This window comes from Pseudonocardia sp. NPDC046786 (assembly GCF_040645415.1).
Classification (GTDB): domain Bacteria; phylum Actinomycetota; class Actinomycetes; order Mycobacteriales; family Pseudonocardiaceae; genus Pseudonocardia; species Pseudonocardia kongjuensis.
In genome coordinates this window covers 167964-223276 of record NZ_JBEYYF010000005.1, presented here as the reverse complement: position 1 = coordinate 223276, position 55313 = coordinate 167964, and the positions used below count along the sequence as shown (strand labels likewise).

Genomic DNA, 55313 nt, shown 5'->3' with positions numbered 1-55313 from the left:
ACCGACGGCACCTCGGTGAGGGACCGTCCGTCACTGGAACCGGTCTCCGGGACGGCGAGCGGATCGAGCCGGTGCACCTGCTCGCCGCGCACCCCGAGCGCGGACCGGCTGGTCGCCAGCACGGTCAGCTCGGGCAGATCGGCGAGCAGCCGCAGCAGCAGGCGCACGGTGCCCTCGACCAGGTGCTCGCAGTTGTCGACGACCAGCAGCGACGGCGCGGCGGCCAGATGCCCGATCACCCGGTCGACGGCGTCCCGGTTCGACTGGTCGGCCACGCCGATCGCGGTGGCCACGGTGGGCGCGATCTGCGACGGGTCGGCGACGCTGGCGAGCTCCACGACGTACACGTCGTCGTCCCACAGCTCGGCGGCGGTCAGCGCGGTCCTGGTCTTGCCGACGCCACCGGGACCGGTCACCGACACGAGGCGGTGCCTCCGCAACTCCTCGTGCAGGCGGGCGATGTCCGACTCGCGACCCACGAAGCTGTCGAGCGCCGTTGCCAGGCGGTGCCGGCCCCGCGGAACCTGACGTTCGCGCCGGTCCTGCCCGGCGACGTCGACCATGACGCCTCCCCATCCCGTGAGTGCCGCCCACGGTGGCACAGAACCCCGCCGACGCTATACCTGATGACGCTCGGTAAGTACCCGGGTAACGCCCGCCGCGGCCGCGGGTACCACCCCGGCCGGCGGTGGGGTGCTTCCACGCTGTCGGCCGTCCGGACCCCGCCAGCACGGTGTTGTCGCGACTACACGGCCCGCCGGATCGATCCGGGGGCCGTCACCACGTCACCCGCAAGGAGGCTGGTTCCAGTGGTGTCCCCCACCGCCGAGAGTCACGACGCGATCATCATCGGGGCCGGGTTCGCCGGCCTGTACGCCATCCACGCACTCCGCGACAAAGAGTCCAAGAACGTCATCGCCTTCGACGCCGCCGACGACGTGGGCGGTACCTGGTACTGGAACCGCTACCCCGGGGCGCGCGTCGACATCGAGAGCGTCCACTACTCGTACTCGTTCGACGACGCCCTCCAGCAGGAGTGGCACTGGACCGAGCGCTTCCCGGCACAGCCGGAGATCCTGCGCTACCTCGAGCACGTCGCCGACCGGTTCGACCTCCGCCGCAGCATCCGGTTCGGCACCAGGATCGTCGCGCTCACCTGGGACGACGACAGCGCGCACTGGACGGCCACCACCGACACCGGCGAGCTGCACACCGCGCGCTACGTCGTCTCGGGCGCCGGAACCCTCTCCGTCCCGAAGGAACCCGAGTTCGGCGGGATCGAGAACTTCGCCGGCGAGACCTACGCGACCGGCAACTGGCCGCAGCACGAGGTCGGTTTCGAGGGCAAGCGGGTCGGGATCGTCGGTGTCGGTTCATCGGGCATCCAGGCGATCAGCGAGATCGCCAAGACCGCCGGGCACCTCACCGTGCTGCAGCGCACCCCGAACTACGCCACCCCGATCGGCAACTACCCCACCGATCCCGCCGAGGAGGCAGCCGAGAAGGCCGACTACCGCGCCCTGCGGGACGCCTCGCGCAACCACTTCCTCGGCGTCCCCTACTCCGAGGTGCAGCCCTCCGCGCTCGCCGCGACCCCCGAGGAGCGCCGCGAGGTGTTCGACGACCGCTGGAACCGCGGCGGATTCCGGCTGTTCATCGACTCCTTCGGCGACATCCTGTTCGACCACGAGGCGAACGACACCGTCGCCCAGTACATCCGGGACCGCATCCGCGAACGCGTGCAGGACCCGGCGACCGCGGAGCTCCTGGCCCCGCGCGACCACCCGTACGGCACCAAGCGGCCGCCGCTGGAGACGGACTACTACGAGGCCTACAACCGGCCCAACGTCGAGCTGGTCGACGTGCGGTCCAACCCGATCGACGCCGTCACCGGGACCGGGGTGCGGCTCGCCGACGGCACCGAGCACCGGTTCGACGTGCTGGTTCTCGCCACCGGCTTCGACGCCTGCACCGGCCCGCTGCTCGCCATGAACATCACCGGCCGCAACGGGCTCCGGCTCGCCGACCACTGGGCGGACGGCCCGCAGACCTACCTCGGCCTGATGTCGGCCGGCTTCCCGAACCTGTTCATGATCACCGGCCCGCAGAGCCCCTCGGTGCTCTACAACATGCCGCTCGCCATCGAGGACCACGTCGACTTCTCGGTCGAGGCGATCCGGTACGTCGAGTCCACCGGCAGCTCGGTCATCGAGCCCACCCCGGATGCGGAGCGCGACTGGGTCGCGCACACCAACGAGCTCGCCCAGGCGACCCTGCTGCCCGACTCCCCCACCTCCTGGTACATGGGCAACAACGTGCCCGGCAAGCCGAAACGGGTGCTGGTCTACCTCGGCGGCGCACCCGGCTACCGCGCCCGGTGCGACGAGGTCGTCGCCGCCGGATACCAGGGCTTCGCGATCTCCAGCAGCTCCGACCGCGCGCTCGCGCAGGCCTGAGAGGACCGGTACCCATGCCACTCGACCCCGATGTCAAGGCGCTGATCGACGGCCTCGGCGCGCAGGGCTTCCAGTCCTTCGAGAAGCTCGGCGTGGACGGCACCCGCGCCGTCGTCGACAGCTTCACCGGTCTGCAGCTCCCGGCCCGCGAGGTCGCCGCCGTCGTCGAGGCGGGCTACGGCCCCGATCCCGAGCAGCGGCTGCGGATCCACGTCCCGCACGGCGGCGGCCCGTTCCCGGTGGTGCTCTACGTGCACGGCGGCGGTTTCGTCGGCGGCGGGCTGGACGTCGTCGACGAACGCGCCCGCGCCCTCGCGCTCGACGCCGGTGCCGTCGTCGTGACCGCGACCTACCGGCGGGCCCCGGAGGCCCGGTTCCCGGCCGCGCACGACGACGCCTTCGCCGCGCTCCGGTGGACCGCCCGGGAAATCGCTGCGCACGGCGGCGATCCCGCCCGGATCGCCGTGCTCGGCGACAGCGCGGGCGCCAACCTCGCCGCGGCCGCCGTCATCCGGGCCCGGGACGAGGGCGGGCCGGCCGTGCGCTCCCAGGTGCTGCTGTACCCGCTCGTCGACCCGGTGGCCGAGACCGCCTCGCGCACCGAGTACGCCGAGGGCTACCTCATCCACCTGGAGGCGCTCGCCTGGTTCGGGGCGCAGTACGTCACCGGACCCGGCGACGTGGCCGACCCGCGGCTGGCACTGCCGGCGAACGACCTGGCCGGGCTGCCGCCGACCCTCGTGCTCAGCACCGAGTTCGACCCGCTCCGGGACGAGGGCGAGTCGTTCGCCGCCGCGCTCGACGCCGCGGGCACCCCGGTCACCGCGACCCGGGCCGACGGCCTCGTGCACGCCGTGTACTGGGCGTCCGCCGCCGTCCCGCGCAGCAGCGAGGTCCACGACGCCGTCCTGGCACACCTGCGCGCCTCGCTCTGAGGCACGCGGCCCCACCCATCCCTAGAGGAGGACCGGTGGCGATCGATCCGCGCGAGCTCCGCGCCTGCCTGGGGCACTTCACCACCGGCGTCACGGTGATCACCTGCCGCGGCGCCGACGACCGCCCGCACGGGGCGACGGTCAACGCGTTCACCGCGGTGTCGCTCGATCCGCCGCTGGTCCTCGTCTCGCTCGACCGGCGCTCACGGCTGTGCGGCCTGGTCGAGGCCGAGCACCGGCCGTTCACCGTGAACGTGCTGGAGAGCGCGCAGAAGGACCTCGCCCTGCACTTCGCGGGCCGCCCCAACCAGGAGGTCGGCTGGCTTCCCGACAGCGCCTGCGGCGCGCCCCGGCTGGACGGCGCGCTGGCACACATCTCGTGCACCCCGTGGCAGTCCTACGACGGCGGCGACCACGTTCTCTACCTCGGTGAGGTGCAGGAGTTCCTGATCCACGAGGGCGCGCCGCTGCTGTTCCACACCGGCCGGTTCCACCATCTCGGCGGCGACCACGAACCGCTGCTCTGGGGCGACTCCGCCGACGGCCCGGACGGCCAGTCGTGGATCCCCCGGGCGCACACCACCCCGTCCACCCCGGCGCCGACGGTGCCCTCCACCACTCCGAGGAGTCGACGATGACCCTGCAACAGGATTCCGTCACCACCCCCACCGACGCCGACGGCCGGGCCACCCGGCCGATGACCGGCGACGAGTACGTCGAGAGCCTGCGCGACGACCGCGAGGTCTACCTCTACGGCGAGAAGGTCGGCGACGTCACGACCCACCCGGCGTTCCGCAACGCGGTCCGGATGACCGCGCGGCTCTACGACGCGCTGCACGACCCGGACAGGCGCGACCTGCTCACGGTGCCCACCGACACCGGCAGCAGCGGGGTCACGCACCCGTTCTTCCGGACCCCGCACTCGGTCGACGACCTGCGCCGCGACCGCGACGCGATCGCCGAGTGGGCCCGGATGACCTACGGTTTCATGGGCCGCTCGCCCGACTACAAGGCCGCATTCCTCGGCACCCTGGGCGCGAACTCGGAGTTCTACGACCCCTACGCCGCCAACGCGCGCCGCTGGTACACCGAGTCCCAGGAGAAGGTCCTCTACTGGAACCACGCGATCATCAACCCGCCGGTCGACCGGCACCGCCCGCCGGACGAGATCTCCGACGTGTTCATGCACGTCGAGGAGGAGAACGACAACGGCGTCGTGGTGTCCGGGGCGAAGGTGGTGGCCACCGGTTCGGCGATCACCCACTTCAACTTCCTCGCCCACTACGGGCTGCCGATCAAGAAGCGGGAGTACTCGCTGGTCTGCACGGTGCCGATGGGTGCGCCGGGGATGAAGCTGATCTGCCGCCCGTCCTACGCCCAGCAGGCCGCGGCGACGGGCTCCCCGTTCGACTACCCGCTCTCCTCGCGACTCGACGAGAACGACACGATCTTCATCCTCGACAAGGTCCTGATCCCCTGGGAGAACGTGTTCATCTACGGTGACGCGGAGAAGGCGTCGACGTTCTTCCCCGGCTCCGGCTTCCTGCACCGCTTCACCTTCCACGGCGTCACCCGGCTCGCGGTCAAGCTCGACTTCATCGCGGGCCTGCTGATGAAGGGCCTGGAGGTGACCGGCTCCAAGGACTTCCGCGGCGTGCAGACCCGGGTCGGTGAAGTGATCGCCTGGCGCAACATGTTCTGGGCGCTGTCTGACGCGATGTGCGCCAATCCCGACGAGTGGGTCAATGGCGCGAAGCTGCCCAAGCTCGACTACGGCCTGGCCTACCGCTGGTTCATGACGCTGGGCTACCCGCGGGTCCGCGAGATCATCATGCAGGACCTCGGCGCCTCGCTGATCTACCTGCCGAGCCACTCCGCGGACTTCCTGTCCCCCGAGGTCCGGCCCTACCTGGACAAGTACGTGCGCGGATCGAACGGCTACGAGGCCGTCGACCGGGTCAAGCTCATGAAGCTGATCTGGGACTCGATCGGCACCGAGTTCGGCGGCCGCCACGAGCTCTACGAGCGCAACTACTCGGGCAACCACGAGGGCGTGCGCGCCGAGCTGCTCTTCGCCGCCGAGGCGTCCGGCGCCGCGGGCGCGATGAAGGGCTTCGCCGAGCAGTGCCTGTCCGAGTACGACCTCACGGGCTGGACCGTGTCCGACCTGATCAACAACGACGACGTCCGCCTGCTCGGCCGCAACGGCCGCTGACGCCCGCACTCGTCCGCACCCGAAAGGTCTCCACCACATGACCACCACCGAGCACCCGGGCTCCGGCGCGGGCCTGGCCGGCGCCAACGCCACCGAATCGGCCCGCCAGGGCCTGTCCAGCCGGCGGGGCGCCACCGGCGCCGCCGACTCCGAGCGCATCGCCACCGTGGTCGGCGCTGCCCTCGAGGGCATCCGCGCCGCGATCCGCGACCACCGGGTCGGCTACGCCGAGTTCGACGCCTTCAAGCGCTGGCTGATCGACGTGTCCGACACCGGCGAGTGGCCGCTGTTCCTCGACGTCTACCTCGAGTTCGAGGTCGAGCGGGTCGCCGCGGAAAGCCAGGGCGGCTCCACCGGCACGATCCTCGGACCGTTCTGGCTCGACGGTCAGGCGCAGCTGACCTCCCCCGCCACCCTGCCGATGCGCGACGACGAGCCGGGCACCCCGTTCGTCCTGGCCGGTCAGGTGCGCGGCACCGACGGGACCCCGCTGGCCGGTGCCACCGTCGACATCTGGCACACCGACGACGAGGGCTGGTACTCCGGCTTCGCCGAGAAGCCGCCCGCCGGGAACCTCCGCGGCGTCGTCACCTGCGACGACGAGGGCCGGTTCGAGATCCGCACCCGCAAACCCGCCCCCTACACCATCCCGCTGGACGGGCCGACCGGGAAGCTGACCCTGGCGGCCGGCTGGAGCCCCTGGCGGCCCGCCCACCTGCACCTGCTGGTCGCCGCGCCCGGCCACCGGACCGTCACCACGCAGCTGTTCTTCACCGGTGACGAGTACCTCGACTCGGATGTGGCGTCCGCGACGAAGCCGGACCTGGTCCTCGATCCGCAGCCGACCGGCAACGGCGCCGAGATCCGTTCGGACTACGACTTCGTCCTCGAACCGGAGTGACGGGGTGCGGGCCCGCGCGGCACGCTCCCCCGTCCACCCCGATCCCGAATCCCGGGGAGTCCCCATGTCACGTCCCACCGTGTTCGACCTGTCCGGCCGGACCGCCCTCGTCACCGGGGCCGGCTCCGGCCTCGGCACCGAGTTTGCCGAGGCACTCGCCGACGCCGGCGCCGACGTCGTGTGCGCCGACATCGACGCCGGCGCTGCCGTCGCGACCGCCGCGCGGGTGGAGAAGTACGGCCGCCGCGCACTCGCCGTCACCGCCGACGTGTCCCGGGAGGATCAGGTCCGCGAGATGGTCGCCGCCACCACGGCGGAGTTCGGGCGGCTCGACGTCCTCGTCAACAACGCCGGGATCGCCGACGCGCATCCCGAGCCGGTGCACCGGTTCAGCTCCGAGGACTGGCACCAGGTCATCGACGTCGATCTGCACGGCGTGTTCTACACCGCCAAGCACGCGCTCGCGGTGATGGTCGGGCAGGGCAGCGGCAAGATCATCAACGTGGCCTCGATGTGGGGCCTCGCCGGGTCGTCCAGCGTGTTCCCGATCCCGGCGTACAGCGCGGCCAAGGGCGCGGTCGTCAACCTGACGCGCGAGCTCGGCCTGGAGTACGCGACCAGCGGCATCCAGGTCAACGCGCTGTGCCCGGGCTTCTACCGGACCCGGCTGGCCGGCGGCGCCTACGACGACCCGGACTTCGTCTCCGCGATCACCGCGTTCACCCCGATGGGCCGGATCGCGGAGGCCGAGGAGATCCGTGGCCCCGCCGTGTTCCTCGCCTCGGCCGCGTCGGACTTCATGACCGGCCAGATGCTCGTCGTCGACGGCGGATGCCTGGCCAAGTGATCCCGGCGTCCGGTGCGGACCGGCTCCCTGCGGCCCGCACCGGACCTCGGGCGACCCGGTGCAGCCACCCCGACCGGCCGGGTCCCGCAGGTGGGTCGCGCCCCTGCGGGACCCGGCCACCACGTCCACCCCGGATCGGAGAACGACCATGCCCGCCGCGCTGATCTCCCGGTCCGACCGGCCGGGCACCGGCGTCCCGCTGTGGCGCGGACCCGACGAGGTGCCCGCCGGCTTCGGCCCGTGCGTCGTCGCCCTCGGGGTGTTCGACGGCGTGCACCGCGGACACCGCCGGATCGTCGACCGCGCCCGCGCGGCAGGCCGCCGGCTGGGCCTGCCGGTGCTGCTCGCGACCTTCGATCCGCACCCGGCCCGGGTGCTCGGGCTCGCCAAGGACACCGCGGCCCTCAGCACCGTCGAACACCGGGCCGAGCTCGCCGCCCGCGCCGGGGTGGACGCGGTGTGCGTGCTGCGGTTCGACCGTGACCTCGCCCGGCGCAGCCCGGCGGAGTTCGCCGGTGCCGTGCTGGCGCACGGGCTGCGGGCCCGGATGATCGCCGTCGGCACCAACTTCACCTTCGGCGCGGGCGGCGCCGGGACCGTGCACACCCTCGCCGCGCTCGGCCACGATCTCGGGTTCGGCACCGATGCCGTCCCGCTGCTGCACACCGCGCGGACGCCGTGTTCCTCGTCGGCCGTGCGGGCGAGCGTACGCGCCGGCGATCTCGGCACCGCCCACCGGATCCTCGGCCGCCCGCACCGCGTCGACGGGACCTGCCGGGGCGGCGCGGTATCCCTCGCCCCGGGCACCGCGCTGCCCCCGGCCGGCCGCTACGACTGCCTGGTCGGCGGGCACCCGCGGACGGTGGTCGTCGACCCGGCCGGCGGCCTGTGCGTCGAGGGCGCCGGACCGGACGGGCCCCTCTCGGTCAGCTTCCTCGCCCCGTCGCCACCACCGTCCCCCGGAGGACCCCGATGAAGATCGTCGCCGTCGAGGCGATCCCGTTCGCCGTGCCCTACCGCAAGCCACTGCGGTTCGCCTCGGGCGAGGTGCACACCGCCGAGCACGTGCTCGTCCGGGTGCACACCGGTGACGGCATCGTCGGCGTCGCGGAGGCACCGCCCCGCCCCTACACCTACGGCGAGACCCAGACGTCGATCCGCGCCGTGATCGACACCCTGTTCGCCCCCGGGATCATCGGGCTGAGCGTGTTCGAGCGCGAACGCATCCATGCCGTGCTCGACCGCACCGTCGCCAACCCGACCGCGAAGGCCGCGCTCGACATGGCCTGCTGGGACGCGATCGGCCGCGCGCTGGGCACCGGCGTGTCGGAGCTGCTCGGCGGATGGACCGACCGGATGCGGGTGTCGCACATGGTCGGCTTCGCCCCCGACGACGTCATGGTCGCCGAGGCGCTGCGGATGCGCGACGAGCACGGCGTCCGCACGTTCAAGGTCAAGGTCGGCCGCCGGCCGGTGTCCCTCGACACCGGTGCCTGCCGGGCGCTGCGGACCGCACTCGGCGACGACGTCGAGCTCTACGTCGACGGCAACCGCGGCTGGACCGCGTCGGAGGCCACCCGCGCCCTCGACGAGATGGCCGATCTCGGGCTGACGCTCTCCGAGGAGCTCGTGCCCGCCGATCAGGTGCTGGGACGGCGCCGGCTCACCGCCCACACGCGCGTCCCGACCGTCGCCGACGAGTCCGTCACCCGGCCCGGCGAGGTGACCCGCGAGCTCCTGGACGGCGCCGCCACCATGATCAGCATCAAGACTGCCCGGACCGGGTTCACCGGGTCGCAGCGGGTGCTGCACCTGTGCGAGGGGCTGGGCGCCGAGGTCGTCATGGGCAACCAGATCGACGGCCAGATCGGCACCGTGTGCACGGTGGCGTTCGGCGCGGCGCACCGCAGCTCGAGCGCCCGCGCCGGCGAGCTGTCGAACTATCTCGACATGGTCGACGACCTGCTGACCGAGCCGCTGCGCATCACCGGCGGCGAGCTGTGCGTGCCCACCGGCCCCGGCCTCGGCATCGAGATCGACCCGGACAAGCTCGCCCGCTACCGCACCGACCTCTGACCCACCGAGCACACCGGGAGTGCACATCGTGACCGAGACACCCACCGCGGACGCCGCCTGATGGCCGCGCGGTTCGCCGTCCGGATGACCGTCGAGCTGCCGCCGGACATGGATCCGGAGGCGCGCAGCGACCTACTCGCCAGGGAGAAGGCCTGGTCACAGCAGTGGCAACGGTCCGGCGAGTGGGTCAGCATCTGGCGCTGCGTCGGCGAGTACGCCAACCTGTCGATCTTCGAGGTGCGCGACAACGAGCAGCTGCACGAGATCCTCTGGGGGCTGCCGCTGTTCCCGTACATGACGATGCAGGTGACCCCGCTGGCCGTCCATCCGTCCGACATCGGGGCGTGACGCGGGCCGTCAGGCCCGCGGAAGTGCGGTGGAGGCGGCCACCGCGTGCCCGGCCCCGAACCCCTCGGCCCGCGCGACGACCCGCCCCCCGCGCACCCGGACGGCGACCTCGGTGCGCGTCCCCGGCGCGTCCACCCCGAGCGCGGCCGCGACGGCCCCGTCGTCCAGCACGACGCGCAGCCGGGGCAGGTCGGCGGGGGCGAACACCCGGCGCAGGCAGCCGGCGATGTCGACGATCCGCAGCCGGGCCAGCCGGCCCAGCTCGGCCGGGTCGTCGGTGACGATCGCGACCGTCACCTCGTCCCGCAGCCGGGCCGACCGCAGCGTGTCCTCGGCGGCCGCCAGGCGGTGCACGCCGAGCGCGACCAGCACCCCGTCCCGGCCCGGCTCGGCGGGGCGGCCGCTGATCTCGTCGACCAGCCCGCGCGGCGCCGCCCACGGCTGGTCGACGGTCTCGGCGGGCGCGACGTGGTCCAGGTACGGCGGGCGGTCGTCGTCGACGATCGCGATCCCGGCGAGGTGCTCCGCGGCCCGGACCAGGTCGAACGGATCGCCGACGCCGGGTGCGTTCTCCGCGACGGCCGCGGCCCCGGCGAGCAGGGTCAGTGCGAGCCCGGCCGTCCGCACCCGCCGGCCGGCACCGGGGCGCCGCGCCTCCAGCGCGAGCCCCAGCAGCAGCGCCTCGAACCGGACGAGCGCGGCCAGCGCGTCCCGGGCGGGCCCGTCCTCGACGACGCCGGACAGCGACCGCAGCTGCAGGTGACCGCTGCCGGGCGCGTCGCCGACGAACGGGAGCCGCTCCAGCCAGACCCGGGCGAACTCGGCCAGCGCCGCGCCGGTGGACGCCGGCGGCGTCGCGGGCGGACCGGCCTGCTCGCGGGCCCGCTCGACGACGTCCACCAGCACCGCCAGGTACAGCGCGCGCTTCCCGGCGAAGTTCGAGTACACCGCCCCCCGGGTCAGCTCGGCCCGGTCGGCGACCCGGTCCACCTTCGCGGCGGAGAACCCGTGCTCGGCGAACTCCGCCCGGGCGGCGGCCAGCACCGCGCCGCGGGTGCGTTCCTGCTGCTCGGCCCGCGTCAGTCGCGGCATCGACCCCTCCCCTCGCCGCGGACATGCTACAACTGTCATCCAGATGTTGACGACATTTGAAAACTCTCGACATTCGGAGCTGACGCCGTGCCGACGACGACCCCGCCGGATCTGCTGGTCCTGCACACGCTGCGCTGCACCGGGCACACCGGCGTCGAACGGATCGCGGCCGCGACCGGGCTGCGGTGCGCCGGGATCGAGTCGGAGCTGATCGACCTCGGCGCCGCCGGGCTCGTGGTCCGCACCAGCGGCCCGTTCGCCGCCTGGGGGCTGAGCGCCCGCGGCCGGGCCGCCGACGCGGAGCGGACCGCCGCCGAGCTGGCCGCGGCGGGTACCCGCCCGGCCGTCATCGCAGGCCTCGACCGGTTCCTGGAGCTCAATCCCGAGCTGCTCGACCTCTGCGCGGCCTGGCAGCTGCGCCCGGGTCCCGGCGGCCGCACCGTCGTGAACGACCACACCGACCCGGCCCACGACGCGCGGGTGCTCGACCGGTTCACCGATCTCGACCGGCGGGCGGCCGCCGTCTGCGCGGAGCTGACCGCAGCGCTCGGGCGGTTCGGGCGGTACCGGCCGCGGCTGGCGCTGGCCCTGCGCCGGGTCCGGGCCGGTGACCTCAGGGAGGCCACCGACAGCGTCACCTCGTTCCACGCCGTGTGGGCCGAGCTGCACGAGGACCTGCTCGCCACCCTCGGGATCCCGCGGTGACCCGGGTGCACGCCGTGTCCGCACAGCTCGACGAGCCGGCCGCACGCATCGGCGGGAAGGCCCGAGGACTGGCCGAACTGCACCGGCTCGGGCTGCCGGTGCCGCCGGCCGTCGTCGTCACGACCGGGGTCTGCCGCGGTGTGCTGGCCACCGGCCGGCTCCCCGGCGGGCTGGTCGAGGAGGTGACGGCCGCCCTGCGCGATCTCGCACCGCGGGCGTCGACGGTCGCGGTCCGCTCCGGTGCGGCGGTGTCGATGCCCGGGATGATGCGGACCGTCCTCGGCGTCGACCTGCCCGGGGCGCTCGACGGGGCGCTGCGGGAGGTGTTCGCCTCCTGGGACGCACCCCGGGCCCGCACCTACCGCACCCTGCACGACATCCCGCACCACCGGGGCACCGCGGCGATCGTGCAGGTCATGGTCGACGGCGCGCGCGACGGGCACAGCGGGTCCGGCGTCGCCTTCAGCCGGGACCCGAACACCGGCGAGCCGGTCCCGTTCGGCGACGTGCTGTTCGGCCACCGGGGTCCCGACGTCGTCTCCGGCCGGGTCCGGACCCACCCGCTGGGCGAGCTGGCCGGGCGCGAGCCCGCGCTGTGGCCGGAGCTGACCGCGGCCCTCGCCCGGGCCGAACGCCGGCTGCGGCGGCCCTGCTACGTCGAGTTCACCCACGAGTCCGGCCGCCTGTGGTTCCTCCAGCTCCGGCCCGCCCCGGTCACCGGGCGGGCCGCGCTGCGGATCGCGGTGGACCTCGCCGACGCAGGGCTGATCGACCGGCGCGAGGCGGTCCGCCGGACCACCGGCCACGATCTCGAGCACGCCCGGACGCCGATCCTCGCCGATCCCGGCGTCCTCGCCGGTCAGGGGACCGGGGCAGGCCCCGGCGTCGTCTCCGGGCGGATCGCGACCACCGCCGGATCGGCGGTCCGGCTGGCCGCGGACGGCCCGGTCGTCCTGGTCCGGCCGGAGACGTCGCCGGACGACATGCACGGCCTCGCGGCCGCCGCCGGCATCCTGACCACCCGCGGTGGCCCGGCCTGTCACGCCGCGGTCGTCGCCAGGGCACTCGGCAGGCCCGCGGTCGTCGGCGCCGCCGATATCGCCGTCGACCCGGTCGCCGGGACGGTCACGACCCGGGCCGGCACGGTCGGTGAGGGCACCGTGCTCACCATCGACGGGACCACCGGCCGGGTCGTCCTCGGCCACGCCGGCAGCACCGTCGACGACGCCGATCCGCACCGCGACCGGCTCCTCGGCTGGGCCGACGACATCTCCGGCAACCGCTCCCCCCGGTCCGCGGCGGACCGGCTGCGCGACGCGCACGCGGTCCTCCCGGCGACCGAGGACCGGCGATGACCGCGCCGCGCACCCGCCGCCTGCACCTGGTCCGGCACGGCGCCGCCGACGCGTTCGGCACCCTCACCGACACCGGGCGGCGGCAGTCCGAGCTGCTCGGCGCCCGCCTGGCCGGGCTGCCGATCGACACCGTGCGGCACTCGCCGCTGCCCCGGGCCGCCCGGTGCGCGCAGATCCTCGCCGCGCACCTGCCCGGCGCCGCGCTGCACGAGGCGCCCGAGCTCGTCGACCACGTGCCGCACGTGCCGCCCGAACCGCCCCCGGAGTGGGCCGGCTTCTTCGACGGCTACGACGCCGCCGAGGCCGCCGACGGCGCGATCCGCGCGGCCGCCCTGACCGGCCGGTTCGCCCGGGCCCCCGGCACCAGCGACGGCGTCGCCGACACGCACGAGGTCCTCGTCACCCACTCCTATCCGATCGCCTGGCTGGTGCGGCACGCGCTGGACGCGCCGCGGGACCGCTGGCTCGGCCTCAATCCGGGCAACGCCTCGCTCACCGTGATCGAGTACCGGCCGGGCACGGCGCCGACCCTGGTGCTCTACAACGACATGGGGCACCTGCCGCCCGAGCTGCGCTGGACCGGCTTCGGCGGCGGCCCGCACCCCTGAGCGGGGTACCCGACGGCTCAGCGCCGCGTGCCGCGCCGGGCCTCGGACGGCGACCGGCCGTAGCGCCTTCGGTATGCAGCGGCGAACCGGCTCGGGCTGGAGAATCCCCACCGTGCGGCGACGTCGCTCACCGAGAGCTCCGTGCGGTCCTCGAGATCGGCCTTGGCCCGCTGCAGCCGCACCGCCGCGAGGTGTTCCGTCGGCGGGCAGCCGACCCACTCCTGGAAGCCCTCCTGGAGCCGTCTCACGGTGGTGTTCCCGACCGCGGCCATGTCCGCCACCGTCCACGCGCGGGCCGGGTCGTCCCGGACGGCGTCGACGACCCGGGAGATCGCGCGCGGCCGCGCGATGGGCCCGTTGCCCAGGTCGGGACAGCTGGTCAGTAGGAATCCGGCCGCGACCGCACCGGCGAGCTGCTCGCGGACCGCCGGGGACTCCCCGAACATCGTCGGTTTGCGCAGGAACGACGCGAGGCTGTTGACGAGCTGCCGCCAGTCCTCACCGGGCCCTGCGCCCAGGTCGAGCCGGTCGGGCAGGACGCCGGCGACCCGGGCCGGCTCGCTGCCCAGCACACGTTCGGCCTCCCGGTCGAGCCAGTCCCGGTCGAACTTGACCCCCAGCACGGTGCACGTGGCGTCCCAGTGGCTGATGACGCAGGGCGTGTCGGCCCGGAAGACCGCGGCCTGGCCGGACACCGACGTGATCACCCCACGGCGGGCGCGGCTCACCAGGTGCCCGGTCAGCGGGATGTTGACCTCGTAGGCGCCCGGGCAGTCGCAGGTCAGCTCGATGTCGGCGCCCCAGCCGACGTAGCCCAACAGCACCGGACCGAGGTCGAGGGTCTGGAGGGTGAGGCGCGGCTCGTTCCGCGCGCCGATCGGGCTGAGCTCGTGCGGGAAGTAGGCGTCCGCGACCGTGCGCGACACCTGCTCCCAGTCCCGAGGGGGCGCACCTCTGCGTGCGGCCATGCCCGCGAGCTTATCCCAGGTAGGCCGCGACGGATTTCCGCGCGATCGGTACCGGATCCGCGCGATCGGTGTCGCCGTCACCGGTACGGCAGACCTACCTTCTCGCCGTCCCGAACGGCGCAGTGAAGGAGGTCACGTCGATGACGACGTTGAACGACACCGCAACACCCGACCTGTCGTGGCTGGACGACGTCACGATGTCCGAGCTGGAGCGCAATCCGTACCGCACCTACGAGCGGCTGCGGGCCGAGGCACCGCTCGCGTTCGTGCCGGTCCTCGGCTCCTTCGTGGCGTCCACCGCGGCGATCTGCCGGGAGATCGCCACCAGCCCGGACTTCGAGGCCGTGATCACCCCCGCCGGCGGCCGCACCTTCGGCCACCCGGCGATCATCGGCGTCAACGGTGACGTCCACGCCGACCTGCGCGGCATGGTCGAACCGGCGCTGCAACCGGTCGAGGTGGACCGCTACGTCGACGACCTCGTCCGCCCGATCGCCCGGCGCCACCTGGAGCGGATCGAGAACAACGGACGGGCCGAGCTCGTCTCGCAGTACTGCGAGCCGGTCAGCGTCCGCTCCCTCGGCGATCTCCTCGGACTGAAGGACGTCGGGTCCGACACGCTCCGCGACTGGTTCGCCAAGCTGAGCCGGTCGTTCACCAACGCCGCCATGACCGAGGACGGTGAGTTCGCGAACCCGGAGGGATTCGTCGAGGGCGACCGGGCGAAAGCCGAGATTCAGGCCGCCGTCGACCCACTGATCGACCGGTGGATCACCCGGCCCGACGACAGCGCCATCTCGCACTGGCTGCACGACGGTATGCCGCCCGGCCGGACCCGCGAGCGCGAGTACATCTATCCGACGATCTACGTCTACCTGCTCGGCGCCATGCAGGAGCCGGGGCACGGCATCGCCTCCACCTTGGTCGGGCTGTTCAGCGAGCCCAAGCAGCTGGAGCAGGTCGTCGACGACCCCGCGCTGATCCCGCGCGCGATCTCCGAGGGCATGCGGTGGACGTCGCCGATCTGGTCGGCTACCGCACGGATCTCGAAGCGCGCGGTCACCGTGGCCGGGATCGACCTGCCCGCGGGAACCCCGGTGATCCTCTCCTACGGCTCGGCCAATCACGACACCGGTCAATACGACGCGCCGACCCGGTTCGACCTGCACCGACCACCGCTGCCGCACCTGGCCTTCGGCGCAGGCAACCACGCGTGCGCCGGCATCTACTACGCCAACCACGTCATGCGGATCGCGCTGGAGGAGCTGTTCGAGGCCGTCCCGAACCTGCAGCGCGACACCCGCTCGGACGTCGAGTTCTGGGGCTGGGGATTCCGCGGCCCGACGAGCCTGCACGTCAGCTGGGAGGTCTGAACCCGTGGTGTTCACGGCGACCGTCGGTGGCAAGCAGGTGCCCTGCCACCCGGACCAGGCGCTCCTCGACGCCTTCCTCCGCGGCGGAGTGTGGATGCCCAACTCCTGCAACCAGGGCACCTGCGGGACCTGCAAGGTGCGGGTGCTCAGCGGGGAGGTCGACCACCACGACTCCCCCGCCGACACCCTCGCGCCCGACGAGCGTGCCGCCGGCCTCGCACTGGCCTGCCAGGCCAGGCTCCGCACCGACGCCGTCGTCGAACCCGCCGGTCCCGGCGGCGGCACCGCGGGACGTCAGACGCATCCGCTGCGCGACCTCGATGCGACCGTCGTCGACATCGAGGACATCGCCCGTGACACCCGTCGGGTGCGGCTGGGTCTCACCGATCCGCTGGCCTTCCATCCCGGGCAGTACGTCGAGCTGGTCGTCCCGGGACCCGGGGTCCGGCGACAGTACTCACTGGCCAACACCGCCGACGAGGACAAGATCCTGGAACTGCACGTCCGGCTCGTCGAAGGTGGCGCCGCGACCGAGCGGTGGATCTTCGACGGGCTCGCCGTCGGCGACCGGGTGCAGGCCACCGGGCCGATGGGTGACTTCGTACTGGCCCCCGCCGGCGAGGACGGCGGGGAGCCGATGGTGATGATCGGCGGCGGTACCGGGCTCGCCCCGCTGGTCGCACTGGCCCGGACCGCGCTGACCCGCGACCCGGACCGGCGGATCCTGCTCTACCACGGCGTCCGCGGCGCCGACGACCTGTACGACCTCGACCTGATGGCGCGGCTCGGCGGCGCCCATCCCGGCTTCACCTTCGTCCCCGTCCTGTCGCACGAGACGCCGCCCGCGGGCACGTCCCACCGCACCGGTCTCCCGACCGATCTCTTCGTCGACGACGTCCCGTCCGCCCGCGGCTGGTCCGGCTGGCTCTGCGGACCGCCTCCGATGGTCGAGGCCGGGGTGAAGGCGTTCAAGCGCCGGCGGATGGCCCCCCGGCTGATCCACCGCGAGAAGTTCACCCCGGCCGACGCCTGAGTAACGGCGCCCACCACACAGTCAAGGAGGACTGATGAGCAGCACTGTCTCCGATTCCGCCCCGTCCGCCTGCCCGCGCGACTTCAACCCGATGGTCGCCCCGGACCGGGACGACCCGAACCCGTTCTACGCCGATTGCCGTGACAACGAGCCGGTCCGGTTCAGCGCGACCCTCGGCGCCTGGCTGGTCACCCGCTACGACGACCTGCGGACCGTCGTCGAGGACCCGGCGACCTACTCCTCGCGCAACGCGATCCCCTCAATCTGGAACAACCCGCCCGAGGTCGTGAAGGTCTTCGAGGATGCCGGGTGCACGCCCGAGGGCGCGACGATCGTCAACACCGACGAGCCGGAGCACGCGCCGCTGCGGCGCACCCTGGAGCACGCCTTCGGCGGACGCCGGATCCGAGCGGTCCAGCCGCTGATGAAGCGCAAGGCGCAGGAGCTGATCGGCGCCTTCGCCGGGGACGGCTCGGCCGACCTGCTGTCCCAGTACGCCGACCCGTTCGTCCAGGCCGTCGTGAGCGCCGTGTTCGGCATCCCGGAGGATGAGGTGGACCTGGTCCAGGACTGGACCGACGATCAGGTCCTGCTGTGGAACCCGCTCGCACCGACCGACGGGAAGGTCGACGCGGCCCGGCGGATGGTCGAGTACGAGCGCTACATCGCCGCGCTGATCGAGGACCGCCGCGCGAACCCCCGTGAGGACTTCATCTCCGACATGGTCCACGGCGACGGCGACGCCTTCCCACCGATGAGCTACGCCGACATCCAGTACGTGTTCCGCGGACTGCGGGTCGCCGGTCACGACACCACCCGCGACACCCTCACCAGCACGCTGCTAGCGATGCTGCAGAACCGGCGGTGGTGGGAGGAGGCGGTGGCGAACCCTCGGGTCGTCCCGCGGCTGACCGAGGAGACCCTGCGGCGCGACGCACCGCACCGCGGTCTGATGCGGGTGACGACCCGCGACACCCGGCTCGGCGGCGTCGATCTCCCGGCGGGCACCGCGCTGCTGCTGCTGTTCGGCTCCGGCAACCGCGACGAGCGCACGTTCCCGGAGCCGGACCTGCTCGATCCGGACCGCCCCAACGTCCGCGACCACCTCGCGTTCGGCAACGGCATCCACCAGTGCCCCGGCGCAACGCTGGCGAGGACCGAGGTCAGGGTCGCCGTCGAGGCGCTGACCGCCCGACTGCCCGCCCTCACCCTCGAACCCGGCTGGGAGCCCACCTACATCGCCAGCTACTTCTTCCGGGGCCTGGAGGAGCTGCGTGTCTCCTGGCCCACCGGCTCCTGAGCCCGAGGAGGTGCACATGGGGACATCCGAACGCGACCTCGTCGTCCGGACGATCACGGACGAGGCGGACGGGGTCGTCGCGATCGAGCTGGCGGACCCGGCGGACGGCGCCCTGACCCCCTGGACGCCCGGCGCGCACCTCGACCTGTTGCTGCCCAACGGGCTCACCCGACAGTACTCGCTGTGCGGTGACGTCGACGACACCAGCCACTACCGCATCGGCGTGCTCCGCGAACCGCGGAGCCGCGGCGGCTCTGAATGGCTGCACACCGCACTGGCCGTCGGTGACCGGCTCAGGGCGCGCGGCCCGCGCAACAACTTCGCCCTGGACGACGCCGCGCACCATGTGTTCGTCGCCGGGGGGATCGGTGTCACGCCGATGCTGCCGATGCTGGAGGCGGTCCGCCGGCGCGGCGGATCGTGGCAGATGGTCTACGGCGGGCGGACGCGCGCCGCGATGGCCTTCCTCGGCGAGCTGCCGCCGGAGGTCGAGATCGTCCCGCAGGACGAGGCCGGTCATCCCGACCTGGGACGGCTGCTCGACGATCCGAAGCCCGGCACGCTCGTCTACTGCTGCGGGCCCACCGGCCTGATCGAGGCGGTGCAGCAGCGGTGCGCGGGATGGGCCGATCCGGACGCCGTCCGCTACGAGCTGTTCGCCGCGCCCGCTACCGATGACGACACCGGGGACCAGCAGCCGTTCGAGGTCGAGCTCGCACACACCGGTACCTCGTTCGTGGTCGGACCGGGCGAGTCGATCCTCGCCAGGGCGCTGGAGGCCGGCGCCGACATCGTCTTCGACTGCGAGGACGGGATCTGCGGCAGCTGTGAGACCCCGATCCTCGACGGCCGCGCCGACCACCGCGACCACGTCCTCACCACTGCCGAACAGGACGAGCAGCGCTGCCTGATGATCTGCGTCTCCCGCAGCGCCACACCCCGCCTCGTCCTCGACCTGTGATCACCCGCGACCGCTCACCGAAGGAGCAGACCGTGTACATCCTGACCGTGGCCTACGGCCACCCGACCGACCCGTCGGCGTTCGACAGCCACTACGAGAACGTCCACCTTCCGCTGGCCGGCACGGTGCCGGGGGTACGGGCGACCAGGGTGCTGCGGTGCTCCGCGCTCGACGACACCCACCGCCCTACCACCTCGTCGCCGAGCTGACGTTCGACTCCGCCGAGTCGCTGCGGGCCGGCCTGGCCTCCGCCGAGGGTCAGGCCGCCGCGGCTGACCTGGCGAACTTCGCCGACGGCGGCGCCACCCTGTTCGTCCAGCACGACTGACGTCGCCGCGCTCGCGGCGCATCCCTCGGCCGTCCGGGACTGAGCTGCCGTCCCCGCGGGTGCCCGCTCCGCGGGGGCGCCGGTCCTCCCGCCGGCCGGCCTCACCCCGTGCGCTCGGACACCACGGGCTCGCGGGCCCGCGGGGCGACCTCGCGCCCGAAGCGGTCCAGGTCGGCGGGATCGTCCGAGGCGAGGACGAACCCGGACACGCCGTACTGCAGGGCCAGGTCCGCGACCTGCTCGACCCAGGCGTCGGGCATCCCGCGGAACAGCCCGTCGCCACTGCCGAAGGCGCCGTCGAGGTCGAGGATCCGGCTGATCGCGGCCGGATCGCGCGCAGCCCCATCTCGACGCGCCCGCCGCTGAGCCGGTCCAGCGTCGCGGCGGCGCGGGCCAGCACCGCCGGCGGACGCAGCGGCAGGCAGAGCACGTTGCCGCTGATCCGGATGCGTTCGGTGCGCGCTGCGACCCAGGACATCAGGGTCCAGGTGTCCTGGAACGCGGCCTGGTAGGGATGGTCCTGGAAGCTGACGAGATCGAGCCCGGCGCGCTCGGCGAGCAGCGCCGTCTCGACCGGGCCCTCCGGCGGCCGGGCGAGCCGGCGGGCCGGCAACCGCGCCCGGTCAGGGCCGGGGCATCGACGGGGCGTCCGGATGGTCCACCATCGCCCGCCGCTCCCGGGCGATCCGGTCCCGGCCCCACTCGCCGAGCGGCCCGAGGGCGGTGTTGAGCGCCCGGCCGTGCTCGGTCAGCGAGTACTCGACCCGCAGCGGGACCTCCGCGTGCACCCGGCGGTGCACCAGGTCGTCCTCCTCCAGCTGGCGCAGGTGCTGGGTCGGCATCTTCTCGCTCACCACAAGGTAAGTACCGCAGAAGACAGTGCGGTCCGCGGGCCAGGACGCCGCCGGGTTCGCCGAGCGGGCCGCCCCGTTCCTGGCCGCGATGACCGGGACCTTCGGCTCCTCCGCGGCGGTGCTCGACAGCGGCGACCACTCCGGGCCGGAGCAGAGCCTGGAGTGGACACCCCGCGCCGGACACGATCGCCCGGGCCAGCCGCGAGCAGGGCGTCGATCCGGCGCCGGTCGACCTGCTGCGGGCACTCGTCCGGCAGCAGATCGATGCCGGCCACGGCGCCGACGATCTCGGCCGGATCGTCGAGGGCCTGCGCGCGGAGCGGAGCGCGGCGTGACCCCGGTGACCGTGATCGGCCTCGGCCCGATGGGCCGGGCGATGGCCGGGGCGCTGCTCGCGGCTGGCCATCCGGTGACCGTGTGGAACCGGACCGCCGCCCGGGCCGAGCCGGTCGTCGCCGCCGGTGCCGTGCTCGCGCCCACCCCGTCCGACGCGCTGCGGGCGGGCCCGCTGGTGATCCTCAGCCTCACCGACTACCGGGCGATGTACGACATCCTCGACGACGCCGTCGCGGACCTGCCCGGGCGCACCGTCGTCAATCTCGGGTCGGAGTCCCCCGCCGGGACCCGCGACGCCGCCCGGTGGCTCGCCGGGCACGGCGCGCGGCTCGTCGTCGGCGGGGTGATGGTGCCCGCGCCGATGGTCGGGACGCCGGCCGCGTCGGTGTTCTACAGCGGTGACGTCGACGCGTTCGAGCGCCACCGGCAGGTGCTCGCCACGGTCGGCGAGCCGCGCTGGCCGCGAGCGCGGATGCGGGCATCGATCTCGCACTCCCCCGCGCGGTGCAGGCGCACTACCGGCGCGCCGTCGACGACGGGCCCGGCGCGGACGACTGGACCCGCATCGTCGACGGCATCCGCGACCCGCGCTGAGCGGGGTGCCGGTCAGCCGGCGAGCCGCGCCGGGCGGGCCCGCCGCTCGTGGAACCAGACGACGGCGACCATCGCGACGTTGGCGACGGCGAGGATCAGCAGCGACGGGCCGCCGGTGTCGGTGGCCCGGTCGATGGTGCTGGTCCCGCCGCCGGCCATGACGTTGGTGAGGACGCCGGCGATGACGTTGTTGACGACGTGGAAGGCGATCGGCGCCTCCATCCCGCCGCTGATGATCGCCATCAATCCGGTGCTGAGCGCGACCACGGTGAAGTAGCCGGCCAGCCACGGGTCGGTCGAGCCGTGCACCGCGGTGAAGCCCAGCGACGAGACGACGAGCCCGAGTGCCAGGGCCGGCCGGACCGCGCGCAGCCAGCTCGCCGCCGCCGGCAGCAGGACGCTGCGGAACATCAGCTCCTCGCCGGCCGCCTGGAACGGGGTGGTGAGCAGGGTGACCGCGAGGAGGGCGAGGGTGGTGCCGGTGACCGCGAAGCCGGTCCAGCCGGTGGACTCCGGTGCGACGACCGCGACGACGGCCATCGCCGCGCCCACCAGCAGCGCCGCGCCGACCGAGTAGCGGGCCAGCCGCAGGCCGTCGAACGCCCGCCGGTGGCTGAACAGGGCGCGCCAGGGCACCCCGCTGAGCCACACCAGCATCAGCACGGCCACCAGACCGGTCACGCCGACGGCCAGGTTGGCGGCGAGCGCCTTCTCCGGGGTGAACTCGGTGGACAGCGGATCGTCGCTGCCCACGAGGACGCCGACGAACAGGAAGGCCAGCCACTGGGTGAGCACCAGCACCGCCGGCAGCGTCACGAGCAGGACGAGCGGCTTCCACCAGCTCATCCGCAGGTGCGCGCCGAACGGGCGGGCGGGGTCGACCACGGCGGGCCCGGGCCGGGCCGTGCGGTTCGCCGCATCGGGCTCCGGCGACGGCGTGGCCGGGTAGGGCCGGTGGGGGTCAGGCGCGTGCACGGGCAGTCCCTCCGGGACACGGATCGGTCGACGGGTGCGGGACCGGCTCGTCCGGGACCGGCTGCGGCTCCGGCTGCCGGGCGAGCGGGACCGCGGGCGGCACGGCGGACGCCGGCGGCACCGCCGGCACGGCGGGCACCGGGAGCGGCAGCACCGGGGCGAGGGTCCGGGAGCTGCGCCGGCGCTCGGCGAGCAGGGTGCGGAGCACCCGGGCGCCGTCGGCGAAGGTGCGCAGGTTGGTGTCGCCGAAGATCCGCCGCCGCTCCACCGAGGGGACCTCGGTGATCGCCAGCCCGGCGGCTGCGAACCGGCAGTTGAGCACCGTCTCGATCTCGAAACCGTCACCCCACGGCACACCCGCCGGCGGGGCCGGCGCGTCGGTCGCGGGCAGGTCCAGCACCGGCAGCAGATCGACCCAGAACGCGTTGTAGCCGTAGCAGAGATCGGTGAAGGACGTGCCGAACAACGCATTGGCAACGACGTTGAGACCGAGGTTGCCGGCCCGGCGCAGCGCGGTGATGTCGTCGCTGCCGCCGCCCGCGGTGAACCGGCTGCCCTTGGCGAGATCGGCACCCGCGACGAGCGCGTCGACGAAGGCCGGGATCTCCGCCGGATCGGCCGACCCGTCGGCGTCGAACATGACCACGACGTCGCCGGTCACCTCGGCGAAGCCGCAGGCCAGCGCGTTGCCCTTGCCGCGCCGGGTCTGGGTGACGGTGCGCACCGACGGCAGCACCCGGCGGGCGACGTCGAGCGAGCCGTCCGCCGAGTGCCCGTCCACGACGATGATCTCGTGCACCGCGGGGCGCACCGCGGCGAGCGCGGGCAGGACGATCTCGAGGTTCCGCGCCTCGTTCCGGACCGGGACGACGACGCTCACCGCGGGCGGCCGCCCGGTCCACGCACGTGCCCGCTGTGCGGACCGGGCACCCGGTGCCGGCCCGTTCCGGGCGGCGCCCCGCGCCGACCGGCCGGCTCTGTGCTGCACGTCGAACATCGTCATCCCGTCGTCGTCCGCTGGTGATCGTGGACGCCAGTACAGGTCGTGCCGCAGCGGCACACTCAAGATGGTGTGACGCACGCCATCCCCGGTGCGGCACGCGCCGAACGCGCCGACGTGGTCACCGCGCCAGGCGGGCCAGGACCTGGAGCCACGCGGTGTAGATGCTCCCCCGGACCGGGAGCTTCTCCGCCGCGGCGGTCAGTTCGGTGGACATCGGTGCCCTCAACGCGGGGTTGCCTTCGGCCGTCGCCAGCAGGAGAGCGACCGCACGCAGTTCCCACGGACGCTCCACGATGCGCTCGTCGAGCGGGTAGCCGGGATACCGCTGCGCCCATCGGGGTCCCACCGGTGGATCGGCCTGCCGGGCCACCCCGGAGAGGCCCCGCAGCGCGAGCCGGCCGACCAATCCGGCCAGCTCGAACGGGCCGAGATCGGCCTGCGGCGCGATCGGGACGACGAGGTGGTGGGTCACCGGGTCGTCGGTCCAGATACGGACCCGCCGATTCGTGTCGAGTCGATGCCCGAGGCCCTCCGACAGCTCGAAGCGGACCCGCCGGGGAGCACCCGGGGCCGGCCGGTACCAGCTCGGTGGCATGCCGAGGACACGCCAGCCGCTGCAGGACGCGACCCCCGGGGCCGCGGGAACGATGACGTTGCGCACCGACGCGGTGTCGCGGACGAGCCGCCAGCGCCGTCCGCAGCCGCAGCGGCCGAGGCCGTCGGCTCGGCGCAACCACACCCTGGCAACGGCCTGGGATCCCCACCGCGGACCCAGCTCGTCGGCGTGCGCGTCGCTCCACCGGCCGATGGCACCGGGTCCGGCCACACCTCGCCCCACCAGCTCCTGTTCGAGCCGTTCCACGGTCGCATCGATGACCGGCCCCGTGCCACCGGCCGAGCCGTCCACGATCGCGCCGTCCTCATCCGCCCGCCGACGGCGGAGCCTCGCGATGCGACACCGACGGCGGAGCCTCGCGATGAAACGAGGTGCACTGCTGAAAGGCCGCCGCGACCCGGAACAGGGTCGACTCCGCGAACGGCCGTCCGATCAGCTGCATCCCGATCGGTAGCCCGGCGTCGTCGAACCCGCAGGGAACGCTGATCGCGGGAAGGCCGGTGAGCGACGGCAGCCCGGTGAACTGCATGATCGCCGAGAGCATGTCCTCCGGCACGCCCTCGTCGATCTCCACCGTCACCTCGCCGAGCGGGGTGGCGGTGAACGGCAGGGTCGGACACACCAGGACGTCGGCGGTGGTGAGCGCTGCGAGCGCCTGCCTGCGCAGCAGCGTCCGGTACCGCTGGGCCTGGAGGTAGTGCGTCGCGGGGAGCAGCTCGCCCGCCTCCAGCAGGAGCCGGACATCGGCGCCGTAGTCCTCGGGCCGTTCGCGCAGCCAACGCTGATGGTACGTGCTCGGCTCGGCCGACTCGATGGTGAGCTGGGCGGAGATGTTGCCCTCGATGTCGTCGATCGTCACCTCCACGGTGCGCGCCCCGTGGGCGGTGAGCGACTCCAGTGCCGCCCGCACCGCCTTCTCCACCGCCGGCTGCGTGTGGTGGAACGAGTAGCCGTCGATCACCCCGATCCGGATTCCGTCCGTGCCCGCGACGAGATCGTCGGAACGGTCCGCACCGGCCGGGTCCACCGGTCCCCCGTCGGCGGCGGCGTGGCCTGCCAGCACGGTGAGCATCGCCGCGCAGTCGACCGCGCTGCGTGCCATCGGCCCGACCGTGTCCATGCTCCAGGCCAGCGGGACCACACCGGTGTTCGGCACGCGCCCGATCGTGGGCCGCAGGCCGGTGACGCCGTTGAGCGCCGACGGCAGCCGGATGGAGCCGCCGGTGTCGGTGCCGAGCGCGCCGGCGCAGGAGCGGGTCGCCACCGCGACGCCGGACCCGCCGCTGGAGCCGCCGGGCATCCGGCCGACGTCCCACGGGTTGGTGACGGAGCCGTAGTGCGGGTTCGCCGAGGTCCCGCCCCAGGCGAATTCGTGCATGTTGGTCTTGCCGACGACGATCGCCCCCGCGGAGCGCAGCCGTGCGACCACTGTCGCGTCCGCGGTGGGCCGGTGGTCCGCCAGGATCCTCGCGCCTGCCGTCGTCGGGTGACCGGCGACGGCGATGTTGTCCTTCACCGCGACCGGCACGCCGTGCAGCGGCCCGAGCCGGTGGCCGGCCGCGATCATCACCTCGCTGGCCCTGGCGACGGCCCGTGCGTCGTCGGCGAGCACTGCGATGTAGGCGTACGTCTCGCTGATCGCCTCGATCCGGCACAGTGACGCCTCCACCAGTTCCACCGGAGACACCTGGCGGTCGGCCACCAGGGCGGCGGCCTCGATCAGGCCGAGGTCGAGCACGTCGTCGCTCACGAGCTCGCCCGGGGTGTGTCCTGCGCTGCCTGTGCCGAGGTGAAGGCGATCACCGGCTCCAGCTCCGCCGGCTCCACCGATCGCATGCGGGCGCTCAGCGTCTCCGCGGCCGGGATCCAGGCGCCGAGCAGCTCCGACAACGGGCCGAGCCGGTCCTCGTCCAACGGCAGGGACACGTACCCGGCCAGTGCGCGGACCGTCTCCTCCGGGACCGCGCTCATGCCGGCACCACCGACCGCGCCGGCAGCAGGGGGCCGACGACGGTGACCAGCTCGACGATCAGACCGTTCTCCGCCCGACCGAACACCCCCTCCGACCAGGTCATCTCGAGGCCGGACGGATCGGTGCCCCGGAACGGTCCGAGCTGGGTGCCGCGCAGGTCGATCCGCGCGGCGAGCCGGTTGGTCGACAGTCCCTTGCCGACGACGTGGGAGTCGACCTCGTGCAGCAGCCACCCGCCCGAGACCGCCACGTTCAGGTCCGGGAATGCCGACCGGGTCGCGACGATCACCTCGGCGAACTCCGCCGGTCCGTGGACCGGGGTGCTCGAACCGCCGAACTCCCCGACGAATCCGGGATCGACGAACTCGGTGATCCGCTCCAGGTGACCGGCGTTGACCACCTGATCGTAGAGCGAGCAGAACAGGGCCTTGTCGGTGAACGAACTCATGGACGACCTCCTCAGGCGACGGCGGCGGCGTCGACCTGCGCAAAGAACGGCAGCAGGCCGGTGGTGGGGTGGCAGTTGACGTACTCCGCGGACAGCTCGCGGGCCCCCAGGATGTGCGCCTCGGCCCAGATGAACAGGCCCATCGCGACCCCCGCCTCGGCGAGCTCGGTCGCCGCGCCCATGAACGCGTTGTAGAGGGCCAGGTGGGACGGCTGGGTGCGGGCCGCGTGCTCGAGATGTCCGAGGGTCAGGAAGTAGGCGAACTGGCTGGCCTTGCGCAGATCGGTACCCGACTCCAGATCCTGCTCGGTTGTGTCGATGATCGAGGCACAACCGCTCGTCCGTGGGCTGGTGGCCAGGTAGGAGATCCACTTCTGGCTGGCCGGCCGGAGCAACTCGTCCCAGAGCTTCTGCTCCGTCGGGTCCTCGACGTGGCTGGTGTCGGCTCCCTCGCGGACGAAGCAGAGATTGTCCGGAGCCGTGACGACGATCCGACGGCCCCGGGTGGAGTACTCCCGCGCCGCAGGCAGCTCGTCGAGCGGGCTGGCGAAGTCGTCCTTCGGGGAGTCCTCCATCCGGTCCCGGTAGCCGCCCCAGTAGCCGAACTTGTCGGTGGGCTGCGAGGGCAGGATCGTGGTGATGCCGACCTGGTGCGGTCCCACGCCGAAGTAGTGGAACCGCCCGGCCCGCGGGCTCATCGCCTCGCGCCAGTAGCCGGTGCTGCCGGCGTCGGTGGGCAGCGCGTTCCACCAGGAGCTGACCGGCTCGGAGGCCAGGAACTCCGCCGCCCCTGCGGCCGAGGTCCAGTAGGCCAGCAGGATCGTCTCGTGGCCGACCCGGGGGTCGTACCGGTGGCAGCGCTCGACCTTGCCCGGTCCGGCGGGACCGGCGAACAGGCCACGCAGTTCGGTGACGAACGAGTCGGTCGTGGTGTCGTCGTGGGTCTGGACGCCGAACAGGGCGAACCCCACGTCGGCGGCACCATCGGGGAAACGGACGATGCGGCCGGGACCCTCGGTCATCGGCTCGTCGGACATGGGTTCTACCTCCTGGGGGGCTGTACGGTGACGGGTTCCCGGACCGCGTGCTGATGGTCGGCCCCGGGTGGTTGCGCGAGTATCTGCTCGGTGCGCGCGTCGAGATCCGCGGACTCGATCCATCCGCTGGTCTCGGCGAGCCGCTCGAACGCCACGAGCCAACGCTCGTGGTAGCTCCAGCCGTCGAGGTCCGTGTGCTCGGACTCCCAGTGCCGGACAGCCGCTATCAGCTCCTTCTGGAAGTCCGTCCACTCGAAGCCGAGTTCCACGTGCAGCGCCACCGTCATGCTGAAGGAGCGGATCTCCCACGCCCGATCGAAGGCGAGTTCGCCCGCGCGGCGCGGGATCCGCTCGCCGAGGGGCAAAGCGTCGATCAGGGAGTCGATCTCGACCTTCGGGTCGGGCGTGGGCCGATCGTTCATCGTCCGCATCAGACTGCAGCGGGGCTCAGCGCCGCCGTGACGCCGATCAGCGAGTCCCGAGTGACCAGCGCGGCGAGCTGCTCCTCGGTGAAGTCGTCCGTGCCGGCGGGGCGCCGGGGCAGTACCCAGTACCGGAGCTCGGCGCTGGAGTCCCAGACCCGGATCTCGACGGTGTCCGGCGGCTCGAAGCCGAACTCGGCCATGACGCCGCGCGGGTCCCGGACCGCGCGAGCGCGGTAGGCCGGATACTTGTACCAGTTCGGGGGCAGTCCCAGAACCGGCCACGGATAACACGAGCACAGGGTGCACACGACGATGTTGTGCACGTCCTCGGTGTTCTCCTTGACGAGCATCTCCTCGCCCTGCAGGCCGCCGACGCCCATCTCCCGGCAGGCCCCGGTGGCATCGGCGAGCAGCCGGATCTTGAAGTCGGGGTCGGTCCAGGCGCGGGCGGTGACCTGCGCCCCCAGCTGCGGTCCGACCTGGTTCTCGTAGACCGACGACATGTAGTCGATGGCGTCGGTGCCGATCAGCCCCTTCTCGACCAGGATCGCCTCCATGGCCTTGACCCGGGCAGCAATGCGCTCGTCCGTCGTGGCTGGGTGGGTGTCGTCGTGTGTCAGTGACATCGGAAACCTTCGTTCGCGGGTTCGGGACGGTGTTCAGACGGCGGTGAGATACGGCTCCCACAGATCGATGTGGACCACCGAGTTCGCCGAGCCCGACTCGTCACCCCAGAGTTCCTGCGCGGTGAATCGCACGGTGTACAGGTGGTGCGGGTCCTCTCCGGCGCCCAGCGCGTTCGAGTCCGGGTACACGTACCCGCCGTGCGCACCGACGATCTCCCCCACGCGTCCGCGGACGTAGCCGGCCCGCCGGGTGTGGGTCGTCGACGCCTCGGGCCGGACGCGAACCGGGTCGCCGATCGCGAACATCGGCGCGGCGCCGGTCTGGCGCCGGTAGTCGTCGCCGGTCGCGACGAGCGTCCGCAACGCCTCGACCATGTCCGGTTTCGAAGCCTTGGGCGCCGTGTCCTCGGGGTGTTCCAAGTAGTGCCGGGCGCGCTGCTCCAGGTCGTCGGGATCGAAGATCCCCGCTTTGGTCCCGTGGTGGATCATGGAGTGGAGCCAGTGTTCGTAGTAGGTGGAGCTCAGGTAGGAGACCGGAGGGATCTGCTCCATGCCGGAACGGAACTGGTCGAGGTTGAACGCACCGGCCATCGCCAACGCCGGGAACATCACCAGGACGGAGCGCTCCCAGGCCGAGTGGAACACCGGCTCGTCCCGCTCCGGGTCGATCGCACCCAGGCCGTGCCGGCCACCGAGATCGTGTATCCCGTCCATGTGTCGCACCCTTCTGTCTCCGTGCAGTGCGCGTGACAGTAGCGAGACACCAGGAATATGTCGATATCTATCGACGCATCAATTCCTAGCTCGGGTCACCCGTCCTCGTCGAAGATCCGCAAGCCGCCGCCACGGACCTCGGCGAGGTAGAGCCGCGGGGCCACCAGGTCGCGCGCCCCGATCTCGGTACCGCTGCGACCCGAGCGGTGGGTGAGCAGCGCAAGGCGCTGCCGGGTGGCGTCGGCGTCCGGGTCGTGCCGCACCGCCTGGGCGTACTGCAGGATCGCTTCGTAGACCGTCTCGGACAGGGTCGAGATCGGCGGAGCCCACCTGCCGTACCGCTCCCGGTAACGCGCGACCAGCGCGGAGTTGCCGGCGACCGGCCCGTCCTCGAGGTAGCCCAGCGCCGTCCAGATGCCTTCGGCCGCGTCGGCACCGACGTGGGCGGTCGTCGGCTCGTCCATCACCAGCGACAGCGAGCCGACTGTGGAACGTAGCCCGGATGCGGCGAACTGCCGCTGGAAGTCCACCTCGTCGGCACCGATCAGCGAGGACATCACGATGTCCGCCCCGGATCGCTGGATCCGCTCGATCACGGGCGTGAAATCGGCTGTGCCGAGCGGTGCGTAGGACTCGCCGACCACCCGTCCCGCCGTCCGCGGCAGTGTGGCCCGCGCGGCGTGATGGGCGCCGTAGGACCAGCTGTACCGCTCCCCGACCAGGAACCAGTTCCGCCCACCGGTGGCTCGCATGATCGGGCCGGCCAGCGCCGCGATCTGGTCCGCGGGCTGCTCGCCGAAGCGGACGACGTTCTCTCCGTCGGCGCTGCTCCGTTCGTTCATCACCGAGTGCACGAGCAGTACGCCCGTGCCACGTACAGCCCGGCTGATCGCGGCGAAACTGCTCGAGGTGGTGCACGCGAAGATCGCCCGGCAGCCACTCCGGACCAGCCGAACGGCCTCGTGCGCGGCCGTGGCGGCCTCGGTCGCGTCGTCCGCCACCAGCAGCTCGAGCAGGTGGCCGTCGATCCCCCTGTCGTCGTTGACCTCGTCCACGGCGAGCCCGGCGAGGTACTCCGTCGCCATGGAATAGATGGCGGCGGGGCCGGACTTGCTGGTGACCAGCCCGATCCGGATCACGTCGGAACGGGCGGGCCGTACGGGCAGCGCGCCGCCGACATGGCGCACCAGCCATTCCACACCGTCGGCCGGCACGCTCGCCCGGACACGCACCCGGGTCCGGGCCGGATCGACCCGGTCGAAGCTCAGCCGCAACCGGCCACGCCACGGCTGGACATGCTCGATGCAGATCATCTCGTTCGGCCGGAGCGCCGAGATCCGCCCCAGCATCTCGACGCCGGGCCGGCCGTGACCGCCGGTGGCCACCGGAAGAGTCAGACGCACCGCCGACCCGACCGCCAGCACCCCGCAGCGGGCGTCGAACATCCAGCTTCCCGAATCGGGACGCCCGAACGAGCCGTACACCTCGTACGAGGGCAGTTCGACGACGGACTCGGCTGCCAGGATCGTCGAACCCGTCACGAGTGCACAGCCCTCCTGAGGCGCACGTTCGGCGCGGAAGTCCGGTCAGCCGACGTCGTGCAACTGGCCAGGTGGGTCTGCAGTCTCCTCCGAGTCCGCGTCGAGCCGGACCCCCGCCTGCAGCAAACCCTGCAGGTAACGGAACGCGTCCCGGACCGACCCTTCGGTATCGATCGAGTAGTGGCGCAGCCTGCCATCGCGACGCTCGTTCACCACGCCGGACGTCCGCAGGATCCGCAGGTGGCTTGACACGGTGCTCCGGCCGACGACGTCGACCCGCTCCGCGATCTCGGTCACGGTGAGCTCGCCGCCCTCGCCGAGCACGGACATGATCTGCCGACGAACCCGATCCGACAACGCGTCGAACGCGAGGTTCTCGTTGGCCGTCACGTCGCAAAGATAGCATCCGTCAATAGATGTCGACATGATGGAGTCCGCCGGGAGACCGACATCCCGTGCACGAGCGTCACCCTGCGGTCCGTCGCCCGCCGTGCGAGGCGAGCTGTCGACCGACGACCGAGTGATCACGCCCGCGGGACCGGCGGCCCATGACATCGGTCCGGGCGGCGAGCCGGTGATCGACGCCCGGGGCACGTCGGTCGTGCCGCTGCTGGACGGCAACGCACTGCGCGCCCGGCCGGCCGGCGAGCACGGCGCCTACCACCTCGTCCCGGGGGACCCGGCCACGTTCGCCGTGGTCCGCGGCCGGGTGAACGAGTCGCGGATGCGGAACATGCCCGTCGTCCGGCCGGCCGATCTGCTCGCCGTCGCCGTCGACGGGGAGATCCTCGTCCGGAACGGGGAGCCCTACCCCGCCACCGGGGTACCGGACCCGGACGCGTGGATCGGCGCACGGACCGACCGGGGGCGCGCGCTCGACCAGACCTGCTCCCCGGCGGCCGGTACACCGAGACGCGCAGCGGCCGGGGTGGACGCCTGCACCGGCGCCTGGTGGACCCGCGGGGGCCGGATCGTCTACCGCGACGACTCCGGTTTCTGGGCGTTCGGCGTGCAGTACGACGGCGTGATCCGTCACGCGGGGATCGTCCGGCGCCGGTGACCGGCGCCGGTTCCGGCAGGAGCCTATAATATAGCATTGCTGTGTTATGTTTCGGCGTCCACGACGAGAGGAACCGGAAGAATGAGCGTCACGCTGGTCCATCCCGAGCGGGTCAACCGGGTCGACGTCCACCACCAGGTCGCCGTCACCCAGGGCACCCGCACCGTCTACCTGGCCGGACAGGTCTCCTGGGACACCGAGGGCAACCTGATCGGGAAGGACGATCTGGCCGCCCAGGCCGAGCAGTGCTACCTCAATATCGCCGCCGCGCTCGACGCGGTCGGCGCGACCGCGGCCGACCTGGCCAAGGTCACCGTCTACCTGGTCGACCTCACCGAGGAGCGGGCCGGCCAGTTCCTCGCCGGACGCGAGCGCGCCGCCGCGACGCTGGGCGTCGAGTTCCAGCAGCCGAGCACCTGGATCGGGGTCACCGCACTCGCGGCGCCCGGCTACCTGGTCGAGGTGGACGCGGTGGCCGTGCTGCCCTGAGGCGGACGCAGCGCGATCCAGCCCGCCTCGACCGAGCGCCGGCACAGCGCGGGATCGTCGCCGGCGGCGACGATCACCGCGGTGAGCAGGTGGATGCCCGAGGCGAGCGTCCGGCGCGAGGCCACCCGGCTCACGATCAGCGACAGGATCCCGTGGCAGACCGTCCAGACGTCGGTGCCGAGCCGGGCCGGATCGACGTCCGCTCCGATCCGGCCCGCGTCGCGGCAGCGGTGCGCGGCGCGCACCAGGTAGCCGAGGGTCGCCTCGGCGGCGTCGATGTCCTCGAGCTCGACGGTCGCGTCGAACATGACCCGGTACAGGTCGGGATGCTCCAGGGCGTTGACGGCGTAGGCGGCCACCCCCGCCACCAGGTCCTCGACCGGGTCGGCCGGGACGACGAGCGCCTCCAGGCGGGCCGCCAGCCGGGTGAAGCCCTCCTGGCGCAGCGCCCGCCACACCCCGTCGATCCCGCCGAAGTAGGTGTAGACCGCCATCGTCGAGACGCCGGTCCCCTCGACGAGCGACCGCAACGTGATCGGCTCGCGGTCCCGGAGCATCCGGGCCGCACGCTCCAGCAGCAGCGTGCGCACTGCCGGGTCCTTCCGCCTCGCCACCCGCCGGACTCTATAGCATCGCGACGCTATGGAAAGCGGGCCGGGTCCAGCTGCGGCAGGTGGTGGCCGAGCCGGTCGCGCTTGGCGGTCAGGTAGCGCTCGTTGTGCTCGGTGACCGGCTCCAGCAGCGGCACCAGCTCGGTGACCACGATCCCGTACCCGGTGAGCGCCTCCACCTTCGCCGGGCTGTTGGACAGCAGCCGCACCCGGTCGACGCCGATGTGCCGGAGCACGGCCGCCGCGGCACCGAAGTCCCGGACGTCGACCGGCAGCCCCAGCGCGAGGGCCGAGTCGACCGTGTCGAGGCCGTCCCCGTCCTGCAGCACGTGGGTGCGGATCTTGGCGAGCAGCCCGATCCCGCGCCCCTCGTGACCACGCAGGTAGACGATCACCCCGCAGCCCGCGTCTACGACGGCGTCCAGCGCCGAGGACAGCTGGTCACCGCACTCGCACCGCATCGCACCGAACACGTCGCCGGTCAGGCACTCGGAGTGCACCCGCACCAGCGCCGCGCCGGCCGCCGCCGGGTCGCCGTGCACCAGGGCGAGATGCTCCGGCCCACCGGCGTGCTCCCGGAATGCGATCGCCCGGAACCGTCCGTGCCGGGTCGTCAGCTCCGACTCGGCGACCTCGGCCGGGCCGCCTCGACTCGGATCCTCCACAGTTCCTCCTCCGCACCGGGGCGGGCCCGTGAGAGCCTCGCCCACATGTGTTCCGTTCCGGCCGACACCACGGTCGACCTCCGCGACCGTGCCGTCCCGGCCGCCGTCCTCCCGGTGGGGAGCCTGGAGCAGCACGGCCCGCACCTGCCCCTCACCACCGACACCCTCGTCGCGACATCGCTCGCCGCCCGGATCGCGGACGCGTACCCGGTCCGGCTGCTCCCCCCCGTGACGATCTCCTGCTCGCACGAGCACGCCGCGTGGGCCGGCACCGTGAGCATCTCGGCCACCACCCTCGCCGCGGTCGTCACCGACGTCGCCGACTCGCTGCACGCCTCCGGGGTCCCCGCGCTGGTGCTGGTCAACGGGCACGGCGGCAACCACGTCCTGCGCAACGTCGTGCAGCAGGCGTCGGTCGGGCCGATGCCGATGGCCCTGTTCCCCGGCGGCGACGACTGGGGTGCGGCCCGCGCCGAGGCCGGGCTGGTCACCTCGTCGGCAGCCGACATGCATGCCGGCGAGCTGGAGACCTCGATCCTGCTGCACACCCATCCGGAGCAGGTCCGGCCGGGCTTCGCCACCGCCGACCACGACACCGACGAGCGGCCGTACCTGCTCAGCCGCGGGCTGCAGTGGTACTCCACCTCCGGGGTCGTCGGCCGGCCGTCCCTGGCGACCGCCGACAAGGGTCGCGACGTCCTGGCCGCCCTGGTCGCCCGCTTCGCCGGGCACCTGCACGCCCTCGGCACCGGCTGAACGCGCGCCCGGCGCGGTGACCGGGGCGGCGTCGGCCCGGCGCCGCATCAGCACCACCACCGCTCCCGGTGCGCAGGCGACCAGGCCGAGGATCCCGTAGATCACGGCGGTCGCCATGCCCTCGGCGGCCGGGAGTCCGACCGCCGCGAACCCGGCGACGGCGGCCGCCTCGCGCGGGCCCCAGCCGCCGACGTTCAGCGGCACGGTCATCGCCACCATCGCCAGCACCAGCAGCGGCAGCAGCTCGGCGGTCCCGGCGACCGATCCCGCGGCCCGCGCGGCGAGGACGAACATCACCAGGTAGCAGCCGAGCTGCCCGGCCGAGGCCAGCAGCAGCACCGCGGCCGGCCCGGCCCGCAGCACGGCGCGGACGTCGGCGAGCAGCCGGCGCAATCGTGTCCACAGCAGCCGGCAGACCACGGCCACCAGCACGAGCACTCCGCCGACCACCCAGCCGGCGCCGCCGGGGATCCGGTCGCCGGCCGCACGCAGCAGGTCGGGCTGGGCGATCAGGACGACGACCGCGGCCGCGTAGAGCACCACCTGGCAGGCCACCCGCTCGAGGACGACCGCGTGCACGCCGCCGGTGACGTCACCGGCGCGCCGTCCGTGGCTGACCGCGCGGTGCACGTCACCGAGCACACCCGAGGGCAGCACCGAGTTGACGAAGCTCGCCCGGTAGCAGTCGCCGACCGCCCCGGTCCAGCTCAGGCGCAGGCCCAGCGCCCGGGCCACCGCGCACCAGCGCCACGCCGTGCAGAGGATCCCGAGCGCACCGAGCACGAGCGCGGCCAGCAGGGTGCCGGCCCCGATCCCGCTCAGCCGCTCCAGCACCGGGCCGGCGCCGACCTGCACGACCAGCACCACCAGCAGGGCGATACCACCGGACACGCGGAGCAGCGGTGACAGGCGCATCCGTCCGCGCACCCTCACTCCGCCGGCCTCCGGCGGCCTTGCGCGCGTCGATCCCGGCCGGGACCACGACGTGCACCGGGTCGCGCCCCCGTGACGAGGTCTCGGACGGTGGTGCTGAGCAACGGTTCTCCCGGCGTGCCGACTGCTTGCGGAGACGGCTCCCGCCCGGCCGACAGCGAGATGTCGCGCGCGTGCGGTTGTTCTCCGACTGTGTGTCCTGTTTTCGGCCGGAGACGGCTGTTCGGTTCATTTCCGACATGGAGTCCGGTGTGTCGGTGTGCGACGCGCCTGCCATCAGACCGTGCCGCAACGGTGCGCGTGGGACCGTCGGTCAGCGGGTGACCGGGTCCAGCGTGACGAGCATCGCGGGGTGGTCGGTGGTGCCGCGCATGTCGATCTGCCGGAAGTCCGCGGCGGCCAGATCGGGCGAGGCGACGACGTGCTGCCGACCGTCGTCGCCGACGTCGGTGAAGCCGTCCGGCAGGCAGCCCAGGAAGTCCGGGTCGTCGCCCGGGCCGAGATTGAGGTCCGCGCCGACCACCGTGGGACCGGCGCCGACGCGGGCCCGCAGCTCCCCGACGACGTCGAAGAGGTACCGGCACTGGGCGACGGCGACCGAGCGGTCGGTGTAGGCCAGGTGGGTGGTGCAGGCGGTGAGCGCACTCCCGGCGCCGGTGTCCAGGCACAGCCACGCCCGTTCCTCGGGGTCGAGCGGATCCTGCGCCGGATGGATCCCGGCACTCGCCACCGCCGACGACGTCTGCGACACCACGCCGATACCGAACTGCCCGCCGTCACGGCAGGGGTAGGGCCCACCGGTCCCCCGGTCGCGCGCCGGCTGGAAGTGCGAGGAGGTCGACGCATCCGGAGCGACCTCGGCGAGCGCCCGTTCGAGCACCGCGACGTCGTCCCCGCAGATCTCGTTGAGCGTGATCACGTCCGGCACCTCGGCCCGGATCACCGCGGCGCCCTCCTCCACCGCCCGCCCGGTGAAGCACCCGGCGATCCCGCTGTTGCACAGGTTCATCTGCAGCAACCGAAGCGGCGGCGCCGGATCCGGCCCGGCCGCCACCGCCGGCCGGCCGGCTTCGGCCGCGCACCCGAGGAGGACCGCCATGGCCACGGCCAGCATCCCGACCTGCCGGTACGCACGGCGGGCGCTCGAGGTCATGTGGTGAGCCCTTCGGGACGTGGACGACGTCGGGACGGACTACATCATCCGCGGCGGACACCCGCCCGGTACGGGCGAGCGCATCCGGTGCGGTTCGCCGCCCGGCGGGCCACCGCGCGGCGGTCGCGTACCCTCGCCGGACGTGACGAACACCGTGACGGCCGACCGCTCCGGGCGCCCGTCCGGGCCCTATGTCCTGGTCTCGGTGGCGGTCTCGCTGGACGGCTACATCGACGACGCCGGGCCGGGCACGCTGGTGCTCTCCGACGCCGACGACCTGGACCGGGTCGACGAGGTCCGTGCCGGGGTGGACGCGATCCTGGTCGGGGCCGGGACGGTGCGCGCCGACGATCCCCGGCTGCGGGTCCGCTCCGACCGACGGCGCGACGAGCGGATCGCCGCCGGCCGTCCGCCGTCGCCGCGCCGGGTGATCCTCTCCGCGAGCGGGGACCTCGATCCCACCGCCGCCGTGTTCACCTGCGAGCGGTCGGACCCTCCCCTGGTCTACACCGCCGACCGGGCCGTCGACGGGACACGCGCCCGGCTCGACGGCGTGGCCGAGGTCGTCGGTGCGGGCGAACCGCCGACCCCGCCGTCGGTGCTCGCCGATCTCGCCGCCCGCGGGGTGGAGCGGCTGCTCGTCGAGGGCGGCGGCGCCGTGCACACGGCGTTCCTCACCGCGGGCCGGGTGGACGAGCTGCACGTCGTCGTCGCGCCGTTCTTCGTCGGTGACGCCCGGGCGCCCCGGTTCGTGCACGACGGCAGGTTCCCGCAGAGCCCGGAGCGTCCGATGACGCTGGTCGAGGCCCGCCCGATCGGCGACCTGGTGCTGCTGCGCTACCGGCCCCGCTGAGCCGCACCGTCCGGGGGCGACGTCGCGGCGTCGCCGGGTCGGCACGGAACGCAACGAGGGTCTCGGTGTGACCGGGAACGGCGGCGGGTGGCGGACCTTCGGCGAGCGGACCGTCTACGACAGCCGATGGGTGCACCTCGGGCTGGTCGATGTCCAGGCGCAGAACGACCAGGCTGATCAGCTTCGAGCCGTTGCCGGGCAACGTGACCGCGCCGATGGACGTCTACCTGTGGCGGGAGTTCGAGCGGATCGGCGAGCCGACCGACACCGAGGAGGTCGGCACCGTCGAGTGGGTGCCGCTGGCGCGGGTCACCGAGCTCGTTGCCCGCGGCGAGCTGCTCGGAGCCGGGACACTCGTCGCGCTGCTCTACCTCCTCGCCTCGCGTGCACCCGGTGGGCGGGTGAACTGCGGATTTGTGCGGCGGGCCGGGCTCGAACCGGCAACCTGACGGGTCCTACGTCCGCTGATCGGCCACGATCCACGGACGCCCATCAGACACATCTGCGCTGATCACCGGCTGAGTCGGTAGTCAGTGAGCACCAGCTGTGATCGGCGGTGAACGGGAGTAAGCGTGGGCATATCCGTGGGAGGTGATCGTGTACGGAGCAGCGATATCAACGCCCTGATCAACGCGGGGCGTCCGTACCCGGGGCGACCGCGCGTCGCCCGGCTAGGGCGACGCGCTCGACGAGGTCGGCCGCGCGCGACGCCCGCTCCCCCGCGTCGCCGGTCATCGCGACCGCCCCCAGTCCCCGTCCAGGGCCCGCGAGATCCGGTTCACCGACAGCACCGTCGCCGCGATCATCAGACCCGGCACGGCGCACAGCCACCACGAGGTGGCCAGGTAGTTGCGGCCCTCGGCGACCAGCGAACCCACTCGGGGGCGGGCGGCGGAGCTCCGTAGCCCAGGAACGACAGCGACGACACGGCGAGGATCGCGAGGCCGAACTCCAGCACGGCGAGCACGAGCACGGGACCGGCCGCGTTCGGCAGGACGTGCCGCCCGAGGGTCACCCACCACCGGGTGCCGACCGACCGCGCCGCCTCGACGTACACGGTGCGCCGGATCCGCATCGTCTCGGCGCGCATCACGCGGGCGAAGTTCGCGACGCTGGCGATGCCGACCGCGATCGCCACCTTCACCGTGCCGAACCCGAGCGCGGTGATCAGCGCCAGGGACAGCAGGATCGGCGGGATCGCCAGCAGTACGTCGACGACGCGCATCAGCGTCTCGTCCACCCACCGGCCGGCGAACCCGGCCAGCAGGCCCAGCAGCCCGCCGACGACGAGCGCCACCGCCACGGCGATCACCGTGGCCCGCAGCGACAGCGACAGCGACGCGCCGTGCACGAGGCGCGTCCAGACGTCGCGGCCCAGGTAGTCGGTGCCGAGCCAGTGTCCCGGCCCGGGCGCCCGCAGCTTCTGCGACGGGACGGCGAGCGCCGGGTCGCCGGGTGCGAGCAGCGACGGCACGAACGCCGACAGCAGCACGAACACGACCACGAGCCCGGACACGACCAGCCCCGGCCTGCGGAGCAGGAAGCGGCCGAGTCCGTTCCGGTCGGCGCGTGACGTGGTCGGCCCGGTGGTCGTGCGTTCGGCGCGTTCCAGAAGTTCGGTCATGCCGGCACCCCGTTCGCGATCCTCGGGTCGAGCAACGGATAGACCAGGTCCACGACGAGGTTCACCACCACGTAGACGAGCGCGGCGAACAGCACCACGCCCTGCACGACCGGGATGTCCTGCACCCCGACCGAGGACACGGTCAGCCGCCCCAAGCCTGGCCGGGTGAACACGGTCTCCACCACGACCGACCCGGCCAGCAGGCTGGTGCTGAAGATGACCAGGTCCGAACCGGCCTCGCCGGCGACGACGGCGCCGAGCGGTCCCATGCTGGCCACGTTGAGCGCTCCGGAGAGCAGCTTGTTCTGGACGTCGCCGGGGCCGGTGCCGGCTACGTAGGTCAGGTCGAGGTCGCCGACCAGGCCGTTCTGCTCGCTGATCGGACGGATCACCGCGCCGGCGGTACCTGCCTGGGTGTCCTCGACGCGGGCCTGCAGCCCAGCGCCGGCGGCCGGTTCCGCACCGCCGCAGGCGGCGAGCAGCGAGGTGCCGGCGAGGCCGGCGGCGCCGAACAGGGCGGCGCGCAGCACGGCCCTCCGGTCGAGCTGCAAGGGTTGTGCGGGCATGACGACTCCGGGTGTCGGGGCGGCGCGTCGGGGCACGCCGGATCGGGCCGTCTGCGCACGACGCAGCGGCCCGCGAGGGGTGGGAGAGGGCGAGGCTCAGTGCCCCGGACACACCCCGCCGTTGATCAGGCAGAGGTCGATGTGGCGGCGCCGGGTCAGCAGCCGCACCAGGCCGGCGGGGGCCGTCACCGCAGTGCCTTCAGGGTCTCGTAGCCGGACCGGCCGTCCGTGAGACGCCAGGAACGCATCCAGGCGTAGGTCTCGGTGAAGCGGCGCTCGGTGAACGGCGCGATGTGGGTGTAGCGGTAGTAGTCGGGGCGCAGGTCCGACGGGTCGAGCCGGTCCCCGGCCTCGGCGGCGATCAGGGGCGCCCAGCGCGAGCGGTCGGCGTTGATCAGGTCGACGGCCTTGTCCACCGCACTGCGGTACGCCTCCTGCTGCGCCGCCGTCAGGTGCGGCGCGATGACCTGGGAGCCGCGGTAGGCGTAGGTGCCGAGCACGTGCGCGCCACGGGTGAGCGCGACGCTGAGGAACGGCTCCATCAGCATCGTCGCCCGGGACTCCCCCCCGACAGCATGTCCAGGCGGGCGACGGGCGGGCCGCCGTGCACGAGCTCGATCCGCTACCGGGGGACGGTGCCCTCGAGCAGGTGCAGCGCCGTGTAGTGCGAGCCGGTGAACTCGTTGATCGTCACCGGGACCCCGGCGCGGTCGTGCGGTTCGTTCAGATGGTCGTCCGTGCTGACGAGCGCCTGAGACACGACGGCCGCGCGGAGATGCCCGATCCGTCCGCCGCGCGTGTCCCGCTCCAGCCGGTCGATCCCGCCCCACTCGCAGACGTTGTAGACGTCCGCCCGCGCGGCCGTGAACTGCGACTCCTTGTGCCGGGCAGCCGGATTGCGCTGCTCATCGATCGCGAGTCGGGCCTCGCGGTCTCCTCGGTGACCTACGACGGTGCCGAGGCCATGGCACTCAACCGTGACCGGGCGGACGCGTTGCGGGAGTCCGGCGCACGAGAGGCCGGCGTGGAGCTCGTCGAGACCTGCGAGTTCGCGCTGGCGCTCGCGCACCTACGCGTACCCGAGATGGCCTGACCGGCCGGCTCCACACCCCTTAGCGACCCCGGAGCTCAGCGCGGTGGCAACTCGAGGATCTCGGTGCCGTGGCGGTGGGCGGCGTGCCCGAGGGCCACCGGATCAGCCGCGGCCGGTGGGGGCAACCGTCGCTCGCGGGCCTGCTCGCCCACGTCGGCGAGGAGGTCCTCGAACCCGGAGGCGTGGTGGCTGCAGGGTGCGCAACGGGTCCGGGCCGACGACGAAGGCGTGCGGCCGCCCCATCGGCAGCAGAGCAGTACGACGTCACAAGGCCCGGCGTCGAGCACCTGCTCGCCGCATCGGGACTGCCCGGTGCCCTCGAGGACGTAGAACGCCTCGTCCTCGACGAGGTGCCGGTGCAGCGGCGTCCGTACCGGTCGGGTGCGGGACGGCATCCCGGGGCCACGTGTGCGCTGCTCGACGGGTGCGACGGACCTGACACACCCCGTCACACGAAGTAGCGCAGGGCCACGTAGACCCAAGCCATCACGGTGCTGAGCAGTGTCACGACGATGCCGTACCGGGTGAACTGCCAGAACGAGATCCGGTGTCCGGTGCGCGCCGCCATCCCGATCGCCACCACGTTCGCGCTGGCGGCCACCGCGGTCCCGTTCCCGCCGAAGTCGGCCCCCAGTGCGAACGACCACCAGAGGGCCTCGCCCGTCTCCTGGTCCGGCACGCCGGCCACGAGCTCCTCGACGATCGGGGCCATCGTGGCGGCGTAGGGGATGTTGTCGAAGAACGCGCCCAGCACGGCCGAGCCGAAGATCAGCGCGGTGGCCGCGGCGAAGTAGTCGCCGCCGACGACCTGCACCGACCAGGTGCCGATCGTCTCGATGACCCCGGTGTGGCTCAGCCCGGCGACCATCACGAACAGGCCCACGAAGAACACCAGCGTCGGCCACTCGACCTCGGCCAGCGTCTCCTGCACGTCGGCCCGCGTCACCAGCAGCATCACCCCGGCCCCGAGCAGGGCGACGATCGACGGTTCCAGATGCAGCACGGTGTGCAGCCCGAACCCGGCCACCACCAGCACCAGCACGCACAGGCTGCGCACGAGCAGGCGCGGGTCGGTGATGGCCCGGCGCTCGTTGAGCGTCATCACCTCGGCGGCCTGGTTCGGCTTGTACTCGAACTCCTTGCGGAACAGGATCCGGGTCAGCAGCACGAACACCACGAAGACCAGCGCCACGATCGGTGCCATGTGCACCAGGAAGTCGTTGAACGACAGCCCGGCCCGGCTGCCGATGATGATGTTCGGGGGGTCGCCGATCAAGGTGGCCGCACCACCGATGTTCGACGCCAGCACCTCGGCGATGATGTAGGGCTGGGCCCGGACCCGCAGCCGGTCGCACACCACGACGGTGACCGGGACGATGAGCATGATGATCGTGACGTTGTCCAGGAACGGCGAGGCGACGGCGGTGATCACCATCAGCATCACCATGAGCCGGTACGGGCGCCCCCGGGACCGCTTCGCGGCCCAGATGGCCAGGAAGTCGAACAGGCCGGTCTGCTTGATCACGCCGACGATGACCATCATCCCGAACAGCAGGAAGATGACGTTCCAGTCGATGCCGTCCTGCTCGGAGAAGAACACGGCCGCGCCCGGGGCCAGACCGAGCGCCGTCATCACCCCGGCCGCGATCAGCACGGTCCGGACCTTGTCGGCCTTCTCGGTGGCGATGAAGAAGAACGCGACCGCGAAGATGCCCAGCGCAAGCAGCGCGCTCATGACCGGTGTCCCGACCGTGGCCCGGTGTGGCTTAGTCCGCGGGTGGTGCCGCGTGGTCGAGCGCGGCGAGCAACCGCTCGAGCACGACCCCGCCGACGAGCCGCCCGTCCTCGTCGACCACCGCGAGCAGCGGGCTGCGCACCTGACCCATCAGTGCCACCGCCTCCAGCAGGGTCGCGTCCAGGGTGACCACGGCCATCCGGTCCGGCCGCTCCGGCAGGCACTCCCCGACCGTGCGGTCGCCGAGCTCCTGCCAGAACAGGTCCGCGTGCGCCTCGTCGATCGTCCGCGCGAGCGACGGGTGCACCTGATGGCTGCGGGGCACCGTCATGCGCAGCACATGGGTGCCCGGCAGCACCCGGACCGGTACCGACCGCGGGTCGACGACGATCAGGCCCGGCAGCCGGGAGCGGGCCATCAGCCGTACCGCGGCGGCGACCGGGTCGTCGGCGGTGACCGTCGGTACGTCGTCGACGATGTCGTGGGCTCTCATGACCGCACTCCCTCGCGCATGCCTCGCCCCCCGTGCTCCCGAGGCCACCGGGCAGGCGCGCGCCGGTCGCCATCGCAAGCATCCGCCCCTGGGTTCCCACGGTCACCCCCGAGGTGCGCAGGGTGGCACGGATACGGGTGCGCCCGCACGCCCGTCGATCCTGAGCGCGGCCGGGCCACGACGGCAGGCCGTCGCCGGGTGCGTGGCGGGTCTGCGCGAGACGATCGCGCGGACCTGACCCGTGCTGTCACCGAGACCGACGTGCCGAACCGGTGCGCGACGTGGCACCGGACTCCGCCCGGCGGCCCCGCCGCTCGGGCTGACCGGACGATCTGGCTGTTGACATCCCGAGCTATGATCCGGTTATCTTGTGATCAGACCACCTGGTCACCTGAGATCGCTCCTCGGTCCGGTGCGTAGGGCGCGCTCGGGTCGGGTTGCCGTCCCTGTCCTCTCGACATTCACGTCAATGCAAAGGAGCAACGATGTCCTCGCTCGACTACACCTACACCCACATCGACACGCACATCGACCGCTCGGCCTGGGTAGCGCCGGTGATCGATCCGACGAAGACGATGCTTCTGGTCCTGGACATGCAGAAGGCTTGTGCGCAGCCCGGTGGTGCCATGTACATCCCCAGCACCGGCGGTGCCCCCGAGGGCAAGGACGTCGTACAGCCGGTCGTCAACGTCCTGGAAGCTTGCCGTTCCAAGGGCATTCCCGTGGTGTGGTCGTTGTGGGGGCTGCGCCCTGACGGCAAGGACGCCGGTTTCGCCGACGTGAAGTGGGGCCTGCAGGGCGCGCTGGCGCAGTTCCCGGGAGCCTGGGGTAACGGGGGCGACGAGCTGGTCGACGAGCTCAAGCCGCTCCCGGACGAGCCGGTGTTCCGCAAGCACCGTTTCAGCTCGTTCTACGGGACAGCGCTGACCGAATACATGCGCAAGGCCGGCTGCGACACCCTCGTGGTCGCGGGCCTGTCCACCGGCAACTGTCAGATCGCTACCGCGATCGACGGGGCCAACCAGGATTTCAAGATCGTCGTACTGGCCGACACCACGGCAGCCATTCCGTCCGGCAAGGACGACCCGATGGGCTTCGGTCAGCACTGGGAGGCGCTGCGCCAGATCCAGGCCAACCACGGCGACGTGCGCACCAGCATCGAGTTCCTGAAGATGATCGACGCTTGAGCGGGACACGAGACTTCGTATTCCCCCGACGAACGACGAACGCGAGGACGTGACATGTCGATTTCCGGTAAGAAGGTCGCCCTGCTGATCGAGGACGAGTACCAGATTCTCGAGGGCTGGTATCCCCACCTGCGTCTCCAGGAGGCCGGTGCCGATGTGAAGGTGATCGGTAGCGGCACCAAGGGCAGCTACGAGAGCAAGGAGCACTACCCGATGGAGGCGGACGCTGCTGCCTCCGAGGTCTCGGCCGCCGACTTCGACGCGGTGGTCATCCCCGGCGGATTCGCGCCGGACAACATGCGCCTGCACCCCGAGATGATCGACCTGGTGAAGGACGCCTACGAGTCCGGCAAGCTGGTCGCCGCGATCTGTCACGGCGGTTGGATGCTCGCCTCCGCGGGGGCCACCAAGGGCCGCAAGATCACCGGCTACCTGCCGATCAAGACCGACGTCGAGAACGCCGGAGGCACCTGGGTCGACGCGCCGGTGGTCGAGGACGGCAACGTCATCACCTCCCGCACGCCGGTCGATCTGCCCGACTTCGGCCGGGCGATCGTCAGCTATCTCGAGCGCGCCTGACCCGAGGGGGTCGACGACGTCCCGCAAAGGAGAGGGAACGTGACGGATCTGAGCGTGACCGCGCGCGACGCCAAGCCGCCCCTGGGCGGCTGGCTGCCCGGGGTCCGGCTGACCGAGACGCAGGCCGCGGTGCTGAACGCCGCGGCGGACGAGCTCATCCCGGGTGGCGACGGCTTCCCGCCGCCCAGCGAGGTCGACGTGATCTCGTTCATCGGCCGGTACGTGACGCCGTCGGGGCTGGAACCCAGGTGGTTCCCGTTCCTCGGCGAGGACGACTTCCGGGCCCGGCTCGACGGGCTCGGGCAGGAGTTCGCCGACGCCACCTCGGCGCAGCGCGTGACGGTCCTGGAAGGGCTGGAGCGCGACGAGCAGGAGTTCTTCACGCGTCTGCGGGACGTCGTCTACCACGCGTACTACTCCCGGCCCGAGGTCATCCGGGCCGTCAACCGCCTGCCCGCGGGCCGGGACTACCGCAACAGCCCCCAGCCCTACGGCTACTCCGACGTCATGGACGACTGGGACGACGAGCTGCTGAGCCGGGTGCGCGGCACCTACATCCGGACCGAGGAGGTGCGACGGGTCGCGATCCCCGCCGACCTCCCGATGTGTTCGGCACGGCAGGCCCGGGAAGCAGGAGAGAACTGATGGCGGCGTACACGGAGACCGACGTCCTGGTGATCGGGGCCGGCGCCGGCGGTGGAGCGGTGAGCAAGCGGCTCAGCGACGCCGGCATCAAGGTCGTCTGCCTCGAGCAGGGCGACTGGGTCCACGCGATGGACCACCCGCACATGTACGACGGTTGGGAGCTCGAGCGCAAGCGCAGCTGGTCGTTCGAGCCCAACGTCCGTAAGTTCCCCGAGGACTACCCGGTCACCGGCAACACGACCCCGTACACCTTCACCGGGGTGGGCGGCTCGACGCTGCACTATGCGGCGGCCTGGCCCCGGTTCAAGCCGGTCGACTTCCGCAAGGGCACCGAGCACGGCATCGAGGGCACCATCGACTGGCCGATCTCCTACGAGGAGCTCGAGCCGTTCTACGCGATCAACGACGCCGAGATCGGCGTGGCCCGCCGGACCGGCGACCCCGGCAACCCGGCACGCCCCGAGGGGTGGGGCCCGGCCAGCCGCGGCGGCAAGGTCGGGCACAAGATGGGCTCGGGCTTCGACAAGCTCGGCTGGCACTGGTGGCCCGCCGACAACGCGATCCTCACCCGCACCAAGGACAACCGGCTCGCGTGCAACGACTGCGGCTTCTGCCTCGCGGGCTGCCCCCGGCACTCGATCGCCTCGACCGACGTGTCGTACTGGCCGGCGGCCCTGCGCAACGGCGTCGACCTTCGCGTGAACGCCCGGGTCGAGCAGATCAACGCGAAGAACGGCCGGGCCACCGGCGCCACCTACATCGACCGGGTGACCGGGCAGCGGCACGAGGTGCGGGCCGGGATCGTGGTGGTCGCCGCGAACTCCATCGGCACCCCCCGGCTGCTGCTGATGTCCGCGCAGCAGGGCCACCCGGACGGGCTGGCCAACTCCAACGGCCTGGTCGGCACGCACTTGATGTACCACAGCTGGTCCTTCGTGGACTTCTGGTTCGACGAGCCGCTCGAGGGCTTCAAGGGCCCGGAGCCCGCCGTGCTCTACAGCCAGGAGTTCTACGACAGCGACCCGTCCCGGGGCTTCGTCAACGGCTTCTCGCTCCAGGTCGGCACCTCTCTGGGCGCCGCGACCAGCGCGCTCGGGACGAACACCGGCAACCTCGCGCCCTGGGGCGCCGGGCACCGCAGCTTCTTCGACGAGCACTTCGGCCGGCACGCGCTGATCTACGTGCAGGGCGAGGACCTGCCGGTGCGCACCAACCGGGTCACCCTCGATCCCGACGTGCGGGACTCCAGCGGGCTGCCCGCGCCGCACGTCCACTACGAGCTGCACGAGAACGACCGCAGGCTCGTCGAGTGGGGCCAGCAGCGCGCCCGCGAGGCCGCGGACGCCGCCGGTGGCGTCATCGACACCACCACGAGCGGCATCGGCGGGATCGACGCGCCACCGCCCGGTTGGCACATCATGGGTACCTGCCGGATGGGCAACACTCCCGAGGACTCGGTCACGAACAAGTGGAACCAGACCTGGGACGTGCCCAACCTGTTCATCACCGATGCCAGCTCGCTCACCACGGGTGCCGCGGTCAACCCCACCAGCACGCTGCAGGCCGTCGCGGTCCGCGCCGCGGAGTACATCAAGCGCCGCCACCGGGACATCGCGTCGCAGACGATCACCCCGAGCAACGCGGACGCGCCCGCGCTGTAGCGCCGCTGTCCGCCCCACCCGTTCCCGCGCCCGAGGGCGATCTCCCTCGGGCCGGCGCACGCCATCATGCGCCGGCACCGCTGCCGGCGTGGAGAGGAAGGCACGTGCATCACGCCAAGAAACCCGAGCCGGTCGACGCGATCGTCGTCGGGCTCGGGGCCACCGGTGCCACGGCCGCGAAGGTGCTCAGCGAGGCCGGCCTCAAGGTCGTCGGCTTCGACCGCGGCCCGTGGTTGTCCGCGAAGGACCACTACTCCGGCGACGAGCTCAAGTTCGTCAACCGCAACTACCTGTGGCCGGACCCGAACCTGTTTCCCCGCACCCTGCGCCACGACGAGACCTCGGAGGCCGAGCGCTTCCCGTTCTCGCCCACCCCGCAGCTCGTCGGCGGCGGCACGAACCACTGGGCGGGCTGGGTGCCGCGGCCGCGCGAGTCGGACTTCCTGCAGCGCAGCCTGCACGGGGACCTCGACGGTGCGAGCCTGGCGGACTGGCCGATTCGGTACGAGCACCTCGAGCCCTACCTGACCAAGGTGGAGTGGGAGTTCGGGATCTCCGGCATCGCCGGGGCGGACAAGTACGAGCCCTTCCGGAGCAAGGGCTACCCGAGTGTGCCGCTGCGCCCGACGAAGTTCGGCAAGCGCTTCTACGACGCCTGCAACGAGATGGGCGTCAACGGCTTCCCGATCCCGCACGCGATGGTCACCCACGACCACAAGGGCCGGGACCCGTTCAACACCACCAGCTTCTGGAATCAGTACGGCGACCCGAGTACCGCGCGCTCGAACACGCTGACCACGTTCATCCCGGAGGCCGTGGCCACCGGGAACTTCGAGCTCCGCTCGGAGTCCTTCGTCCGCGAGATCACCGTCGGCAAGGACGGCCGGGCCACCGGTGTCGTCTACGTGGACCCGGACGGCGTCGAGACCGCGCAGGAGGCGAAGGTGGTCGTGCTCGGTCTCGGCGCGATCGAGTCCGCCCGGCTTATGCTGATGTCGACGTCCCCGCGGTTCCCCGACGGCCTGGGCAACTCCAGCGGCATGGTCGGCAAGAACGCGACCTTCCACGAATACGTCTTCGCGGTGGGCCTGTTCGACCAGGAGATCGACGACCCGCTGCACGGTTGGGCCGGCAACTACATCTCGGGAGGCACCTTCGAGTTCTACGAGACCGACGAGAATCGCGGCCACATCGGCGGCTGCCTCATCTCTGCCTCGCAGACCTGTCATCCGATCAACTGGGTCTTTCCCGGCCGGCCGACGTGGGGTCAGTCGCTCAAGGACGCCGACCGCAGCTACTTCAACTTCGCGATGAAGATCGGGGCGATCCTGCACGACATGCCGGTCGAGTCGAATCGTGTCGACCTCGACCCGACGGTCAAGGACGCCTGGGGCCTGCCGGTCGCCAGGATCACGCACAAGCCCCACGCCAACGACGTGGCCATGAGCAAGTGGCAGGTCGACAAGAACGCGGAGATCCTGCAGGTCGCCGGCGCGAGCAAGACGGTGCCGGTCTACCTGGACCGGATGACCGGCAACACCTGCCACCAGCACGGCACGGCCCGGATGGGAACCGACCCGTCCACGACCGTGCTGAACGAGTGGTGCCAGTCCCATGACGTGGACAACCTCTTCGTCGTCGACGGGTCCTGCTTCCCGAGCTCCACCGGGGTCAACCCCACGCTGACGATGATGGCCAACGCCTGGCGCGTGTCGGAATACATCAGCGACGTCTGGTCCAAAGGCCGCGACGAGCACATCACGCTCGACTGAAATCCACCACTCCCGAAGCTCCACCCACGGAAAGGAGGACGTCATGACGCTGAAGGCCGACTGGGAGGTCGTCGGTTCCCCGATCGATCCCGATTCCGACGAGCGACTGTTCTTCACCGACCACGAGTGGGACACGATCGAGGCGGCCACCGCCCGCATCATCCCCACGGACCACGACCCGGGTGCCCGCGAGGCGCGGGTGGTCGTGTTCCTCGACCGTTATCTCTCGGGTATCGACTACATCTTCGCCGCCGCCGACGGCAGCGGGTTCCTCAAGCTGACCGGCAAGTTCGCCGACGCGTGGCGGGCCCGGATGTCGGACATGCAGCGGACCTACCGTGAGGGCATCCGGACACTCGACGCGCTCGCCGAAGAACACTTCGACCGGCGGTTCGTCGCGCTCACGGAGTCCGAGCAGGACACCGTGCTGGAAGCGCTGTCCGGTTCTGCCAAGCCCGGGCCGGTCACGCTGGGCACGAGCGAGGCGGTCCGGACCTTCCTACAGGGCGTGTTCGACCAGGGGCTGCCCTTCTTCGAGGCGCTGTGCCTGCACACCCGGCAGGGCTTCTACTGCGACCCCGTCTACGGCGGCAACCGCAACCGAGTCGGCTGGGACGTCATCGGCTTTCCCGGCCCCACGACTCTGAAGGACACGATGGACGGCACCTACAGCACGACGGAGTTCTTCCATGTCGGTGACTACGACTGGAACGAGCTCGTCCCGCATCTCGGAAAGGTCGGCTGATGCGAATCACCAGTGTCGAGGCGAGGCCACTCGGGACACCGCTGGACGAACCACTTCGGTGGGGCGCCATGGTGGTCACCTCGAAGGGCGGCATCGTCGTACGGGTCACCACCGACGAGGGTCTGGTCGGGATCGGAGAAGCGGGGTTCTCCTCGGAGTACTTCCCGACCGTCGGCCCGATCATCAACCAGCAACTGGCACCGATGCTCGTCGGCCAGGACCCACGCGACATCGGGGCCCTCTGGCAGCAGATGCTCGACGCAACCCACATGTGGGGGCGCCGCGGTATCGAGACCTACGCGCTCAGCGGCATCGACATCGCGCTGTGGGACCTGCTGGGCAAGATCTCCGACCAGCCGGTGCACCGCTTGTTGGGATCCTCCAAGCATACGGTGCGCGCCTATTTCGCACCCTCGGTCAAGCCGGTGGACCAGATCGTCGAGGAGGCTCGACGTGCGGTGGCCGACGGCTACACCGCGATGAAGCTGCGGGTCCTCGGGGACATCGGCGACGCCGTCGAGCTGGTCGGCTCGGTGCGCGACGCCGTCGGCGCCGGCATCGACCTCGGTGTGGACGCCAACATGTCCTACGACCGGCGCGGGGCGCTGCAGCTCGCCCGAGAACTCGAGGGATTGCAGGTGGCGTGGCTCGAGGAGCCGATCCTCGCGCGCAGCCTGACCCAGTACGCCGACGACCACACGTGGCTGGCCGACCGGGTGTCTCTGCAGCTCTCGGGCGGCGAATCGCTGTTGACCCGCTTCGAGTTCATCGATCTGCTCACCCGGCGGACCTTCGACATCCTGCAGCCCGACGCCACGAGCGTCGGCGGGATCTCCGAGGCCAAGCGGGTGGCCGACATGGCCAGCACCTGGAACCTCAGCTGCATCCCGCACATCGCCTGCTCCTCCGGCACCGGGATCGCGCTGGCCGCCGGTCTGCACATGATCCTGGCCTGCGAGAACACCCCGTTGATCGAGGTCGACGCCTACGGCGGGCCGGGCTGGGACGGGATGCTGATCGACCCGTTGGTGGTGAAGGACGGGTACCTGTCCGCGCAGGACGCGCCCGGGCTGGGCGTCGAGCTCGCCCCGGACGCCGACGAGCGGTTCGCCCTCTCGCCGGACACCGCCCGACCGTCGGCCTCCGGGACGCCGGCTGCCGGCGCGCAGTGAGCCCTGGCGTGCCCGCACTCGAGGTCCGGGACCCCCGGCTGCACGAGGTGGTGGCCGACGATCCGTTGCGCCGGGTGGCCACGGGGTTCCGGTTCCTCGAGGGCCCGGTGTGGCATCCGGTCGAGCGGTCGCTCGTGTTTAGCGACATCCCCGCCGCTCGGATGTCGCGGCTGTCCGCAGGCGGCGCGCTGTCGGTCATGCGGGACCCCAGCCGCATGGCGAACGGGAACGCCTACGACCGGCAGGGCCGGCTGCTCACCTGCGAGCACGCCACGAGCAGGCTGGTCCGGCAGGAGGCCGACGGCTCGCTGGTCACCCTGGCCGACCGCTTCCGTGGCAGAGAGCTGAACAGCCCCAACGACGTGGTCGTGGCTGGTGACGGGACGATCTACTTCACCGATCCCGCCTACGGCCGCGCCGCGCCCTACGGCGTGCCGCGGTCGCGGGAGCTGTCTTTCTGCGGGGTCTATCGGCTCGGCGCCCATGGCCTCGAGCTGCTGACCGATGACGTCGAAGGGCCCAACGGGCTGTGCCTGTCACTCGACGAGCGACATCTCTTCGTGGCCGACACCGAGCGGATGCACATCCGCCGGTTCGCGCTGACCGAGAGCGGCGTCGCCGGCAGTGCGGTCTGGGCGCGGCTGACGGGCCCCGGCACCGGTGAACCCGACGGCCTGAAGATCGACAGCGCCGGGAACCTGTTCAGCTGCGGGCCGGGTGGCATCCACGTCTTCGACCCCGCGGGCAGTGCGCTCGGGGTCATCCGCGTTCCCGAGGTGACGGCCAACTTCACCTGGGGCGACGACGACATGCGCACCCTCTATATCTGTGCCAGCACCACGCTCCATCGATTCCGGACCCGGGTTCCCGGAATCCGGGCGTTCTGAAAAGAGGACCCCATGTCCCTCTCCCCGGCGATGGAACGCAGCGCCGAGCGGATACGCAGAGCCCGGATCGTTCCGGTCCTGCGAACCTCCGATGCCGAGACCGGTCACGCCGTCGCCCTACGGCTGGTCGCGGCCGGCCTGGACGTTCTCGAGGTGACCGCGACCATCCCCGGCTGGCACGACCTCCTCGCCGCAGTGAAGGCCGAGGCACCGAACGCACTGGTGGGCCTGGGCACCGTCCGCACGGAGGCCGACGCCGAGCGCGCGCTGGCGCGAGGCGCCGACTTCCTGGTCAGCCCGCATCCGGTCGCTGCAGCCCGAGCACCCGCTCACGCACAGGACGTGCTGTTCATCGAGGGCGGAACCACGCCGGCCGAGATCGGCGAAGCCACCGACCGTGGTGTCGCCAAGGTATTCCCCGCCCACCTCGGCGGACCGCCCTACCTGAAGTCCCTGCTCTCGATCCTGCCCGGGGCCCGGATCATCCCCACCGGCGGCATCGCCGTGAGCGAGGTCCCCACCTGGCTCGACGCTGGCGCGTTCGCCGTAGGAGTCGGTAGCGACCTGTACGCGGCCGACGATCTGGAGGCGAAGGTATCGGAGCTGCGGGAACTCGTCGGCCCGGGACACTCATGACCGACCTCATCAGACCCACCTCCGTGAACACCCCGGCGACCCGAGTGGCCGTCATCGGCGAATGCATGGTCGAGCTCACCCACCACAGCGACCGCACGCTCGCACTCGACTTCGCCGGCGACACCTTCAACACCGCGGTCTATCTGGCACGCGGCACGCCGGCCCGAGATGTGTGCATCGACTACGTCACCGCCGTGGGCGACGACTGGTACAGCGGCGAACTCGTCTCAGCGATCGAGACCGAGGGTATCGGCACCGAACTGATCGAACGCATACCCGGCCATTCCCCGGGCCTCTATCTCGTTCGAACCGACGACCGGGGAGAACGCACCTTCACCTACCACCGGTCCGAGTCCGCGGCACGACACCTGTTCGACAACGGCTGGCCGGAACGGATCGACCGCGCCATCGGCGCGAGTGACCTGATCTACCTGTCCGCGATCACACTCCAGATCCTCTCCGCGTCGGCTCGGGAGCGACTCTGGTCGATCCTCTCGACCGCCCGCGCCCGGGGCGCGAAGATCGCGTTCGACAGCAACTTCAGGCGGCGGGGGTGGCCGACGGTCGGCGATGCGCGTGCGGCCATCGAGCGCACGGTCGAACTGACCGACCTCTACCTTCCCACCCTGGCAGACGAACAGATCGTCTTCGGCGACCGCGACGGCCCCGCGTGCGCACAACGCATCGCGGGCCTCGGACTCCCGGAATGCGTCATCAAGGATGGGGAACGTGGGTGCCTGGTGCTGGCCGACGGCGGCGTCGTGTCCGTACCCGCACGACACGATGTCCCCGTCGTCGACACGACCGCAGCAGGCGATTCCTTCAACGCCGGGTATATTGCCGCACGCCTGCGAGGCGAAGCGCGGCCGCGGGCAGCCGAGTCAGCCCATCTGCTCGCCGCCCAGGTCGTCGGTGGATCCGGAGCGATCCTGCCCGACGGGGTCATCCCACGGCGTGAGCAGGCGAAGGCCCCTCCGGACGCCGTCTAGGGCCGCGCTGGCGGACCAGGAGACCAGACCACTACTCTTCAGACCAATGACCACAAGCGCTATTGTCAAGAAGGGGCCGAACGGTCGGCATGAGCCACGGCAAGATCGAACCCGTCCGCCGCCTGAAGGTCGCCGACTCCGTTGCCGAGCAACTCGAATCGATGATCGGCCGCGGAGATCTAGCACCGGGGGACAAATTGCCGCCGGAGCGTGTACTCGCGGAGCAATTCGGCATCGGCCGCAGTTCCATGAGGGAAGCGATCCGGATCGTCGAGGCGAACGGGATGCTCCGAACGGACCACGGGATCGGCGTCTTCGTGGTCAGCAAGACACGGCGGACGCCCGACCTGTCACAACTGTTGATACTTGGCGAGTACACGGTGCCGGAACTCTTCGAGGCCCGCATCACCCTCGAACGCGACGCAGCGGGCTTCGCCGCTCAACGCGCCACCCCGGACGATGCGACCGTGCTGCATGACATCATCACGGCGATGGCGGATCCCGACCTGAGCGACGACGGCTTCGTTGCGCTCGATGCCGACCTGCATCGGACGATCACAAAGATCACGAGAAACCCGATCCTGTTAACTCTCCACTCGTCGATCGAACCTCTTTTCGTGGACTACTCCCGACAGGTCATCGGATTGCCGGGGCGTCGGGAGACCGCGGACATCGGGCACCGCGCGATCGTCGACGCGGTGGTCGGAAAGCGGGTCCGCGAGGCGCGCACGGCGGCTGTGAAACATATTCGCGATGTCGAGCGGGATATCATCGCGAACCTGACGGATGCGCACTCGCCACGTCACTCACCCGCCTCGAATCTGCGGTCAACAGCTACGTAGCTCCGAGCGCGGCGTTGCCAGCGATGAGGTTTCGTAAAGATATCTGCCTATTCCGGAGCTAGCCCGGATCTTTCGTCCTGAGGTCGGGTCATGATCGACACCGGTGCTGGCCGGGTGTTGAGGGGCATTCTGCCTGTGGGACACGACAGTTCGGCCGAGGTCGCTCGGTGCGCCGGGTCCACCCGCCGGTCGGGTTCCTTGGTCGTCGGGGCTGGTGGGGCGGCGTTCAGCCGGGAGCGGCGAGCGCGCGGAGCTGGTTGAGTCCGTTGAGGACAAGCTCTGACCAGGGTGAGTGGGCAGAGAGGTGCAGCACGGTTCGGCGTGCGTGACGGGCGAGCTGGGCGGGGGTCGGGAACAGGCGCAGCCGCAGCCGTTTCGGTTCCCACCGGCGAGCGGGGTGCTCGGTGAAGGCGAGGAGCTGGGCCCAGGCGGTGATCTCGCAGGCCAGCGCGACGACGGCCTGCCAGATGCGGTTCTGGTCGAGCTCGTGCAGCGGCAGGTTCGTCAGCCCGGTGTCCTTCGCGGCGCGGATGCGGTCCTCGACACGGGCGCGGCGACGGTGGCGCAGCTCGAGGTCGGCGAGCTGACGGTGCGGGCCGCCGGGGCGGGTGTTGGTGGCGAACGCGGTGTAGCGCAACCCGTCCGGGTCGGTGATCCGCAGCTGCGCACCCGGGTGCGGCCGCTCGCGGCGCACGATCACCCGCATTCCGGGCGGCCAGGTGGTCAGGTTCATCAGGCCGGTCGCCTCGATGACCCATGCTCCGGGTCGGGGTTCGCGGTCGGCGTCCAGCGCGGTCTGCCAGTCGCCGGCCGGGAGGGCGGCGAGCTGGTCGACCAGGGCCTGGGTCAGCCCGAACCCGACCGAGTAGGACAACCGCTGCCCGTGCAGCCAGTCCAGCAGCTCGTGGGACGCGCCGGCTCCGTCGACCCGGATCAGGGCCTTGCGGCCGGGCCGGTTGCCGGGCTTGTGTCCGGGGAGCTGGCGCAGCGCGGCGCGGATGACGGTGATGTGGTCGGCGGCGGTGTTCGATCCGGCGTTGCCCGGGCGCAGCAGTGCGGCCAGCGGCTCACCGGTGCCTGCGGCTCCGTGGTCGGCGAAGGCCCACAGCGGGTGGTGGCCGAAGCCCTTCTTGAACGTCGGTGCCGCGCCCTGCTTGTCGGAGTGGGCGGTGACCAGAGTCGCATCCACGTCGATGACCAGCGGCGCGGCTGCGCCGGTGTCGTGATCGGGGGCGGCAGGCCCGGCGAGTGCCCAGGCCTGGGCTCGTGCCGCGGCGCGGGCAGTGTCGATCGCCGCCAGCGCTGCGGTGGCGTCGGCGGCGAGACGGTCGATGGTGCGTGACACCGTCGGATCCGAGGCCACCAGACCGCACAGAGCGGGCTCGGCGCGCAGCAACGCGATGTCGGACAGGCAGTCTCCACCGGCAGCGAGTGTGAGTGCGAGGTCGAGCAGGACCTTCGCCGGGTCGTGCACCGCCAGCCGCGGGCGCCACGGCTCCAACGCCGCCGACAACGCGCGGTCGAG

Annotated in this window: 61 protein-coding genes and 6 pseudogenes (2 of these 67 cut by a window edge); 37 read left to right on the top strand and 30 right to left on the bottom strand. The window is 72.0% G+C overall.

All coding sequences use genetic code 11. From position 1 onward, the window contains the following. Positions 1-563, bottom strand: the beginning of a protein-coding gene (locus tag ABZ881_RS08565; RefSeq protein ID WP_358482939.1) for a LuxR C-terminal-related transcriptional regulator. It extends 1828 nt beyond the left edge of the window; the window shows 563 of its 2391 coding nt (coding positions 1-563); its start codon is at positions 561-563; the stop codon falls past the left edge of the window. A 249-nt stretch (positions 564-812) separates the two neighbouring features. On the opposite strand from ABZ881_RS08565, the gene ABZ881_RS08560 reads away from it, so the two are divergent. The 9 genes from ABZ881_RS08560 to ABZ881_RS08520 all read left to right on the top strand — a co-directional run bounded on the left by ABZ881_RS08560 (position 813) and on the right by ABZ881_RS08520 (position 9778). Next, positions 813-2456 (top strand): NAD(P)/FAD-dependent oxidoreductase, encoded by a 1644-nt coding sequence (locus ABZ881_RS08560; protein ID WP_358482937.1) that lies wholly within the window; start codon positions 813-815, stop codon positions 2454-2456. Between the two features lie 14 nt (positions 2457-2470). Then, the gene (locus tag ABZ881_RS08555; RefSeq protein ID WP_358482935.1) at positions 2471-3391 is read left to right on the top strand and encodes an alpha/beta hydrolase; all 921 of its coding nucleotides are present in this window, start codon (positions 2471-2473) and stop codon (positions 3389-3391) included. A gap of 35 nt (positions 3392-3426) precedes the next feature. After that, a complete protein-coding gene (locus tag ABZ881_RS08550; protein ID WP_358482933.1) occupies positions 3427-4029 on the top strand; it encodes a flavin reductase family protein in 603 nt (200 codons plus the stop codon). Further along, positions 4026-5606 (top strand): 4-hydroxyphenylacetate 3-hydroxylase N-terminal domain-containing protein, encoded by a 1581-nt coding sequence (locus ABZ881_RS08545; RefSeq protein WP_358482932.1) that lies wholly within the window; start codon positions 4026-4028, stop codon positions 5604-5606. Before ABZ881_RS08550 ends, ABZ881_RS08545 begins: the two co-directional genes overlap by 4 nt. 37 nt (positions 5607-5643) lie before the next feature. Further along, a complete protein-coding gene (locus tag ABZ881_RS08540) occupies positions 5644-6507 on the top strand; it encodes a dioxygenase (RefSeq protein ID WP_358482930.1) in 864 nt (287 codons plus the stop codon). Positions 6508-6571: 64 nt separating this feature from the next. Further along, positions 6572-7354 (top strand): glucose 1-dehydrogenase, encoded by a 783-nt coding sequence (locus ABZ881_RS08535; protein WP_358482927.1) that lies wholly within the window; start codon positions 6572-6574, stop codon positions 7352-7354. Positions 7355-7502: 148 nt separating this feature from the next. Next, positions 7503-8330 carry a cytidyltransferase gene (locus tag ABZ881_RS08530; RefSeq protein WP_358482925.1) on the top strand — a complete coding sequence of 276 codons (828 nt, stop codon included), beginning with the start codon at positions 7503-7505 and terminating at the stop codon, positions 8328-8330. Beyond that, positions 8327-9430: an enolase C-terminal domain-like protein gene (locus tag ABZ881_RS08525; RefSeq protein ID WP_358482923.1), complete on the top strand. Its 1104-nt coding sequence runs from the start codon at positions 8327-8329 to the stop codon at positions 9428-9430. The genes ABZ881_RS08530 and ABZ881_RS08525 overlap by 4 nt, the downstream gene beginning before the upstream one ends. 60 nt (positions 9431-9490) lie before the next feature. Beyond that, positions 9491-9778, top strand: coding sequence for a muconolactone Delta-isomerase family protein (locus tag ABZ881_RS08520; protein ID WP_344019979.1), 288 nt, complete (start codon positions 9491-9493; stop codon positions 9776-9778). Positions 9779-9787: 9 nt separating this feature from the next. Here the strand turns inward: ABZ881_RS08520 and ABZ881_RS08515 are convergent, their stop codons facing one another. Further along, positions 9788-10870, bottom strand: a complete 1083-nt coding sequence (locus ABZ881_RS08515) for a TetR family transcriptional regulator (protein WP_358482921.1) — start codon at positions 10868-10870, stop codon at positions 9788-9790. A gap of 87 nt (positions 10871-10957) precedes the next feature. On the opposite strand from ABZ881_RS08515, the gene ABZ881_RS08510 reads away from it, so the two are divergent. From ABZ881_RS08510 to ABZ881_RS08500, 3 genes are read left to right on the top strand one after another with little or no spacing between them, the layout of a single operon-like run. Beyond that, positions 10958-11575, top strand: a complete 618-nt coding sequence (locus ABZ881_RS08510) for a transcriptional regulator (protein ID WP_358482919.1) — start codon at positions 10958-10960, stop codon at positions 11573-11575. Further along, positions 11572-12930, top strand: a complete 1359-nt coding sequence (locus ABZ881_RS08505; protein WP_358482917.1) for a PEP/pyruvate-binding domain-containing protein — start codon at positions 11572-11574, stop codon at positions 12928-12930. The genes ABZ881_RS08510 and ABZ881_RS08505 overlap by 4 nt, the downstream gene beginning before the upstream one ends. Next, positions 12927-13538: a histidine phosphatase family protein gene (locus tag ABZ881_RS08500; protein WP_358482915.1), complete on the top strand. Its 612-nt coding sequence runs from the start codon at positions 12927-12929 to the stop codon at positions 13536-13538. The genes ABZ881_RS08505 and ABZ881_RS08500 overlap by 4 nt, the downstream gene beginning before the upstream one ends. Before the next feature lie 17 nt (positions 13539-13555). Here the strand turns inward: ABZ881_RS08500 and ABZ881_RS08495 are convergent, their stop codons facing one another. Beyond that, complete coding sequence (locus ABZ881_RS08495; protein ID WP_358482913.1) at positions 13556-14506, bottom strand: AraC family transcriptional regulator; 951 nt, start codon at positions 14504-14506, stop codon at positions 13556-13558. Positions 14507-14646: 140 nt separating this feature from the next. Between ABZ881_RS08495 and ABZ881_RS08490 the strand changes: the two genes are divergently transcribed. Genes ABZ881_RS08490 through ABZ881_RS08465 form a run of 6 tightly spaced genes read left to right on the top strand, consistent with a single transcriptional unit; the run spans position 14647 to position 19501 of the window. Beyond that, on the top strand, positions 14647-15879 hold the full coding sequence (locus tag ABZ881_RS08490) for a cytochrome P450 (protein WP_358482912.1): 1233 nt from the start codon (positions 14647-14649) through the stop codon (positions 15877-15879). A 4-nt stretch (positions 15880-15883) separates the two neighbouring features. Continuing rightward, entirely contained in the window at positions 15884-16912 is a 1029-nt protein-coding gene (locus ABZ881_RS08485; protein WP_358482910.1) for a 2Fe-2S iron-sulfur cluster-binding protein, read from the top strand. 34 nt (positions 16913-16946) lie between these two features. Beyond that, entirely contained in the window at positions 16947-18212 is a 1266-nt protein-coding gene (locus tag ABZ881_RS08480) for a cytochrome P450 (RefSeq protein ID WP_358482908.1), read from the top strand. Positions 18213-18228: 16 nt separating this feature from the next. Continuing rightward, complete coding sequence (locus ABZ881_RS08475) at positions 18229-19173, top strand: PDR/VanB family oxidoreductase (protein WP_358482906.1); 945 nt, start codon at positions 18229-18231, stop codon at positions 19171-19173. Further along, positions 19170-19382, top strand: a complete 213-nt coding sequence (locus ABZ881_RS08470; RefSeq protein WP_358482905.1) for an EthD family reductase — start codon at positions 19170-19172, stop codon at positions 19380-19382. Before ABZ881_RS08475 ends, ABZ881_RS08470 begins: the two co-directional genes overlap by 4 nt. Continuing rightward, complete coding sequence (locus ABZ881_RS08465; protein WP_358482903.1) at positions 19331-19501, top strand: EthD family reductase; 171 nt, start codon at positions 19331-19333, stop codon at positions 19499-19501. Before ABZ881_RS08470 ends, ABZ881_RS08465 begins: the two co-directional genes overlap by 52 nt. A gap of 101 nt (positions 19502-19602) precedes the next feature. Here ABZ881_RS08465 and ABZ881_RS08460 read toward each other — a convergent pair whose 3' ends face one another. The 3 genes and pseudogenes from ABZ881_RS08460 to ABZ881_RS08450 form a co-directional block, all read right to left on the bottom strand. After that, positions 19603-19761 carry a hypothetical protein gene (locus ABZ881_RS08460; protein ID WP_358482902.1) on the bottom strand — a complete coding sequence of 53 codons (159 nt, stop codon included), beginning with the start codon at positions 19759-19761 and terminating at the stop codon, positions 19603-19605. 137 nt (positions 19762-19898) lie between these two features. Next, a pseudogene (locus tag ABZ881_RS08455) lies at positions 19899-20114 on the bottom strand (LLM class flavin-dependent oxidoreductase); the annotation flags it as partial. A 10-nt stretch (positions 20115-20124) separates the two neighbouring features. Then, complete coding sequence (locus tag ABZ881_RS08450; protein WP_358482900.1) at positions 20125-20355, bottom strand: winged helix-turn-helix transcriptional regulator; 231 nt, start codon at positions 20353-20355, stop codon at positions 20125-20127. Positions 20356-20534: 179 nt separating this feature from the next. Between ABZ881_RS08450 and ABZ881_RS08445 the strand changes: the two are divergent. The 3 genes and pseudogenes from ABZ881_RS08445 to ABZ881_RS08435 form a co-directional block, all read left to right on the top strand. Continuing rightward, a pseudogene (locus ABZ881_RS08445) lies at positions 20535-20690 on the top strand (NAD(P)-dependent oxidoreductase); the annotation flags it as partial. Between the two features lie 29 nt (positions 20691-20719). Further along, positions 20720-21082 (top strand): annotated as a pseudogene (locus ABZ881_RS08440) (NAD(P)-binding domain-containing protein); the annotation flags it as partial. Between the two features lie 113 nt (positions 21083-21195). Further along, complete coding sequence (locus ABZ881_RS08435) at positions 21196-21285, top strand: hypothetical protein (protein WP_358482898.1); 90 nt, start codon at positions 21196-21198, stop codon at positions 21283-21285. A 12-nt stretch (positions 21286-21297) separates the two neighbouring features. Here the strand turns inward: ABZ881_RS08435 and ABZ881_RS08430 are convergent, their stop codons facing one another. The 12 genes from ABZ881_RS08430 to ABZ881_RS08375 form a co-directional block, all read right to left on the bottom strand. Beyond that, complete coding sequence (locus ABZ881_RS08430) at positions 21298-22260, bottom strand: type II CAAX endopeptidase family protein (protein WP_358482896.1); 963 nt, start codon at positions 22258-22260, stop codon at positions 21298-21300. Further along, positions 22247-23140, bottom strand: a complete 894-nt coding sequence (locus ABZ881_RS08425; protein ID WP_358482895.1) for a glycosyltransferase family 2 protein — start codon at positions 23138-23140, stop codon at positions 22247-22249. Before ABZ881_RS08425 ends, ABZ881_RS08430 begins: the two co-directional genes overlap by 14 nt. Positions 23141-23381: 241 nt before the next feature. Continuing rightward, positions 23382-24125: a nitrile hydratase subunit alpha gene (locus ABZ881_RS08420; protein ID WP_358482893.1), complete on the bottom strand. Its 744-nt coding sequence runs from the start codon at positions 24123-24125 to the stop codon at positions 23382-23384. A 58-nt stretch (positions 24126-24183) separates the two neighbouring features. Then, positions 24184-25629 carry an amidase gene (locus ABZ881_RS08415; protein WP_358482892.1) on the bottom strand — a complete coding sequence of 482 codons (1446 nt, stop codon included), beginning with the start codon at positions 25627-25629 and terminating at the stop codon, positions 24184-24186. Beyond that, complete coding sequence (locus ABZ881_RS08410) at positions 25626-25850, bottom strand: hypothetical protein (RefSeq protein WP_358482890.1); 225 nt, start codon at positions 25848-25850, stop codon at positions 25626-25628. Before ABZ881_RS08410 ends, ABZ881_RS08415 begins: the two co-directional genes overlap by 4 nt. Next, positions 25847-26299, bottom strand: a complete 453-nt coding sequence (locus ABZ881_RS08405; protein WP_358482889.1) for an ester cyclase — start codon at positions 26297-26299, stop codon at positions 25847-25849. Before ABZ881_RS08405 ends, ABZ881_RS08410 begins: the two co-directional genes overlap by 4 nt. Before the next feature lie 11 nt (positions 26300-26310). After that, positions 26311-27336, bottom strand: coding sequence for a phenylacetaldoxime dehydratase family protein (locus ABZ881_RS08400; protein ID WP_358482886.1), 1026 nt, complete (start codon positions 27334-27336; stop codon positions 26311-26313). Positions 27337-27341: 5 nt separating this feature from the next. After that, positions 27342-27758, bottom strand: coding sequence for a nitrile hydratase accessory protein (locus ABZ881_RS08395; protein ID WP_358482884.1), 417 nt, complete (start codon positions 27756-27758; stop codon positions 27342-27344). A gap of 8 nt (positions 27759-27766) precedes the next feature. Continuing rightward, the gene (gene nthA / locus ABZ881_RS08390; RefSeq protein WP_358482882.1) at positions 27767-28387 is read right to left on the bottom strand and encodes a nitrile hydratase subunit alpha; all 621 of its coding nucleotides are present in this window, start codon (positions 28385-28387) and stop codon (positions 27767-27769) included. 33 nt (positions 28388-28420) lie between these two features. Continuing rightward, complete coding sequence (nthB, locus tag ABZ881_RS08385) at positions 28421-29101, bottom strand: nitrile hydratase subunit beta (RefSeq protein ID WP_358482880.1); 681 nt, start codon at positions 29099-29101, stop codon at positions 28421-28423. A 95-nt stretch (positions 29102-29196) separates the two neighbouring features. Continuing rightward, positions 29197-30642 carry an ABC transporter substrate-binding protein gene (locus tag ABZ881_RS08380; RefSeq protein WP_358482878.1) on the bottom strand — a complete coding sequence of 482 codons (1446 nt, stop codon included), beginning with the start codon at positions 30640-30642 and terminating at the stop codon, positions 29197-29199. 45 nt (positions 30643-30687) lie between these two features. Further along, positions 30688-31032 (bottom strand): metalloregulator ArsR/SmtB family transcription factor, encoded by a 345-nt coding sequence (locus ABZ881_RS08375; protein ID WP_358482876.1) that lies wholly within the window; start codon positions 31030-31032, stop codon positions 30688-30690. A 130-nt stretch (positions 31033-31162) separates the two neighbouring features. On the opposite strand from ABZ881_RS08375, the gene ABZ881_RS08370 reads away from it, so the two are divergent. Together ABZ881_RS08370 and ABZ881_RS08365 are read left to right on the top strand one after the other, a co-directional pair. Continuing rightward, positions 31163-31702 carry an Atu4866 domain-containing protein gene (locus tag ABZ881_RS08370; protein WP_358482874.1) on the top strand — a complete coding sequence of 180 codons (540 nt, stop codon included), beginning with the start codon at positions 31163-31165 and terminating at the stop codon, positions 31700-31702. Positions 31703-31783: 81 nt separating this feature from the next. Continuing rightward, complete coding sequence (locus tag ABZ881_RS08365) at positions 31784-32191, top strand: RidA family protein (RefSeq protein WP_358482872.1); 408 nt, start codon at positions 31784-31786, stop codon at positions 32189-32191. Here ABZ881_RS08365 and ABZ881_RS08360 read toward each other — a convergent pair. Then, positions 32152-32805, bottom strand: a complete 654-nt coding sequence (locus ABZ881_RS08360; protein WP_358482870.1) for a TetR/AcrR family transcriptional regulator — start codon at positions 32803-32805, stop codon at positions 32152-32154. The two genes, ABZ881_RS08365 and ABZ881_RS08360, sit on opposite strands and share 40 nt — an antisense overlap. Positions 32806-32831: 26 nt before the next feature. After that, positions 32832-33467, bottom strand: a complete 636-nt coding sequence (locus ABZ881_RS08355; RefSeq protein WP_358483104.1) for a GTP cyclohydrolase II — start codon at positions 33465-33467, stop codon at positions 32832-32834. Positions 33468-33512: 45 nt separating this feature from the next. On the opposite strand from ABZ881_RS08355, the gene ABZ881_RS08350 reads away from it, so the two are divergent. Beyond that, positions 33513-34223, top strand: a complete 711-nt coding sequence (locus tag ABZ881_RS08350) for a creatininase family protein (protein WP_358483103.1) — start codon at positions 33513-33515, stop codon at positions 34221-34223. A 90-nt stretch (positions 34224-34313) separates the two neighbouring features. On the opposite strand, the pseudogene ABZ881_RS08345 reads toward ABZ881_RS08350, so the two are convergent. Both ABZ881_RS08345 and ABZ881_RS08340 read right to left on the bottom strand, forming a co-directional pair. Continuing rightward, positions 34314-35138 (bottom strand): annotated as a pseudogene (locus ABZ881_RS08345) (lysylphosphatidylglycerol synthase domain-containing protein); the annotation flags it as partial. A 331-nt stretch (positions 35139-35469) separates the two neighbouring features. Continuing rightward, on the bottom strand, positions 35470-36309 hold the full coding sequence (locus tag ABZ881_RS08340) for an endonuclease/exonuclease/phosphatase family protein (RefSeq protein ID WP_358482868.1): 840 nt from the start codon (positions 36307-36309) through the stop codon (positions 35470-35472). A 142-nt stretch (positions 36310-36451) separates the two neighbouring features. On the opposite strand from ABZ881_RS08340, the gene ABZ881_RS08335 reads away from it, so the two are divergent. Both ABZ881_RS08335 and ABZ881_RS08330 read left to right on the top strand, forming a co-directional pair. Then, the gene (locus ABZ881_RS08335; RefSeq protein WP_358482866.1) at positions 36452-37162 is read left to right on the top strand and encodes a dihydrofolate reductase family protein; all 711 of its coding nucleotides are present in this window, start codon (positions 36452-36454) and stop codon (positions 37160-37162) included. Positions 37163-37229: 67 nt separating this feature from the next. Further along, positions 37230-37611, top strand: a pseudogene (locus ABZ881_RS08330) (hypothetical protein). A 282-nt stretch (positions 37612-37893) separates the two neighbouring features. On the opposite strand, the pseudogene ABZ881_RS08325 reads toward ABZ881_RS08330, so the two are convergent. The 7 genes and pseudogenes from ABZ881_RS08325 to ABZ881_RS08295 form a co-directional block, all read right to left on the bottom strand. Beyond that, positions 37894-38786: pseudogene (locus tag ABZ881_RS08325) on the bottom strand (ABC transporter permease). Beyond that, entirely contained in the window at positions 38783-39352 is a 570-nt protein-coding gene (locus tag ABZ881_RS08320; protein ID WP_358482864.1) for an ABC transporter permease subunit, read from the bottom strand. The pseudogene ABZ881_RS08325 and the gene ABZ881_RS08320 overlap by 4 nt, the downstream one beginning before the upstream one ends. A gap of 185 nt (positions 39353-39537) precedes the next feature. Continuing rightward, positions 39538-39900 (bottom strand): hypothetical protein, encoded by a 363-nt coding sequence (locus tag ABZ881_RS08315; RefSeq protein WP_358482863.1) that lies wholly within the window; start codon positions 39898-39900, stop codon positions 39538-39540. Between the two features lie 74 nt (positions 39901-39974). Beyond that, on the bottom strand, positions 39975-40421 hold the full coding sequence (locus ABZ881_RS08310) for a hypothetical protein (protein ID WP_358482861.1): 447 nt from the start codon (positions 40419-40421) through the stop codon (positions 39975-39977). 59 nt (positions 40422-40480) lie between these two features. After that, positions 40481-40840, bottom strand: coding sequence for a hypothetical protein (locus tag ABZ881_RS08305; protein WP_358482860.1), 360 nt, complete (start codon positions 40838-40840; stop codon positions 40481-40483). 53 nt (positions 40841-40893) lie between these two features. Continuing rightward, positions 40894-42180: an ArsB/NhaD family transporter gene (locus tag ABZ881_RS08300; protein ID WP_358482859.1), complete on the bottom strand. Its 1287-nt coding sequence runs from the start codon at positions 42178-42180 to the stop codon at positions 40894-40896. A 31-nt stretch (positions 42181-42211) separates the two neighbouring features. Next, positions 42212-42673: a CBS domain-containing protein gene (locus ABZ881_RS08295; RefSeq protein WP_358482858.1), complete on the bottom strand. Its 462-nt coding sequence runs from the start codon at positions 42671-42673 to the stop codon at positions 42212-42214. Between the two features lie 485 nt (positions 42674-43158). Between ABZ881_RS08295 and ABZ881_RS08290 the strand changes: the two genes are divergently transcribed. From ABZ881_RS08290 to ABZ881_RS08240, 11 genes are all read left to right on the top strand, one after another. Beyond that, on the top strand, positions 43159-43860 hold the full coding sequence (locus tag ABZ881_RS08290) for an isochorismatase family cysteine hydrolase (protein ID WP_073577964.1): 702 nt from the start codon (positions 43159-43161) through the stop codon (positions 43858-43860). Between the two features lie 54 nt (positions 43861-43914). Continuing rightward, positions 43915-44439 (top strand): type 1 glutamine amidotransferase domain-containing protein, encoded by a 525-nt coding sequence (locus tag ABZ881_RS08285; RefSeq protein WP_073577963.1) that lies wholly within the window; start codon positions 43915-43917, stop codon positions 44437-44439. A gap of 39 nt (positions 44440-44478) precedes the next feature. Next, a complete protein-coding gene (locus tag ABZ881_RS08280) occupies positions 44479-45084 on the top strand; it encodes a gluconate 2-dehydrogenase subunit 3 family protein (RefSeq protein ID WP_161152027.1) in 606 nt (201 codons plus the stop codon). Then, positions 45084-46745 (top strand): GMC family oxidoreductase, encoded by a 1662-nt coding sequence (locus tag ABZ881_RS08275; RefSeq protein ID WP_358482857.1) that lies wholly within the window; start codon positions 45084-45086, stop codon positions 46743-46745. Before ABZ881_RS08280 ends, ABZ881_RS08275 begins: the two co-directional genes overlap by 1 nt. Before the next feature lie 104 nt (positions 46746-46849). After that, entirely contained in the window at positions 46850-48517 is a 1668-nt protein-coding gene (locus ABZ881_RS08270) for a GMC family oxidoreductase (RefSeq protein ID WP_073577960.1), read from the top strand. A gap of 43 nt (positions 48518-48560) precedes the next feature. After that, positions 48561-49262 (top strand): gluconate 2-dehydrogenase subunit 3 family protein, encoded by a 702-nt coding sequence (locus tag ABZ881_RS08265; RefSeq protein ID WP_073577959.1) that lies wholly within the window; start codon positions 48561-48563, stop codon positions 49260-49262. Further along, positions 49262-50434 (top strand): mandelate racemase/muconate lactonizing enzyme family protein, encoded by a 1173-nt coding sequence (locus ABZ881_RS08260; protein ID WP_358482855.1) that lies wholly within the window; start codon positions 49262-49264, stop codon positions 50432-50434. The genes ABZ881_RS08265 and ABZ881_RS08260 overlap by 1 nt, the downstream gene beginning before the upstream one ends. 8 nt (positions 50435-50442) lie before the next feature. Further along, the gene (locus ABZ881_RS08255; RefSeq protein WP_358482852.1) at positions 50443-51321 is read left to right on the top strand and encodes an SMP-30/gluconolactonase/LRE family protein; all 879 of its coding nucleotides are present in this window, start codon (positions 50443-50445) and stop codon (positions 51319-51321) included. Positions 51322-51333: 12 nt separating this feature from the next. Beyond that, positions 51334-51957: a bifunctional 4-hydroxy-2-oxoglutarate aldolase/2-dehydro-3-deoxy-phosphogluconate aldolase gene (locus ABZ881_RS08250; protein ID WP_358482851.1), complete on the top strand. Its 624-nt coding sequence runs from the start codon at positions 51334-51336 to the stop codon at positions 51955-51957. Then, positions 51954-52946 carry a sugar kinase gene (locus ABZ881_RS08245; RefSeq protein WP_358482850.1) on the top strand — a complete coding sequence of 331 codons (993 nt, stop codon included), beginning with the start codon at positions 51954-51956 and terminating at the stop codon, positions 52944-52946. The genes ABZ881_RS08250 and ABZ881_RS08245 overlap by 4 nt, the downstream gene beginning before the upstream one ends. An 89-nt stretch (positions 52947-53035) precedes the next feature. Next, a complete protein-coding gene (locus ABZ881_RS08240) occupies positions 53036-53788 on the top strand; it encodes a FadR/GntR family transcriptional regulator (protein ID WP_358482848.1) in 753 nt (250 codons plus the stop codon). A gap of 226 nt (positions 53789-54014) precedes the next feature. Here the strand turns inward: ABZ881_RS08240 and ABZ881_RS08235 are convergent, their stop codons facing one another. Beyond that, positions 54015-55313: the 3' portion of an IS1380 family transposase gene (locus ABZ881_RS08235; protein WP_358482846.1), read on the bottom strand. Its footprint extends 111 nt past the window's final position; 1299 of the gene's 1410 nt are visible here — the last part of the coding sequence; its start codon lies beyond the right edge, outside the window — the gene reads right to left on this strand; it ends in the stop codon at positions 54015-54017.

Coding starts and splice junctions, on each gene's coding strand:
- ABZ881_RS08475 (WP_358482906.1), top strand. CDS start 18,229: ATGGGGACATCCGAACGCGACCTCGTCGTCCGGACGATCACGGACGAG.
- ABZ881_RS08365 (WP_358482872.1), top strand. CDS start 31,784: ATGAGCGTCACGCTGGTCCATCCCGAGCGGGTCAACCGGGTCGACGTC.
- ABZ881_RS08545 (WP_358482932.1), top strand. CDS start 4,026: ATGACCCTGCAACAGGATTCCGTCACCACCCCCACCGACGCCGACGGC.
- ABZ881_RS08400 (WP_358482886.1), bottom strand. CDS start 27,336: ATGTCCGACGAGCCGATGACCGAGGGTCCCGGCCGCATCGTCCGTTTC.
- ABZ881_RS08460 (WP_358482902.1), bottom strand. CDS start 19,761: ATGCCCGACGCCTGGGTCGAGCAGGTCGCGGACCTGGCCCTGCAGTAC.
- ABZ881_RS08515 (WP_358482921.1), bottom strand. CDS start 10,870: ATGCCGCGACTGACGCGGGCCGAGCAGCAGGAACGCACCCGCGGCGCG.
- ABZ881_RS08340 (WP_358482868.1), bottom strand. CDS start 36,309: ATGACCTCGAGCGCCCGCCGTGCGTACCGGCAGGTCGGGATGCTGGCC.
- ABZ881_RS08250 (WP_358482851.1), top strand. CDS start 51,334: ATGTCCCTCTCCCCGGCGATGGAACGCAGCGCCGAGCGGATACGCAGA.
- ABZ881_RS08265 (WP_073577959.1), top strand. CDS start 48,561: ATGACGCTGAAGGCCGACTGGGAGGTCGTCGGTTCCCCGATCGATCCC.
- ABZ881_RS08305 (WP_358482860.1), bottom strand. CDS start 40,840: ATGCCGTCCCGCACCCGACCGGTACGGACGCCGCTGCACCGGCACCTC.
- ABZ881_RS08290 (WP_073577964.1), top strand. CDS start 43,159: ATGTCCTCGCTCGACTACACCTACACCCACATCGACACGCACATCGAC.
- ABZ881_RS08245 (WP_358482850.1), top strand. CDS start 51,954: ATGACCGACCTCATCAGACCCACCTCCGTGAACACCCCGGCGACCCGA.
- ABZ881_RS08320 (WP_358482864.1), bottom strand. CDS start 39,352: ATGCCCGCACAACCCTTGCAGCTCGACCGGAGGGCCGTGCTGCGCGCC.
- ABZ881_RS08285 (WP_073577963.1), top strand. CDS start 43,915: ATGTCGATTTCCGGTAAGAAGGTCGCCCTGCTGATCGAGGACGAGTAC.
- nthA (WP_358482882.1), bottom strand. CDS start 28,387: ATGTCACTGACACACGACGACACCCACCCAGCCACGACGGACGAGCGC.
- ABZ881_RS08480 (WP_358482908.1), top strand. CDS start 16,947: ATGAGCAGCACTGTCTCCGATTCCGCCCCGTCCGCCTGCCCGCGCGAC.
- ABZ881_RS08240 (WP_358482848.1), top strand. CDS start 53,036: ATGAGCCACGGCAAGATCGAACCCGTCCGCCGCCTGAAGGTCGCCGAC.
- ABZ881_RS08555 (WP_358482935.1), top strand. CDS start 2,471: ATGCCACTCGACCCCGATGTCAAGGCGCTGATCGACGGCCTCGGCGCG.
- ABZ881_RS08275 (WP_358482857.1), top strand. CDS start 45,084: ATGGCGGCGTACACGGAGACCGACGTCCTGGTGATCGGGGCCGGCGCC.
- ABZ881_RS08410 (WP_358482890.1), bottom strand. CDS start 25,850: ATGAGCGCGGTCCCGGAGGAGACGGTCCGCGCACTGGCCGGGTACGTG.
- ABZ881_RS08295 (WP_358482858.1), bottom strand. CDS start 42,673: ATGAGAGCCCACGACATCGTCGACGACGTACCGACGGTCACCGCCGAC.
- ABZ881_RS08260 (WP_358482855.1), top strand. CDS start 49,262: ATGCGAATCACCAGTGTCGAGGCGAGGCCACTCGGGACACCGCTGGAC.
- ABZ881_RS08350 (WP_358483103.1), top strand. CDS start 33,513: ATGTGTTCCGTTCCGGCCGACACCACGGTCGACCTCCGCGACCGTGCC.
- ABZ881_RS08535 (WP_358482927.1), top strand. CDS start 6,572: ATGTCACGTCCCACCGTGTTCGACCTGTCCGGCCGGACCGCCCTCGTC.
- ABZ881_RS08525 (WP_358482923.1), top strand. CDS start 8,327: ATGAAGATCGTCGCCGTCGAGGCGATCCCGTTCGCCGTGCCCTACCGC.
- ABZ881_RS08315 (WP_358482863.1), bottom strand. CDS start 39,900: ATGCTGATGGAGCCGTTCCTCAGCGTCGCGCTCACCCGTGGCGCGCAC.
- ABZ881_RS08530 (WP_358482925.1), top strand. CDS start 7,503: ATGCCCGCCGCGCTGATCTCCCGGTCCGACCGGCCGGGCACCGGCGTC.
- ABZ881_RS08495 (WP_358482913.1), bottom strand. CDS start 14,506: ATGGCCGCACGCAGAGGTGCGCCCCCTCGGGACTGGGAGCAGGTGTCG.
- nthB (WP_358482880.1), bottom strand. CDS start 29,101: ATGGACGGGATACACGATCTCGGTGGCCGGCACGGCCTGGGTGCGATC.
- ABZ881_RS08300 (WP_358482859.1), bottom strand. CDS start 42,180: ATGAGCGCGCTGCTTGCGCTGGGCATCTTCGCGGTCGCGTTCTTCTTC.
- ABZ881_RS08405 (WP_358482889.1), bottom strand. CDS start 26,299: ATGAGTTCGTTCACCGACAAGGCCCTGTTCTGCTCGCTCTACGATCAG.
- ABZ881_RS08490 (WP_358482912.1), top strand. CDS start 14,647: ATGACGACGTTGAACGACACCGCAACACCCGACCTGTCGTGGCTGGAC.
- ABZ881_RS08520 (WP_344019979.1), top strand. CDS start 9,491: ATGGCCGCGCGGTTCGCCGTCCGGATGACCGTCGAGCTGCCGCCGGAC.
- ABZ881_RS08540 (WP_358482930.1), top strand. CDS start 5,644: ATGACCACCACCGAGCACCCGGGCTCCGGCGCGGGCCTGGCCGGCGCC.
- ABZ881_RS08395 (WP_358482884.1), bottom strand. CDS start 27,758: ATGAACGATCGGCCCACGCCCGACCCGAAGGTCGAGATCGACTCCCTG.
- ABZ881_RS08500 (WP_358482915.1), top strand. CDS start 12,927: ATGACCGCGCCGCGCACCCGCCGCCTGCACCTGGTCCGGCACGGCGCC.